We start from the raw sequence: 54,352 nt of genomic DNA, 5'->3' as shown, positions 1-54,352 counted from the left end.
CGTCCACGTGGGACTCGAGCCACGCGCCGACCGCGTCGGTGTCGAACGCGTCCTCCTCGCGCAGCGCACCCGGCTCGTCCAGCGCCGTCATCGATCCTCCCGTTCCACAGTGGACCGCAGTCGGGCCCAGTACGCGCGCACCTCGCGGTCGACGACCTTGGGCAGCCACCGCTTGAGCCGGATCGACCGGCGGGCGGCCGGGTGGGTGAGCACCAGGAACCGCCGGTCCCGCACCGCGTCGACGACCTGGCCGGCGACGTCGGCCGCGGTGACCTTCGAGGACGCCATCAGCTTGTCCATCACCTTCGCCACCGCGGGATCCGGGGTGCGGGTGCGCTCCCCCAGGTTCGTCCGGAAGTACCCGGGGCACACGACGGTGGTGTGCACCCCGTACGGCTCCAGTTCCAGGCGCAGGGTCTCGGAGAGCGAGATCACGCCCGCCTTGGTGACGTTGTAGGAGGCCATCGCGGGCAGGTTCATCAGCCCGGCGAGCGAGGCCACGTTCACGACGTGCCCGGCGCCCTGCTCCTTGAACAGCGGCACGAACGCCCGGCAGCCGCGCACCACGCCCTTGAGGTTGACCTCCCAGATCCAGTCCCAGTCCTCGACGGCGATCCGTTCGAACCGGCCGCCCGCGCCGACGCCGGCGTTGTTCACCAGCACGTCCAGGCCGTCCCAGGTGGACCGGCACCAGTCCACAGCGGACTCCCAGTCGGCGCCGGAGGTCACGTCGAGCGCGCGGGAGGTCTGGCCGAGCTCCTCGGCGACCGCGCCGGCGGCCGCCGGGTCCACGTCGGACACCAGGACCCGCGCGCCGGTGGCCGACCAGCGGGTCGCGAGCGCGCGGCCCAGCCCGGACCCGGCGCCGGTGACCAGGACCCTCACGAACGCTCCGCGAGCTCGTACCGCGCGACCAGGTTCAGGTGCACCTCGTCCGGCCCGTCCGCCAGCCGCAGCGACCGGGCGCCGGTGTACGCGGCGGCCAGCGGGAAGTCGTCGGACAGGCCGGCGGCGCCGTGCAGCTGGATGGCCATGTCGATGACCTCCAGCGCGGTGTTCGGCACCGCGACCTTGATCTGCGACACCTCGCTGCGCGCACCGGCCAGGCCCTTGGTGTCCAGCAGCCAGGCGGTGTGCAGGACGAGCAGCCTGGCCTGGTTGATCGCGATGCGGGCGTGCGCGATCCGCTCCCGGTTGCCGCCGAGGTTCGCCAGCGGCTTGCCGAACGCGACCCGGTCGGTGGCCCTGGCGCAGGCCAGCTCCAGCGCCTTCTCGGCCAGCCCGATCAGGCGCATGCAGTGGTGGATGCGGCCCGGCCCCAGGCGGCCCTGGGCGATCTCGAACCCGCGGCCGGGTCCGGCGATCACCGCGGAGAGCGGCAGCCGGACGTCGGTGAAGCTGACCTCGCCGTGGCCGAACGGCTCGTCCTGGTGGCCGAACACCGACAGCATCCGCTCGACCTTGACGCCAGGGGTGTCCAGTGGCACCAGGACCATCGAGTGCCGCTGGTACTTGTGCGCGTCGGGGTCGGTGAGGCCCATGAAGATGACGAACGCGCACTCCGGGTGACCGACGCCGGTGCTCCACCACTTGCGCCCGTTGAGGACGATCTCGTCGCCGTCGACCACCGCTGTGGCGGCCATGTTGGTGGCGTCGGAGGAGGCGACCTCGGGTTCGGTCATGCAGAACGCGGAGCGGATCTCACCGCGCAGCAACGGTTCCAGCCACCGGGAGCGCTGCTCGTCGCTGCCGTACTTGACGAGCACCTCGGCGTTGCCGGTGTCCGGGGCGTTGCAGTTGAAGACCACCGGGGCGAGCGCGGAGCGGCCCATCGCCTCGGCCAGCGGCGCGTACTCCACGTTGGACAGTCCGGCGCCGCCGTGCTCGGTGTCGGGCAGGAACAGGTTCCACAGGCCCTGGTCGCGGGCCCTGGCCTTGAGCTGGTTCACGATCGGGAGCACGACCCAGGGGTCCCGGCTCTCCCGGAGGGTGCGGTGGTAGTCGGCCTCGACGGGCTCGATCTCCGCACGGATGAAGTCACCGACACGCCGCAGGTAGTCGGCCGCCGTGGCCGAGTGCGAGAAGTCCACCTCCAGCACCCTAGGCCAAATCCGCGTCAGCGGGAGCCCCTCGCGCGCCAGGTCACGTTGGGCCGCGCGCACAAACGCCGCCCCCGGGAGGATCCCGGAGGCGGCGTCCGCGACTACCTCACTCGCCCACGTAGAGGAGCAGGTTGGGGGTGTCCCCGGTGGGGTTGGTGATCTTGTCGGGCGTCGCGGCCGTGGTCAGGCCCGTGGCCACGTCCGCCGGGGTGGCGTCCGGGTTGGCCGACAGGAACAGCGCCGCGGCGCCGGCCACGTGCGGGGAGGCCATCGAGGTGCCGGAGATCGTGTTGGTGGCACCGTCGTTCCAGGACGAGGTGATGTCCACGCCCGGGGCGTAGATGTCGACCAGCGAGCCGTAGTTGGAGAAGGAGGCCTGGGCGTCCGCGTCGTCCGAGGCGGCGACCGTGATGGCCGACTCGACCCGTGCCGGCGAGAAGCCGGACGCGTCGGCGGAGGAGTTGCCGGCCGCGACCGCGAAGGTGATGCCGGCGTCGATCGCGCCCTGGGTGGCGGCGTCGAGCACGTCGTCGGCCGGGCCGCCGAGGCTCATGTTGGCCACCGACGGGCCGCTGGCGTTCTGCGCGACCCAGTCGATGCCGGCGGCGACCTGCTCGGTGGTGCCGGAGCCGGAGTCGTCGAGCACCCGGACGCCGACGATCGACACGCCCTTGGCCACGCCGTACTCGGCGCCGCCGATGGTGCCGGCGACGTGGGTGCCGTGGCCGTGCCCGTCGGTCACGTCGTCGTCACCGTCGATGGCGTCGAAGCCGCCGGTGGCCCGGCCCTCGAAGGTCGGGTGGTCGACCATCACGCCGGTGTCCACGACGTAGGCGGTGACGCCGTCGCCCTTGTTGGCGTAGGTGTAGGAGCTGTCCAGCGGCAGGTCGCGCTGGTCGATCCGGTCCAGGCCCCACGACGGCGGGTCGGTCTGGGTGTCGGAGATGGTGAACTTCTGGTTCTGCTGCACGTAGGCGACCGACTCGTCCGCGGCGAGCCGCTTGGCCTCGTCCTCGCTCGCGCTGACCGAGAAGCCCTGGAGCGCGGCGGTGTAGGTGTGCCCGACCTTGGCGCCGTACTCGGCGGCGAGGCTGTCGGCCCGCGCGGACACGGCCGCCGACCGGATGTCGTCCTTGAGCACGACGATGTAGCTGTCGGCCACGGCGGCGTCGCTGTTCGCGAGCCGGATGGAGCCCTCCTGCGCCTGTGCGGGTACCGCGACGACGGCGGTCACTGCCGCCGCTGCTGCCGCGAAGCCCACGCCGGCGATCAGCCGGCCTCGACGATTGCGCGTCATGACGTTGTTGCCCTTCCTGTCCCCGACATTTGCGGGCGTCGACAAGACCAATTGGTGCCCCTGGAATTCGTCGCCACCCGATGTCATGCAACCCCCGGGTACAAACTTCGGGCAATGCTTGCCACTTGCCACAACTAGCCCAAACGGAGTAATCTCCCTAGCGCGACCGGGCCAGCGCGGATCCAGGCCGAGAAAGGTGTGTTCAGGAACACTACCGGCGGGTATGGCAGGCAGTCGCGGACGCCGCGACCGCCCTGAGCTGCGTGGATGACGCTGAGAAACCAGCCGGGCACGTCGATTCGGCAATATGCACGGGCAATGTTGCGATTGCCTGACGGTGAACTGGCGGGAAATGAAATTCGGCCTCCCACATTTCGAGAAGAAGGCCTTTCCGGCACCGACTCCCAACTATGGGGCCTTGCTCGAGAGATATTGGTGTGATAGAGGGCTCAGCCCAGTTCCGTCAAGCGGTCCTTGAGCAGCTTGCCGGTGGCGTTGCGCGGCAGCTCGCCGACGAAGACCACGTCGCGCGGGACCTTGTACCGGGCCAGGTTCGCCTTCACGTAGTCGCGGACCTGCTCGGCGTCCAGGCTCGCCGCCGGACGGAGCACCAGGTACGCCTTGAGCCGCTGACCGAACTCGTCGTCCGGCACCCCGGTCACCGCGGCCTCGGCCACCGCGTCGTGCTCCAGCAGGAGGTTCTCCACCTCGCCGGGGAACACGTTCTCGCCCCCGGAGACGATCATGTCGTCGTCCCGGCCGTCGATGAACAGCCGGCCCTGCCGGTCGAAGTGCCCGACGTCGCCACTGGCGAGCAGGCCGTCGAGGACGTCCTTGTGCCGCCCGTCGGTGTAGCCCTCGAACGACAGCACGCTGCCGACGAACACCCGCCCGACGACGTCCGGCTCGGTGATCCGGTGGCCCGCGTCGTCGTAGAGCGCGACCCGGCAGCCCACCGGCGCGTGGCCGACGGTACCCGGCGCGGCCCGCCAGTCCGCCGGCGTCGCCACCGTGGCCACCGCGACCTCGGTCGACCCGTACAGGTTGTGCACCACGTCGCCGAAGGCCTCGGTGGCCCGGTTGCCCAGCTCGGGCGGCAGCGCGGAGCCGGCGCAGAACACGATCCGCAGGCTCGACGTGTCGTACCGGCCGAGCACGCCGGGACCGAGGTCGAGGATCCGCCGGAGCATGGTCGGGATCAGCACGAGCGCGGTCGCCCGGTTGTCCTGGACGGCGCGCAGGGTCTCCTCGGGGTCGAACCTCCGCCGGACCACGACGGTGGAGCCGAGCGCGAACGAGATCAGGAACTGGGAGAGCCCGGTGCCGTGGAACAGCGGCGCGGCGAGCACCGTGGCCTCCCCGACCCGGAGCGGGATCCGGTCGAGGAACTGGGCGACCGCCAGCGGGGACTTGACCTGGCGCGGGGCGCCCTTGGGGGTGCCGGTGGTGCCGCTGGTCAGCAGCACGAGCCCGCCCGGCCGCGGCGGGTTGGGCAGCGGGCGGTCGTCGGTGCCGGCGATGAGTTCGTCGAGGGTGGTCCGGTCCGGCGTGCCGTCGACCCAGGCGAGGAACTTCGGCGGATCACCGTCGACGGCGTCGACCAGGTCGCTGAACTCCTGGTCGTGCACGATCGCGGAGACCCGCTCCCGGCGCGCGACGTCGACGAGTTGGGGACGGGCGAACCCGGTGTTCATCAGCAGCAGGCGGGCACCGAGCTTGCCGGCGGCGACCATGGTGTCGACCGCGCCGCGGTGGTCCCTGGCCAGCAGTGCGATGACCGAGTCCGGCCCGAGCCCGCGGGCGGCGAAGGCTCTGGCCAGGGCGTTGGAGCGGGTGTCGAGCTGGGCGTAGGTGAGGGGGCCGAGCTCGTCGACCAGCCCGAGCGCGGTGCCGTCCCGGCCGGCCGCGACCCGCGCGGCGCCGGCGATGGGGCCGAGCTGGCGCAGCCGGAGCAACGAGACCAGGGCGAGGTCGGGCCGGGTGAGCGGCACCATGCCGGACCGGCGGATGACGTCGAGGCCGCGCACCATCGTCGGCACCCACGTGGCGGCCTTCCGGGCCCGGGACAGATAGGTCGACACCCACCCGAACCTACTCGAGAGTTAACTAACGGTCCACCGCACCGCGTGCCGGAACTGTCGGTGGGCCGGCGCACGCGACGCGGCAAGACGGCGCGCCCGCGAACCGGAACTGTCGGTGGGGCGGCGCACAATACGTCCATGCAGGTCGTGGTGGTGCCGGGGGTGGACGGTGCCGGCCGGGTGCGGGTGCTCCCGGCCGGCGCCGACACGGCCGTGCCCGACCTGGCGGCGTGGGTCCGCGCCACCGAGGCCGAGCACGCGCCGCGCTGGGTGCTGCCGTCTGCCGAGACCCTCTACCCGGACCTGCTCGCGGCGGGTGTGCCGCTCGCCCGTTGCCACGACCTCGCGCTCGCCGAGGGCATCCTGCTCGCCCACGCCGGCACCCCCGGCCGCCCACGCAACCTGGCCGCGGCCTGGGCCAGACTGCACGGACTCGCCGAGCCGGACGACCCGCCACCGGCCGCGCGCGGGGAGCAACCCACCCTGTTCGAGACGTCGCGGGAGCCGCTGCCGGCCGGCGCCGACCCGCTGGAGGCGGCCGCACGGGTGTACGCCGACCAACTGCGGCGGATCGAACAGACCCCGCGTCCCGACCGATTACGTCTGCTGGTGGCCGCCGAGTCGGCCGGAGCACTGGCCGCCGCCGAGATGCGCCACCACGGGCTGCCCTGGCGGGCGGACGTACACGGCGACCTGCTGACCGAGCTGCTCGGTCCGCGCCCGGCACCGGGTGCCCGCCCGGCGGTGCTGGCCGGTCTGGCCGAGGAGATCACGGCGGCGTTCGGCCTGGTCGGCGCACCGGAGAACCGGCAGGTGAACCCGGACAACCCGGCGAGCGTGGTGCGCGCGTTCGGCCGGGCCGGCATCGACGTGCCGTCGAGCCGGGCGCACGTGCTGCGGGAGATCGACCACCCCGCCGTCGCGCCGCTGCTCCGCTACAAGGAGCTGGCCCGGCTGTGGGTGGCGAACGGCTGGACGTGGCTGGACTCGTGGGTGCACGGCGGCCGGTTCCGCCCCGAGTACGTGGTGGGCGGCGTGGTGTCCGGCCGCTGGGCGACCAGGGGCGGCGCCGCGCTGCAGCTGCCGCGCGCCCTGCGCACCGCTGTCCGGGCCGACCCCGGCTGGTCGCTGGTGGTGGCCGACGCCGCGCAGCTGGAGCCCCGGGTGCTGGCCGCGCTGTCCGACGACCGCGGCCTGGCGGAGGTGTCGGCGGGCGTCGACCTCTACACCCGCCTGGCCGAGGAGGCCTTCGACGGCGACCGCCAGCACGCGAAGATCGCCATGCTCTCGGCGATGTACGGCGGCACGTCCGGCGGCGCCGGCCCCCTGCTGGCGACCCTGCGCCGCCGGTTCCCCCAGGCCGTCGAGTACGTCGAGCAGGCGGCCCGGGCCGGCGAGGAGGGTCGGATCGTCCGCTCCCGCCTCGGCCGCACGTCCCCGCCCCCGAGCGAGTCGTGGCGCGACCTGATGGGTTCCGGCGACGAGTCCCGCTCCCGCCGAGCCGCCCGCGACTGGGGCCGCTTCACCAGGAACTTCGTGGTCCAGGCCAGCGCCTCCGACTGGGCCCTCACCGTCCTGGCCACCCTCCGCCGCCGCCTCGCCGGCACCGAGGCCCACCTGGTCTTCTTCCAGCACGACGAGGTCCTGGTCCACTGCCCCACCGACCTCGCCCCCCAGGTCACCAAGGAGGTCACCGCCTCCGCCGAGGAAGCCACCGCCCTGGTCTTCCCCGACACCCCGGTCCTCTTCCCCCTCCAGGCCACCCCGGTAACCGTCTACGCCGACGCCAAGTAACGGGTCAGGCGTGCCAGAGGGAGTCGGCGGAGAGGCCGGCCGGGGAGCGGTTGCCGGAGAGGGCGAGCGTGAGGTCGAGGTCGGCCAGGACACTGCGCAGCACGTGCCGGACCCCCTCCTCACCGGCGAGGCCGAGCCCGTACACGAACGGCCGGCCGAGCAGCACCGCGTCGGCGCCGAGGGCGAGGGCCTTGACGATGTCCGCGCCCGTTCGGATGCCGGAGTCGAACAGCACCGCCATCCGGTCCCCCACCGCGGCGGCGATCCCCGGCAGCACGTCCAGCGACGCGACAGCACCGTCGACCTGCCGGCCGCCGTGGTTGGACACCACGATGCCGTCCATCCCCGCGTCGCACGCCCGGCGCGCGTCGTCGACGTGCTGGATGCCCTTCAGCACGATCGGGCCGTCCCAGTGCTCGCGCAGGAACGGCAGCTGGTCCCACCGCTTGTCGGTACCGGTGAACATCGGGATCCACCGCAGGATCGCCGACTGCGGGTCGTCCTCCGGCGACGCCGTCAACCCAGCGCGGAACGCCGGGTCGGAGAACGGGATCGCGGTGCCGACGCCGCGGATGAACGGCAGGTACGCCTGGTCGAGATCGGTGGTCCGCCAGGCCAGCGTCCACGTGTCCAGCGTCAGCACCAGCGTCGAGAACCCGGCCGCCTTGGCCCGCGACAGGATGCTCACCGTCACGTCGTTGTCGTTGGGCCAGTACAACTGGAACCAGCGCGGGCCGTCCCCGTTGGCCTCCGCCACCGGCTCGATCGGGTGCGACGCCGCGGTGGACAGGATCATCGGCACCCCGAGATCACCCGCGGCCCGCGCGGTCGCCAGCTCCCCGTCCTGGTGCACGATCGACTGGGCACCGACCGGCGCGAGCAGCACCGGCGCCGGCATCCGCGTGCCAAGGACCGTGGTCGACAGGTCACGCGCCGTGGCGTCGGTGAGCATCCTCGGCACGATCCGCCACCGGTCGAACGCCTCGCGGTTCGCCCGGACCGTCGCGTCCGACCCGGCACCCCCGGCGACGTACCCGAACGGCCCCGGCTCCAACGCCTCCCGGGCGGCCGCCTCGAGCGCGGTGCCGTCGGTGGTGAACCGGGGCAGTCGGCCGCCGAGGCCCTGGAGGTAGATCTCGTTCTGGTACCCGCCGAAGGTCGTCATGGAGCCGAGTCTGCCTCAGCCCCGCGGACCGAACTGCTGAGGTGCCGGCGGGAACTGCGGCACCCCGCCGGGCGGCGCGGGCTGCTGCGGCGCAGGCGCCGTCTGCGGCGCGAACTGCGGCCGGCCGAGCACGGGATCCGCCTGGGCCGGACCGGGGCCCTGCGGCTGGAACGGCGGCTGACCACCCGGAGCGAAACCCGCTCCCCCGGCGCCCGGCCCGCCGGCCGCCGGCGGCTGACCACCCGCGCCGAAGCCCTGACCACCGCCGAACTGTGGACCACCCGGCGGCGGCTGCATCCCGGCGAATTGGGGCTGCCCCGGCGCACCGGGCATCGGCTGCCCGCCGGCGAACGGCGGCTGTCCCGGCCCACCCGGCGGCATCCCTGGCGGCGGCCCGAAACCGCCCTGCTGCGGCGGCCCGGCCGGCTGTCCAGCGGCCGGCTTCTCCTTCATCACCCCGAACTTGATCACCAGGATCGCCACGCCGACCGCGCCGAGCACCAGCCCGAGCACCGGCTGCATCGGCTCCGCCCACATCAGCAGTCTGAACTGGACTGACGTGAAGTGCAGCAACGCCGAACCCAACCCCAGGACCGCGAGGATCCCGCCCAACCTGACCATGAGTCTTTCCCCTCCACCCCGAACGATGGCGGCACCCTAGCGACTACTCGCCCAGATCCGCCAGAGTCCGAACCAACAGATTCCGGCCGCGACCACGCCACTGCCGAGCGCTACCGCGAGCACCGGCAGCGACCCGAATCCCAGTACCACCAACAGGGTCCACCCGAGCATCGCCAGCACCGCGACCGCGACCAACCCTACCGACACCGCCACCAGCGGCTCCCGTGTGGACAGTTCGCGCGCAGGCACCCGCGCCCGCGCCGGCAGTCCGAGCCATCCGCGCCACCCCAGCAGCGCCACGAACACCACGACCCCGAGCCCGAACCACGCCAGCGCCCGGCTCGGCGCCGGATGCCCGGCCACCATCCCGACCAGCGCACCGACCGCCACCCACGCGCCGAGCCGGCGCGCCACGAGCAGCAGCGCCACCCGCTCCGCCCGCCCGAACCTCGTCCGCACCCGCAGCGTCGCCGCCGGCCGTCTCGGGTCCGGCGCCGGGCGGGCGGCGAGCCGGGCCAGCTTGGCGGCCACGTCCTCGTTGTCGGGGTCCAGCGCGCGGGACTCGCGGTAGGCGTCCTCGGCGGCGTTCCACTCGTGCGCGAGCATCGACGCGTCGCCGAGCACCTCGTGCGTCCTCGGCTCGGCCGGCGCCAGGTCGACGGCCGCCCGCGCGGCCCGCACCGCCGCGCGCGGTGAGTCGTGGCCGAGTGCCTCGGCGAGCGCGACGTGACACCGCCAGTCCTCCTGGTCCCTGCGCACCGCCTCGCGGGCCGACACCACGGCCTCGTCGTGCCGGCCAAGCTCCACCAGGGCCAGGCTCGCCAGCCGGTGCGCCCACGACCGCTCGCCGAGTACGATCGCCCGCTTCGCCGCGGCCAGCGACTCGCCCGGCTCGCCCGCGTCCAGGTGCGCGGCGGCCAGCCGGCACCAGGCCGTCGGATGCTCCGGGAACTCCTCGAGCACCGGCACGAGCATCGCGATGGCCGAGCGCGGCCTGCCCTGCGCGGTCAGCAGCTCCGCGCGCACCAGCACCGAGTCGATCGAGCCCACGTCCGCCCCTCCCACCTGGGGCTACCCCATCACGTCGGCGAGGTCGCCGGCAACGAGCTTCGCCGGGTCGACCCGGGCGCCGCTGTCGACGAGCGCGGCCAGCGCGTCGCCGTCGTCCCACATGTTGACGTTCATCGCGGCCCGCACCGCGCCGTCGCGCAGCCAGAACGCGGTGAACTCGCGTGCGGCCGGGTCGCCGCGGACCACCAGCTCGTCGGTCGTCGGGTCGGCCAGGCCGCGGAACTCCATGCCGAGGTCGTACTGGTCGGAGAAGAAGTACGGGCTCGCGGTGTACGGCTCGTGCGCGCCGAGCAGGTTGGCGGCGACGTGCGCGCCCTGGTCCTTGGCGTTGGCCCAGTGCTCGACCCGCACCCGGCCGCCGTACCGGGGGTGGGTCTGCGCGGCGATGTCCCCGGCCGCGTACACGTCCGGGGCCGAGGTGCGCAGGCCCTCGTCGACGGCGACCCCGCCCGGGTAGGCCAGCTCGAGCCCCATCGCGTGCGCGAGCTCCACCCGGGGTGCCGCGCCCACCGCGACCACCACCACGTCGGCCGGCAGCTCGGTGCCGTCGGCCAGCGCCACCCCGGTGACCGTGCCCTCGCCCGTGCCCTCGCCGAGGAAGGCGTTCACCCCGACGCCCAGCCGCCAGGCCACGCCGTGCTCGGCGTGCAGGTCGCGGAAAACGCCGCCGATCCGGTCGCCGAGCACGCGGTGCAGGGGCAGCGGCAGCGGGTCGACCACGGTGACCTCGGCGCCGTGCGTGCGCGCGGCCGAGGCGACCTCACAGCCGATCCAGCCGGCGCCGACGATCACCACCCGGCGGCCCTCGGTCAGCTCGGCGCGCAGCGCCCGGGCGTCGTCGAGGGTGCGCAGCGTGCGCAGACCGGCGAGCCCGGCGCCGGGCAGCAGGTCGAGCCGGCGCGGCGCGGAGCCGGTGGCGAGCAGCAGCCGGTCGTACGGATGCACGGCGCCGCCCGCCTCGACGACCTCGCGGTCGCCCGGCCGGATCTCGGCGACCGTGGTGGACAGTCGCAGGTCGACGTCGTGGTCGGCGTAGAACGACTCGTCGTGCACCCAGTCCGGGTCGGTCGTGTCGCCGAGCAGGATGCCCTTGGACAGCGCCGGGAGCTCGTACGGCCGGTGGGTGTCCTGGCCGAGCAGCAGCACCTGACCGGTGAAGCCCTGTTGGCGCAGGGTGCCTGCGGCGGTGGCGCCGGCGAGTCCCGTGCCGACGATCACGATGCGGTGCGGTTCGGCCATTCGGATCATGCCCTTTCGCGAACAATGCGTGGATTTCGGAGAATGTGGCGAACACCCGTCACAGCTGAGCGATCATGACGTCCAATGGGTATACGGCGCCCGCGCGGGCGGAGTTCAGCAGCTTCAGCGGTGAAGGTCGGCAACGGCCGGAGGATGGGATAGTGAACAACCACAGAGAGTGGTCGGTCACGTGTCGGGACGTCGCCGGGCGGCGTCGCGATCTCACGGTGTTCGTCCGGCAGGGACGCGTCGTGCTGGTCGCCCCGCCGGGCGAGACGGCGGTGCTGGCCCCGCTGGACGTCGGCCGGCTGCGCGCGGCGCTGCGCGACGCCATGCTGGACGCGAAAGCCGAGGACTGAGCACCTCACACGCCCGGCCAGGTGTGCACCGGCTCGTTGCTGTGCATGTGGCTGGCGTAACGCCGGGTCATCTCGCGCAGCGCCTGCTCCCGGCTCACCGAGGTGGTCTCCTCCAGCGCGTGCACGGTGTCCACCTGCCACGCGGCACCGTTGCGGCCGCTGATGCACCGCTTCTCGACGACGCCGAGCAGGCGGTCGCGGTCGGCCGCGTCGACCCCCCAGGCGTCCAGGCCCTGGTGGGCCAGCGGGAGCAGCCGGCGCAGCACCAGCTCGGTCACCGGCACCTCGCCGATGCCCGGCCAGTACACCCGGGCGCCGATGCCGTCGCGGGCGGCGGCGTGGAAGTTCTCCTCGGCGGCCGAGAAGCTCATCTGCGTCCACAGCGGACGCTCCTGGTCCACGAGCGCGCGGACCAGGCCGAAGTAGAGGGCGGCGTTGGCCATCACATCCACAACGGTCGGGCCCGCCGGCAGGACACGGTTCTCCACCCGAAGGTGTGGCCGCCCGTCCACGACGTCGTAGATCGGGCGGTTCCAGCGGTAGATCGTGCCGTTGTGCAACCGAAGTTCACTCAGTTGAGGGGTCTCGCCCCGGGCGAGCACCTCGGCGGGGTCCTCGTCGTCACACAGCGGCAGCAGCGCGGAGTAGTACCGGACATTCTCCTCGAACAGGTCGAAGATCGACGTGATCCAACCGTCACCGAACCACACCCTCGGCCGCACGCCCTGCGCCTTCAGCTCCTCCGAGCGGGTGTCGGTGCTCTGCTCGAACAACGCGATCCGGCTCTCGGCCCACAGCTGCTTGCCGTAGAGGAAGGGGGAGTTCGCCCCGAGCGCGACCTGGATGCCGGCGACGATCTGGCTGGCGTTCCAGAACTGCGCGAAGTTCTCCGGCGCGACCTGGAGGTGGAACTGGACGCTCGTGCAGGCGCTCTCCGGCGCGATCGTGTCGGCCTGCGTGACCAGCCGTTCCTCGCCGGTGATGTTGATCTCCAGGTCCTCGCCCCTGGCGGCGAATATCTGCTCGTCGAGCAGCTTGTAGCGCTGGTTGGCGGAGAGCGTGTGCTCGCCCATGTGCTCGGGCCGCAGAGTAGGCAGGATGCCGATCATCACGATGTGCGCCCCGGACGCCCCGGCCTTGCGGTCGGCAGCGTTGAGGCTGGCCCGGACGCTGTCCTCGAACGCGGCCAGGCCGGCCGGGCCGAGTTCTCGGGGCAACATGTTGATCTCGATGTTGAACCGCCCGAGCTCGGTCTGGAAGGCCGGGTCGGCGATGGCGGCCAGCACGTCGTCGTTGCGCATGGCCGGGTCGCCGGCCGCGTCGACCAGGTTGAGCTCCACCTCGAGGCCCGACATCGGGCGCTCGGCGTCGAACCGGGACTCGGCCAGCATCTGCGCGAACACGTCGAGGCACTGGCGGACCTTCTGCCGGAACCGCTGCCGGTCCGCGCGCGTGAACTCGGTCCGCTCGACATCCTTGCCCATCGGCCTCGCCTCCGGTTCCGAGATCGAACAAGCGTACCCGGGCTAAGCTGCGTCGGGTGACGGACAACCTGGTCTGGATTGACTGCGAGATGACGGGCCTCGACCTGGCCAAGGACGCCCTGATCGAGATGGCCGTGCTCGTGACCGACTCGGAGCTGAACATCCTCGACGAGGGGCTGGACGTGGTCATCCACGCCGAGGACGCCCTGCTGGACGGGATGCTCGACGTGGTGCGCGACATGCACGCCGCCTCCGGCCTGACCGAGGCTGTGCGCGCGTCGACGGTCACCCTCGACGATGCGGAGAAGCTGGTGCTCGACTACGTGCGCCGGTTCGTGCCGGAGGCCAGGACCGCGCCGCTGTGCGGCAACTCGATCGCCACGGACCGGGGTTTCATCGCGAGGGACATGCCCGCGCTGGACGGGCACCTGCACTACCGGATGATCGACGTGTCGTCGATCAAGGAGCTGTGCCGGCGGTGGTACCCGAGGATCTACTACGCGCAGCCGGGCAAGGGCCTTGCCCACCGAGCGCTGGCCGACATCCACGAGTCGATCCGTGAGCTGCGGTACTACCGGGGCACCGCGTTCGTCGCGCCGCCCGGGCCGACGAGCGAGCAGGCCAAGGCAGTGGCCGATACCCTGGTCACGCCCGACAGGTAACCGATTGCGGGCCCCGTCGGGCCGCACGTTAGGATGTTCCCGACCACCCCGACTGGGTGGCGATGGTGGGTGTAGCTCAGCTGGTAGAGCACCTGGTTGTGGTCCAGGATGTCGCGGGTTCAAGTCCCGTCACTCACCCCAGAGAACACACAGGTCAGGGCCTCCCCGCGCACATGAGCAGGGAGGCCCTGGCCGTTCGGTGTCCGATTCTGGGAGCGGATTGGGAGCGGGCTCCCGGATCAGGCTCCCCGGTGCTCGCGTAGAAGTCGGTCCAGGATGGGCACCGCCGACCGCGTCGAGATCCGGAGTCGTTCCGTCAGGGACTGCTCCCACATGGCCTGGAGCGCGCTCTTGAGCGCCTCGCGCATACTCGCGCTGACGTGGCTGTAGACACCTCGCATGCCGGGTACCTCGTGGCCCATGCGCTCTGCCTGGAGCGGGTAGGGGATGCCGGCCTCGTCCATCCAGGTCTGGTGCCCGTGGCGCAACCCGTGGGGCGTCAGGCCCGGCTGGATCGGCAGCCAGGACGCGAACCTCGTTGCGCCCCCTGGCCGCGGCCGGCCCCGCCCGCCGGGTGGCTCGTAGACGGGCATCTGCGCATCCGCGTACGGCCACGGCGGCACGAGCTTGCCCGGCCACGGGTGCGCCTGGTCGACGAGGACGGGCATGCGCGCTCGCGGGCGAGTTCCATTCCGTTCCGGGTACACACCATCAGCCGCCGGACGGAAGAAGCGCGCGCCGTAGTTCGACCGCCGAAAGTGTCCACCCCGTCCGCCGAGAAACACGTATTCAGCTCCCGTGCACCAGGGGATATCGCTGTCTGCCCCTTCGGGGTACCGGCATGTACAGGCGAACCGCGCCGCTTTCTCCAGATGCTCCGCCAGGATCTTGCCCAGGAAGTTCGGCAGGTCGATCGTACGCATCGAGCCGTCCTTCGGGCGCCCCCGGTAGAAGTGCCCGTCGAGTTCGTAGAGTTTCCAGTGGACGTCCACAGCATCACCATGGACTCGATCTGGCGCCAACCCCAGAGCCTCACCCCACCGCATTGCCGTGTAGGCGATCGTGATGGTCATGGTGAAGTCGGTTTCGAACCCGGACAGCACGGCAGCACGCTCCGCGAGATGTAGCGCTTGCGTTGGCGACGTCCACCCCTTTTCCTGCTTCTCGATGCGAGCGATCCGCCCTTGCCCCTTCCGTCCCTTCCCCCGTTTGCGTTCTGACGGGTTGCTCTGGATGTGACGCGGGATCGCGTCGGCGAGAACTGTCGTCAGGGTGGATCGCGCACCGGCCGCCGTACGCTGGGACAGGCCACTTCCCCTGAGCTGTTTCTCCCACTTGGCGATCTCGTGCGTGGTCAGCGTATTGAGCGCGCGCTGACCGAACGCGGGCAGGATATGATACTCGATCATGTATCGATAATTGCTCAGCGTGGTGGGCTCAAGGTCCAGAGAGGGAAACCAGTCGTTCACCCACTCGGTCAACGTGATACTGCCAGCGCGTGGGTCGACGTAGGTACCCTTCCGAATCTCGGCTTCCCGGTCTCGGCCGTAGTCGACCGCATCCGTCTTGGTTTCGAACCCGGACAAGCCCTCCAACGTGCCATCAGGGCCACGCCACCGGGCGCGCCACAGGTTTCCGCGCTTTTCCGCGTACGCCACTTGTAGGTTCCTTTCGACGAATGGTCAGGCCGCCCGCGCACGAGGCTTGGCTCGGAGCTGACTCGTTGTTCTGCTGACGCTGGTGTTGGCTCGCCGCCGAGTCGTATCGCTCGGCGGATTCGGCGTCGGCGAGTTTGGTCCCGGCTCGAAGATGTGCACGATCTCGTTCAGGTGCCGCGCGGTGAAGCGGTAACACCCACCCAGCAACGAAAAGGGGATTTTCCGCGCGGCGGCCTGCCGTTCGAGCCAGCCCTTGCGCACACGGAGGATGTCCGCGGCTTCCTCCGTCGTGTAAAGAACCGGCGGGTCGGCGGGCAGTCGGTCCACAGCGTGACCGGGCCTGGGTGTCACTGGAGGTGTCACAGGTGTTCTCCCTGGTCAGAGGGGGTGGAGTGACTGAGTGACAGGTGTGACACCGGTGACGGGTCACCGGGGGTGTCACTCGGTTCGGGTGGGTAGTAGGCGCCGCCGGGCGTCACGCGGAGTTGGCCCTTGTCGGCCATGCGCGCGAGGGTTTTCCGGATGGTGGCGGCGGGCTTGTCGAGCGCTTTGGCCAGGTCGGCGGGTTTGCTGCCGGGGTAGTCGCGCACGAGGCGGATGAGGTCCGCGCGGGTGTCGCCGAGTTCGTAGTCACCGGCCGGGCCGTCGAGTTTGGTCCAGGCACCGGAGCGCGGGTCGAAGCTCATCGCGTAGTCGGTTTCCTCGACGTCGCGGCCGGTGACGTGCAGAACCCCGTCCGCCTGTCCACGGGAGCGCTGGAGCACCAGCGTGGCGTCGGCGGCGCCGGTAAGCCCGTTGGTGCCGGACACGAGGTCTTGCCAGTCCTCGGCGCCTTGCTTGCGGACGTGGTGGATGAGCAGGAACGGCACGCCGTAGGTGTCGGCGATGACCTTGAACCGGGAGGCGGCGGCGTAGTCGGCGGCGTAGGCGGAGATGCCGGGGGCGGTGGCGCCGCGCATCTTCTCGAAGGTGTCGATGATGACCAGCCGGGCGCCGGGGTTCTCGTTGAGCCAGTCCACGATGACGGCGTCCCCGCCGGCCGTCATGGTGGGGCAGGCGGTTTCCAGGGTGAGCAGGTTGGCGGCCCGCCCTCCGGCGGCGAGCATCTGCCGGCGGCGCCGTTGGAGCCGGCAGCCGGTGTCCTCGAGCGCGCAGTAGAGGACCGGCCCGCGCTCGACCTCGATGCCGCCGAGTGCGGGGTCACCATTGGCGATGTCGGCGCCGAGACCCAAGCTCAGCCACGACTTGCCCAACTTCGGCGCCCCGGCGAGCAGGTTCAGGCCCTCGGAGAGCAGGCCGGGCACGGCCCACCGCACGGGCGGGAACTCCTCGCGCATCAGTTCGGCGTCGGTCCACCGCGTCCGCCGTTCCGGGCGGGCCGGGACGGGGTGTAGGGCGCGGGTGGGTGAGGTGCTCACGCTGTCCTCCGTTCGGTGTCCGGGAGGCGTCGCGTGTCGACGCCCCTGTGCATCAGGCGACCTTTCGGCGTCGGATGGCGCCGCCCTTGGCGAGGCCGGAGCGGATCGTTGCGCGGGCTTGGGACTCGGGGTAGGCGCCAACGGCGATGTGGCGGCCGGCGGCGGTGAGCAGAGCGGCTGTCACGTCCCCTTCGGCGAGCGCGCCTCCGGCGACGAGCTGGCCAAGCGCGCACGCGGCGGCGTAGAGGCTGGCGTTGCGCTGCCCGTTCCGGGCTTGTTCCACGTGCTGACACTCCATGCGCACGGCGGCCTCCAGGTACCGCGAGCGCCGCGACGACCCGACCGAGACCGGTCGGGTTGAGCGTGGCGGTCGCGGCGCGGGTCGCAACAGGTCGACCAGCCATGCGGGCAGCGGCGCCGGCTCGCGGTCCACGACGATCCGGTAGGCGCCCCGAGCCACCACCGACCCGGGTGCGACAAGGTAGCCGCCGTGCGCGCGGGTATCGACTCGCCATCCGATGCCCTTGCCCTTGTCTCCCACTGTGCTGCGTAGCTCCACTCCGGATGGTGCGCGGAAGTAGAGGTGCACCCCGCCAGACGGAGTGGCGGCAGTAAACGTGTCGACCGGCACAGGCTGGCCATGGTGTTCGGCGAGCACCGCGAGCACGTCTTGCCCGTCCCGCACGCCGGGCAGGTTCCATGGCGGCGGCGGGGCATCACCCTTGTCGGTGTCGAGGTCGACCACGACCAGACCGGACGGGCCGGTCGCGATTCCGATGTTGTACGGGGCTCGTGACCAGGCGGCGCGGATGCGGCCAGGGTCGGTTGTAGCCCGCTGCTCCCACCCGACGTGCCCGTTCGCGCACGGCCCGGTGTCGGTGCAGTTCTCCTTGCCGTGCAAGGCCGGGTACTTCTTGGTGCCCGGACGCAACGGGAACACGTGCCAGCCACGCGAGGCGGCGTCCAGCGCGGCGGTCAGCAGAGCGGCCGTGTTGGACGCGGCCGACCCGGAGCCTGCTCGGTTGGTGTTAGTCACTGTTGTCCTCCACTGTGGATGGTCGATCGGTGGGTGGCGTTAGCCGAGGTTGATCCAGTGGTTGTCTTGGTTGCCCATCCGTAGTGCGGCGTCGCGGACTGCTTGCGGCTTGGTGAAGGCGTAGTCGTCGGCGGTGAAGTTCGCCTCCCGGCGGTTGCTCATGCGTCGCAGGACGGCATCGACGGTGCTGCGGTCGAGTCCGGGGTGGAGCATCGAGCGGAGGTTGGCCAGGTTGATGTAGTCGCGGCCGTCGCGGTCGAGGGACCGGGCTCGGTCGAGGATGTGGGCGGTGATTTCGGCTTCGGTGCTGGGTGGTGGTTCGGTGTAGGTCGGTGGTTGCAGGTCCGGGAGGTAGTTGCCTGGGTCGGGCATGGTCCGAACCCGTTCCTGTGCTGTCGCGCGCTCGGTGTGGTCGTGCTCGGGTGGGGTGGTGTCCGGTGCCTGCGTGTCGTCGCGGGCGAGGAGCCGCTCCAGCGCGGGCGGTAGCTCGTCGTCGTCGCGCTCGACCTCCGGGTCGGTGTGGTCTTCGGGCCGGAATGTGGCGTCCGGCGGCAGCAACGGGTCGTCTGTCGGGAACTCGCTGGCGAGCGTGAGCGGCTGCGGTTCCTGGCTCATGCCGCCACCGCGTGGCCGTCCCTTGCTTCCTCTGCCGCCCATCACCGGTCACCCCCGCCGGTCGTGCTGTGGGGCTTGTCCCAGCGGGACGGGTAGCACCGCACCCGCGTCCCGGCGGGAGCCTGCTCGGTTGGGGGTTTGCCGTACACGAGCACGGTCGACGGGCGGAGTTGGTCGAGCATGGCGGCGTAGCCGGCGGTGAACAGGGCGCGGGCTTCGGGGTCGCGCCAGGTACCCACGGTCGACACGGCGACCACCGACCCGGTGGGGATACCGGCGAACGCGAACCCGGTCCGGGGGTGGTAGGTGTCTGGTGTGGACCAGGACACGGTGGGCACGACCGGGATGCCGTGGGCGAGGAGCCAGGCGCCGCACCAGCGGGAGCGGTAGACCTGCCACAGCTGCATCACCAGCGGCATGTCCCGCCACAGCGAGAAGTCCGGCGTGAGCGCGGCACCAACCGAGCAGCACCGGGACAGGCCGCGCTCGGGTTTGGTCCACACGGTCTCGAAGCGGTAGTCGTCCAGGAAGAAGTGGACCGCGTCCCGCTGCCCGGTCCGCTCGCGGCGGCCGGCGGCGGCGAGGCACTCGGCGCGGGAGCTGTAGGCCACCAACCGAGCAGGCTCGACTGTGGCGGCCGGCAGGTCGGGGATGCCCCACTCGTTGTTCGAGGCGAACAGGGCGCGGGTGTTGAGCCGGTCCCACCCTCCGGGCATCTCGCCCCAGCGGTGGGAGGACTTCGTGGCACCCAACTCCAGCACCGGCCCGGTCCCGGCGAGCCTGCTCGGTTGGGGTGGTGCTGGGGAAGCGGTGGGCGCGGTGCTCATGCCGCTACCTCCTCGCGCATCAGTTCGGCGTCGGTCCACCGCGTCCGCCGTTCCGGGCGGGGCCGGGACGGGGTGTAGGGCGCGGGTGGGTGAGGTGCTCACGCTGTCCTCCGTTCGGTGTCCGGGAGGCGTCGCGTGTCGACGCCCCGGTCGACACGCGACGCGTCGTGTGCCACCACGGCGGGACGCGACGTGTCGTGTAGGACCTGACGTGACGGGTCGGTGAAGGCGTGCCAGGCGCGGGTGACGGCACCGGAACCGGGGAACAGGTCATCGAAGGAGTCGCCAGCTGCGGCGCCGAGCAGGTCGAACAGCCAGCGGCAGAACGCTGCCGGTTTGGCGCCGATCACCCGTCCCGGCAGGGTGGTCATCGGGGACACGCCGTGCACAAGGGAGTCCACGCGTCGGGTCGCGCCGGCGTCACGCGACGGGTCACCCGGCCGACCGCCGTGGTAGATCACCGGTTCCCACGCGTTGAGCGGCCACCGGCTCGCGGCCGGGCGTTCCCCCCTGTGCCACGCTGCAACGCGGATCCCGGGCGGGCAGAGCGCGAGCACGGCCGGCAGCGCGGCGGCGGAGGTGGATAGCGCCCATCCGTCGTAGGTCGACAGGCGACGGATCAGGTCAGCGTGATCGACCTCCCCGGCGTAGTCCGGGTGTCCGCGATACAAGTGCGCCTTGCCCGGGTAGGGCGGATCGGCGTACGCGAGGCGTAGCGGGCGGCCGGGGTCGACGGCTTGCGCGGGACCGCGTTGCATGGTGCGGCTGAACCGGTGCCGCGCCTGCCGGCATCGCACCGAGCAGCACACCGCGTCCCGACGCGCACCTGACGGGATCGGCCCGTGGCACCATGCGCACACGCGTCGTGTCTGCAGCGGTTCGTCGACACACGACGCGTCGTGCCAGGCCTCCCGCGACGCGTCGGTCCCGCCGGCTGGCACGACGCGTGTGGTTGTCCTCGCGCTCATCAGGCATCACCCCGGTTGTCCCGTGCGGGGCGGTGAGGTGTCACGTCCCTGCCGTTGATGACGATGCGGTTGTCGCCGGTCACGGCGTGCGGTGTGTTCTGACCACCGCCGCGGGTGACGATGATGTTGCCGTTGCCGATGACGTCGCCTGGTCCGGCAGCGCGGCGGCGGTCAGCGCGACGGGCGGCGCGTCGGTGCGCGTCGCGCGCTGCTCGCGCCCGGTCCCGGCTCGCCGCGGCGGCGCGGCTGCGGTTCTCGGGGCGCGGACGATCCGTCACGTCCCCTTGGCGCGCATGGGGTTCGGTGGGTTCGGTGGGCGTCACGTCCCCCACCACTTCGGGCGTGCCGTTGGGTCCGCAGATGGAGATGTGCACCGGTTCCTGCGGGGAGACGAGGGTGAGGTTGCCTTCCCCGGTGACCGGCCCAACCCCGGCACCACGACCGGCGGGCTTGGGCTTCTTGCGCTGCTTGAGTTCCGCTCGTGTCTCAGCGTCTCTCTGCGCGCTCGCGGTGGGCGTCACGTCCCCGGTGTCGGGTTGCTGGTCGGTGGGCACCGAGGTGGGCGCGGTGGCCTCCTGGGTGCTGGGTTGGTCGCTGGTAGCGGTGTCTGGTGTTGGGGTGGCTGCCTGGCGGCGTCGGGCGCGGTAGGCGCGGGCTCGTTGCGCGGCGGCGGCTTTGCTGGTGCTCGGGCCGTGGCAGCGGCGGTGTTTGCGGCACATCAGGCACCACCGCCCTGTTCGGTGCAGGTGGCGAGCATCGCGGCGAGCGCGTCCCGCTCGCGGCGGTCGACCGACAGGCGGTAGGTGTGTTTGGTGGTGATGTAGGCGGTGGCGTAGCCGCACCACTCGGCGACGTTGTCCGGCTTCCACCGGGTCGGGTCACCGTCGCCCTTGGCCGTGTTCGACGATGCGGACGCGGCGACGAGGTTGGCGGGGTCGTTGGCGAACCGCTCCCGCTCGCCCTCGGTCCAGTCGGCGCCGCCGGATCGGTGGGCTTCGGCGAGCGGCACGCGATGGTCGATGTGAACCTGGGACGGGTCGCGGAGCCGAACGTTGTCGTAGGGGCTGTGCCAGCACGCCGGCCCGGTCGCCGGGCACACCGGTCGGCAGTCGGCGCCGGGCCGGGTGCCGGTGCTCTGCTCGGTGAGCACGATCTCGCGGGTGTCGCAGCCGCGGCCGTGGGAGGTCCAGTCGCCCCAGGCGTCGCGGTCGTAGGGGGCGGTGGTGTTCTCCGGGTGGACCGGCAGGACGTCGAGCGCGGCGGTCTCGCCGGCCGCGTTCGGGGTCGTGGTCAGGGTGGGCAGGCAGCCGGTCACGGCCAGCGCGGCGGTGGCGGTGAGTGCGGCGAGGCCGGTCAGGACGGTGGTTCGGGCGGTACTCATCTGCTCTCCAGATAGTCACTGTGGGTAGTGGCGTGTGGGCGTGTGAGGGGAAGGGAGGGAGGCACCGTGGTGTCTCACGTTCCCTGGATTTGGGGGGTTTCAGGTGGTCAGGGCGGTGTGGTCCCTTGCCTCCCTGGCAGGGGGTTTGTGCTGCTCAGCGTGAGGGAGGCGGGGTGAGGGAGGCGGTGAGGGAAAACTCCCTCGGTTTCGGTGCCTCCCTGGGTTGCCTCCCTGGCGTTAGGCGGTGTCGTCGCCCTCGTGTTCGTCACGGACGGTGATGGCTTCGCGGATGCGGGCGGCGCTGATCTGCATGGCTCCTTCGGTTTTGTAGGGCGCCGCTTCGTGCTCGGTGAGGAACGCGGTGAGGTCGCGGGCGGTCCAGGGCTGGTAGGTCGGCCGGTGCAGCTCGACCAGGCGTTGCAGCACGTCCAGCGTCTTCATCCGCGGCGCGTCACCGAGCACGGCGGCGATGTCGGCGAGCGAGTCCCGCTCCGGTTCCCGCTCGGCCGGGGTGGTGGTGATGCCGTGCTGGTCGCGGAGTTGCAGGGCGCGGGCGGTGACACGGTGGGCGTCGTCCTGGTTGACGAAGAAGGTGCGGAGCAGGCCGGGCTTGGCGGTGAACCCGCGCTGCATGCAGGTGCCCACGTCGCCAGGGCCTTCGTCGGTCTTCGGGGTCAGGCCCACGGCGGAGATCCCGGCTTTGTAGGACCCAGAGCCCAGCACGGCATCGTTGGCCTGGTGGTCACCGATCGCGAAGCACGCCTTGTTGCTGGTAACCGTGATGATCTTGCGGGGGCAGGCGTCCTTGGACGGTTCGGGCGTGAGGAACATCAGCGTGATGGCGTATTTGCGGGCGGTGGAGATGAGCTTGACCGCGGTCTCGATCGCGTCCCGGCCGTGCTCGCTCATGAACAGGTTCTGGCACTCGTCCACGACCATGATCCGGGGCCGGAGTCGACTGTCTTTCTCGGCGAGTGCCCTGGTCACAGCACGTGCGTCGTGCTCGCGGAGCGCCCGGCCGCGCACTGAGACCTCCTCGAACAGGTCCGAGAGCATCCCCATGCAGGCATTCACGGTCTCGTCACCGGCGCCGGCGACCAGGGATCGCAGGCGGGGTTTCATGGGCTCGTAGTCGGCGTTCTCGGCCATCACGACGACGTCGATGTCGACCAGCGGGTCGAGCATCGCCCCGAGCAGCAGCGTGATGACCTGCGTGGACTTGCCCGAGCCCATCATGCCGCCAACGAAGTAGTTCGCCTCGAATAGCCGGCCGCGCACCATGTCGCCCTTGATCGTGACCCCTACCGGCACGCCCTCGAAGTAGTCGGCGCGGGTGTGGTCGAGGTCGTCGAGCAGGGGCCAGGGGTCGACCGGCCCGGACAGCGCACCGGGCTTGGCGACCCACAGATCCAGCACGGACGGGCTGGGTTCGGTGGGCCACACCTCGATCGGGTAGCGCACAAGGTTGTGCGCGAGCATGGTCTTGCGCTTGACGATCTCCTCGACCGGACACGACAACGGCAGGTCGATCTGAGCACGCCAGCCCTTGCCGTCGACGTGCGGGACCTGCCGGAATCGAGGCTTCCAGCCCTCCTTCACCGCCTGCTTGAACCCCGGAATGTTCAGCCCGAGCAGGGCTTTGATGATCGTGCCTTCGTCGGGCAGTCGATCGAGGGAGTCCCCCTCGCCCTGATCGTCCGGAACCGACAGCCACGCCGGCATCTCGGCGTGGGTGCGGCCCTGCGCATACAGGTAGCCCGCGCCCAGGACCGTGCCGGCCAGCAGCATCACAATGCCGTAGGTGGTGAGGAACCACACCGCGAACGCGACCGCGTCGAACACCGCGGCGATCGGGCCGATCACGTCGGTGAACTGGCCGGAGTCGATCGCCAGGATCACCCCGAGGACCAGCAGAAACGCGGCGAGACCAACCACGGCGATCACCCCGGCCTTGACGAGCTGACCCGGTAGGCGTGCCCAGTCCATCACCCGCTGGTGACGCCGTTGTTTCTCGGCGTCACGGGCTTCCTGCCAGTACCGCAACGCTTCCTGGTCCCCAGCGGCCTCCGCCGCGCGCATCTGCCGCTCGAACCGGTTGACGCTGTGGGAATCCCGCCACCGACGTGCCACCACACCCGCGCCCGCCAGCGGGTAGGCCACCGCGTGCCGAAACAGCGCGCGGGTCCGCCGGTGGGTCGCGACCGTCCTAGTCAGCCGCGCCACGGCCACCACGTCCCGCCGGTAGCCGCGGTACCGCTCGACTGCGGCCTGCCGCTGTGCCGCGCGGTAGTCCTCGTCGGACACCAACTCGGCGTCCAGCACCTCACAGTCCAGCACCTCACCAGCCCGCTCGACCGCGGTCCGCCCTGGCCGGTCGATCGCCTCGATCTCCGTCGTCGACCGGTCGACGACGACCCGGTCGGTGCGGTGGGATGGCAGGTACCGCACGTTCGTCACCTCGTCCTGCTCGCCCGGGTCGACGGTCGAATCGGTGGGATCGGTGTGAGGGTTGTCGCTCGGGGTGGTGGTCATCGGTGTCGCCTCCTTCGTCGGTCAGTCGGCCGGGCGGTAGGTGTCACGGAGCTGCCGGGCACGCGCCGGGGAGCAGCGCAGCGCGCGGCGGATCGACTCCGCTGAGGTCGGGTCGATCGAGGCGGGATCGGCGTCGATCGCCGCGTGCAGTGCCGTCCGCAGTTCCTCGATCGACCGCGCCTTCCGCACCGCCTTCTGCACCGACCTCCCGGCCGTCTTCCGGGTCGACTTCCGGGCCGATGTTCGGGTCGCGCGGGAGCGGGGTGCGCGGGGACGGTCGGCGTCGATCGGGGTCGATCCCGACTGCTCACCGTGCTGGTCACCGTGCTGGTCAACGTGGGGGTTGGGTTGGTCGGGGTCTAGGGTCGCGACACCACCACCGCTCCCGATCCCGGTGGCGCCGGTGTCGCTGCCGGTCGGGTGGGACGGCCGGTTGTCCGGGCCGGAGCCGGCCTCAGGGTCGGGTCGGGTGCCGGGGTAGGCGTCGGCGGCGATCAGCGCGGCCAGCTCGTGGTCGAGGTCATCCCACCCGGAGTCGAGCGCGGGGGTGACCGGCAGAGCCGGCAGTGTGGTCGCGGTGAGCCTGCCGTGGCGCCACGGCGCGACCCGGGATCGGGTGAGGCGGTAGTGCCCGGGGGTGAACAGCAACCGAGCAGCCCCGGTGTGGTCGATCTCGGCGACCGCCGCGCGGACCGCCGCCCGCCGCACCCGCGCCGTCTTGGCCATCGCGCGCCGCTCGATCCGCGCCGTCTCACGCTCGCCGCGGTCCCGGCGGGGTGCGGCGGTGACGAGTTGGTGGGCCATGACACCGGCGACGCTCGCAACCGCCATCACCACCCCGGCCACCGGCCCCGGCACCAGACCGGCGACCAGCGGGCGACCGGACAGGCCGTGCAGGAAGTTCAGGCCGGCCGCCACAGCCGCGAACGACCACACCCCGACCTGCAACGCCCACACCGGACGGTCCACCCCGTCCCGGTCCGCGCGGTGGCGGGTCAGGTGCACGGCGAACGCGAACGCCCACATGCCCAGCTCGGTGATGACCGGCAGCGCGTACCCGGCCGCCGACCCGTACACCTCGTGCCCGAACGCGGCCATCGCCGGCACCGCCATCACCGCCGACACCACCGCCAGCGGGTAGACCATCAGGTCCACCGTGTGCGCCGACACCCACCCCCGCGCCCGACCCCAGGCCGCGCGGCGCCGGTCCCGCACCCGGTCCCGCTCCGCCCGCCGCTCCGCGTTCCGGCGTTCGGCCAGCACCGCCGCCTGCTCACGGCGAGCCTGCTCGGTTTCGGTCTGCGCCCGGGCACGCATCGCCTCGATCTGCGCGGCGGCGATCGCGTCCTGCCGCGCCTGCTCCGCCCGCGCGGCGTCGTTCAACCGCCGCTGCTCGGCCCGCTCGGTCTGCCAGCTCACCGCACACCCCCGGCCCGCTCGATGGCCTGCTCGTCGTCCCGCTCGGCGGTGTCGTTCGAGGTCTCCTCGTCGGTCCCACCGTCGGTCCCACCGGGCTTCTCGGCGGGCGTCTCGGCGGCGTCCTCGGTGGTGGGCTTCTTGGTGGGGAGGTCGCGACCGGCCTTGATCGCGGCCTGCTGCCGCGCCACCCGCACCTCGTGCACCGTCCACCCGGCACCGACCACACCGGACACCAGCCACGCCCACGGCGTCACCGCGACCGCGACCCCGGCCGGCACGACCACACCGGCCAGCTCGCCGAGGTGCCACCCGAACCACGATGCGACCCGCGTCGCCCGGTCCGGCGCACCCGCCGACGCCTTCGGGTCCACCCGACGCATCACCAGCACCTCACCGCCCCGGCCCGGCACCGTCCACACCGCACCAACCTCGGATGCCGTGCGCTGTCCGGTCTCGGCCAGCGCGGCGGCCGACGTGGCGGCCTGCGCTTCCGCGCGCTCGTTCATGTCCTCGCCCTCACACTCGCGACCGATCTCGTGGTTGACCTCGTGGTTGAACTCGGGGTGCACGCTCATCGGACTCCCTCCCCCGCAACACGTCCCGACCCGCCGAACGGTCGCGGGTCGCGGGACACCGCGCTGGTCACCGCACCGTCCACACGCGACATCGCCGCGTTCAGCACCGTCACCAGCAACAGCACCGGCAGCCGCACCAGGTGCAGCGCCACGAACACCAACAGCGCCAACACGAACCGCAGCAACGCCCACGTCCCGTACCGCGCCAACACATCACTCGCGCTCATCGCGGTCACACCTCCACCAGGTCGAACCGCGCGTGCAGCTCGGCCCACGTCGCGTGATGCCGGCCATCGGCGGTGTGCCACAGCCCGTCCAGGCCGGGCTCCCACCTGCGCATCAGGTCATCCCGCACCCGCGGCCAGTCCACCGGGTCCGGGGTGGCGCCGAGACCGGCCGCCAGCCACACCCGCGGCCGAACCCGGCCCGCCCGGGTCGTAGTCGCCGTAGTCGTCGTTGTGGTCGTGGTGGTGGTCATCACCGCTTCCCCGCCTTCCTCGCCGCCTGGCAGGCCGGGCACGACGCTGACGACGCGAACCACCGCCGTTGCGGGTCGGTCAGCACCAGCCCGCACAGCGTGCGCACCGTCCCGTCCCACCAGCTCCGCGTGCCCTCGTGCACGTACTCCTTCGCCATCACGCACCCCCGGCCCGGGAACCGAGGGCGGCGTCCAGCGCTCGAACCGCGGCGTCGTGCTGGCCGATCAGCTCAACCACCGCGTCGTTCGCCGCGTCCAGCTCCGCCCGCAGGCCCGCCGTGTGCTCGGCCGTGTGCTCGGTGACGATCTCCGTGACCAGGTCGGTCAGCGCACCGACGTGCACCGCCAGACCACTCCGCGAGGCGGTCATAAACCGGTGCGTCTGGCCGCTGAGCCGCGTCCGGACGAACTCGACCGTCACCCGGTCCGGCACCGTGTCCGGGATCGTGTTGACGCCTACCATGGGGTTGGGAGCCCCGGCCCGGCGGGAGTTGCTGCCAGGCGTCGTCACCGCCGGGCCGGGGTTGTTCAGGGACAAGGCGGTCATGGCATCCGTGCTGCTCATGCCGTCATCTCCTTGTGCTCACTGGTTGTCGGTTGCTGCCGGTCGGCCTGGGCCTGCTCACGCTCGGCCTGGGCGGCGCGGGCGTTGCGGGCTTCCTGCCGTACCCGCCGCACCTGGCGCGCGGTCGTCATCGCGACTCCTTCCATGAGGACTTGGCGGACACCCGGCCCGGGGTCACGTCCAGCACGCCGCCGACCGCGGCGAAGAACTCGGCTGCCGCACTCACCAGCCGATCGCTGCCGTCCAGCGCGGCCTGCCGCCGCGTCTCCAACTCGACGAGGGTCGGGGCGTCGTGCATCGCGAACGTCGCCCGGGCCGCGGCCCTCGCTGCGTCCGCCAACGCCGGAGCGAGGATGCTGACCGTCGTCCACGGCGCTGTCACCGCGGACCGCGTCACATGACTGGTCGCCCGCGCGTCCGCCACAGCCTGAGCGTCGGCGCCGGACAGCCGCCGGTCCTCCAACACCCACATCGCGCGCCGGTGGTCCGCCAGCGCCGACACCAACGCGGTCACCGCAGCCAGCACGTCCGTGCCGCGCGCCTCCCGGCGGTTTTCCCGCCGCTCCCGCCGCGCCGTCCGCGCCTGCACCAACACCGGCACCAACCCACCGGCCAGCGTGCCGGCAACCGCGATCACGCTGGTCCACACCGCGCTCACGCCGCCACCCCCTCGCGTGCCGAGGTGCACGGCCAGCACCGCCGGCCAACCGAACGCGGCAGGCGGAAGGCCCACACCCGACCGCAGCCGGTGCAGGTCCGCAGCACCCGCTCCGCGCGCCGCAACGCCGCAAGCTGAGCGGTGGTCGCGCCCGGCGACGGGACCGCGAGGTCACGCCGGTACAGGGCCGCCCACCGCTTCCCGCACCGCCACACCAGTTGCGCCGCAACCTCCTGGCCGCCCGGGCACAGCCCGGCCGCACGCAGCTGCCGACGCGTCGCCAACCCGGACGGCGCGGACCGGAACCGGAACGTGGGCAGACCGTTCTCCATCCGGCCCGGCCACCGGTCACCCGACCACGGCAACGTCACCATCGCGGTCATCACGCGGCCTGCCGATCCGTGTCGTCGGCCGCGGCGGCAACACGCAGCGCAACGCGTTCCCGCGCGGTGGTGCCGCCCCAGATCCCGGACAGCTCCGGACGGCCCACCGCGTAGTCCCGGCACCTGTCGAGCACCGGACACCCCGCGCACACCGCCTTAGCCGGCCGCAGGTCGCCGCCCTTGCCAGGGAAGAACTCCTCCGGGTCGGTCTGCGCACACAGCCCGTCCCGCATCCACTCGGTCGACGCCGGGTCACCGAGGTCGAGCAGCTCCCACAACGAATCCGTTCGGTTCACCGCACGCTGTGCGAGCTTCATGCCGCACCACCCGGCACCACACGCAGCAACCGGGCCGCGTCCCGACGACGCGCCCGACGCTCCGCCCGCGCCAACGCCACCTCATCCACGCCCGGACCGACCAGCACACCAGCCCGGTGCGCGTCCATCGCGTCCTGCAACGCAGACGACAACAGCTCCAGGTCAGACAGGTCAGCAGTGTCCATCCGATACTCCCCTTGTCCTCTTGTCATCCGGTCCTATTGAGGACCTGAGGAGACCATAGGCACAGAGGCATCGAGACGTCAAGTCCTCATGAGGACTACAGTGCAGGCGAGCGAGCTGAGGAGGAGTTAGAACTTGACCAGCGCACGTGCACCCAAGTACCAGCGCATCGCGGACGCGCTGCGCTCGGAAATCCGAAACGGCACGCCGCCGGCCGGCGAGCGGATGCCAGCCGAGACTGACCTGGTGGAGCGGTTCGGTGTCAGCCTGCCCACAGTGCGGCAGGCGCTAGGCGTGCTCCGCACCGAAGGCGTCATCGAATCCCGACAGGGCATCGGCACCTTTGTCCGCGATAACCGACGGCTACAAAGGCGTTCTCGAAATCGATACGGGCGCGCCCGGGATGACAAAAAACTACTGACAGCACATCTCCGACACGAGATCATTTCGGCTCAACCCGAAGAACCACCCCAAGAAATCTCGGCGCTGCTGGACGAGCCGACAAAACGAATTCTGGTCCGGCGACGGCGGCTGATAAACCCTGACACGAACCGGCCAGAAGAACTCGGAGCAAGTTATCTTCCTGGCGAGTACGTCTTCGGCACCTTCCTCGAAACGACTGATGTGGTACCAAAGGCACTCTTTCTTTGCATCGAGGATCTGTCTGGAAAACGGTACGTGCGCGCGGAAGATAAGTGGCAGGTTCGCATCGCCTCCGACGATGAGGTAGACCGCCTGGAACTCCCAACCGGAACCAACGTAGTCCACCTAACGCACGTGGCCCGCGCGGCGGATGACACCGTCCTGGAGATTAGCGAATCAGTGTGGCCCGCGGACCGGGTTGTCATACTTGACGAATACGACCTGAATGACGAAATCTCCGCTCGACCCTCGGAGGTGTAGGTGACCAATCCTGAACCGGTAATTCCACCAGCGCATCGCCTGACTAACCACTGGTACAGCCGAGCAGGTTGGCATCCGGGAAGGCTATTCGATACCTGGCACTTGGTGTTCGATGATGCGCCACTCCTGCACGACCTGGCGACGCGGTGCAAGAACTCGCTCGCTGACTTGCCCGGACTGAACTACGTGCCAAATGAGTGGCTCCACATGACGGTCCAAGGTGTGGGGTGGACGGATGAGCTATCGAGCCAGGACCGAAACGCCGTGATTCATCGTGCCGCGGCGGAACTCAAGGAGTTGGGCGCACGAGACATTACAGTGGGACCGCCAATCGTCAAGGGCGAAGCGCTTGTGCTTGCGGGCACTCCTGTCAGGTTCCTCGTGGACATACGAGATCGGCTGCGGGTCGCCGTGCAGCAGGCACTGGGCCGCGCGCCGTGGGAAGCTGCTGAGCAAGCCAAAGGCTTCATGCCGCACGTCAGTATCGCGTACGCACAGAACGACGCAGATGCCGCACCCTACGCCGCCGCCCTGGGGAAGGTGTCTCCCGCGAGCGTACGGGTTCCGATCCGACATGTTGCGCTCATCCGCCAAGAGCGCCAACTAGACCCGAACTGGCGCTACGTCTGGCAGGAACTAGCCCGTGTTCCCCTCAAGGTCGTCCAGTGAATCACGGTGTGACACCAAGTCCCCCGGTCACAGGTGTCACACCTGCCACTCTGTCACTCAACCCACTCTGACCTGCAACAACAGGTGTGACACCGGAGTGACACACCTACTCCGTACAGCCTTCCCACTCTTTCTCTGTGTCACAGGTGTCAGGTGGACGTAGTTACCGGAGGTGCGGGCAGTCATGCCTGACAACGGAGTCGAGTTCCGCGAGCGCTTTCGCACTCCCTTGCTGTTGCCTGGGCCCGCGGCCCGCAAGTCACTCGAAGCGCGTACTCGTCAACCGTACTTTCGGCGAAGCTCGCCGGCTCGCTCAATTGCTTCAATGCAGGCTTTACGTGCTGCCTCGACATGCATCATCTGACGATCCTGATGCACACTTGAGGAAGACGCGAACGCGCGGCGGTACCCGGCCCTCGCCTCGCCGACGAGCCTGTTGAGCTTATCGTCCACGATCTGGGTATTCAGGACCGCCAGTAGCCGCGTCTCCCGCTTCTTCGGTTCGTCGGTGAACCATGCGAGTCTCTGGCCGGCGGCGGTGAGCTCGGCGAGTTGCTCCATGAGCCATCCGAGACTCGCCAGTAGATCGGTCGAGGGCACCTTCCGGCCGTTCCTGCGCCACCTCACCTCCATACTGAGCGCTGCGAAACCGGCGAGCCCTCCGAACGCTGCCACAATTTGAGCCACATCGACCACTCTCATGGAAGTGTCGTCGTCGCACGAAGCTCTGGCATTACGTCCAGCCGGAGGGGCTCGACCTGTTCCCACGCCTTACGATCGAGAAGGCAGGCTGCAACCTCGCAGGGTGTTGCACCTCGGTCGAGCCTGACATCGAGGGCGGCTGCGAGCAGCCGAACTGCATCCCGCTGGTGCACGGAGTTCGGCGGAAGACCGGCGAATAGCACAGGTCAGGGCAGCAGCCGACGTTGGACTGCCCGGCCGGAACCCGGTGGGCAGTCGGCCCACACCGAACCTACTAGCACACAGACCGGGCTCAAGTCAACTCCGAGGGGTTCGATAGCCTGCCCGAGACTTGCACGGCCAGGGCACTTCACCTTGCTTGCTGCGGTTGCTGCCGCTCCCGGACGACCCGGGGTCGGAAAGGCCGGCTTCGGGTGACGAGGAGGAGTTGCCCATGGACACGCGAGTCACAAGTCACGTCCCCCCTGAAGGGGATGGTCGTGGCAGATGGTGGCGGCTGGTGCTGCTCGCGGCGCTTGGGTTCGATTTGCTTGCAATTATGAGCGACGAACCCAGCACCGAAGCGGCAGCCGGGCTCGTCGCCTGGATCCTCGGGAGCCTCCTGGTTTTGGTCGGCTAGGTGGGCTGGAGGACCCAGCCAGCAAGGGCCGGGGACGCAGTAGCTCCCCGGCCTGCGCTGGCAAATCTTCACTACTTACAGGTGCGCCGCAGAGGCGTCTACCAGCAGGTTCGTCCCCTGGGACACACTGTCTGCATCACACACTACAACACTGGAGTGTGTGACACAGCGCGTCCCCACACCGTTGTATCGCGCGACATCTCCAGAGGACCGCAGCACCGCTTCTGACCTGGCAACACACCCCTGGGAGTGGCTCGCGTCGCAGGCGTCACAGGCCGAACCTGATCCTCCGATTTCGGGGCGTCGACCAACGTTCAGCAGAGCTGAGTAGCAGAATCTACGAGAAGTGCGTGGCGCACTGGTGTAACGCCTGTCACTCTGTCATGTAATGCGCGCTGACCTGCGGAAACAGATGTGACACCGGAGTGACACACCTACTCCGTACAGTCTTCCCACCCTTCTCTTGTTAGAACAGCTGGCCATCCGGGAGCGTGTGGGGGTAGCCGAACGGCATCCCCGCCCGCACCGTTGTGACACTTCGAGACTGGTCCTGGGTGTCACACCTGTCACTCTGTCACTCAACGGGCTCTGACCTGCGACAACAGGTGTGACACCGGAGTGACACACCTACTCCGTACAGTCTTCCCACTCTTCTTCTGTGTCACAGGTGTCACGCCAGTGGGCATGTTCCTCCAGAGAGACAAAAGAGGCTGGAGCAGGGGGGGGGAGATCACCTGGCTAACTTGCGCAGGTGATCTCCCCCTTTCTGCTCCAGCCTCTTTGGCATTGAACGTGGCGTGCACTCCGACTTGAGGTGACAGTGGCCCTAATGTCGGTTACCAACCCGAGGACGGAGCGCCCAATTTCGGCCGTGCTGGACGCCGTAGCGCTCCGACCAGATGTGGTGTCGTCCTTGCATCACCAGCGATAGGCGAAGCCCGTGAGCGGAACCAGCCGGCCCGGTCCGAGGTACTTATCTGGGGGGGGACTACCCGGAGTGGGTCGGGCTCTCCTGCGAGCGGAACGAAGGGCCGTGCGTATCCCTCTCCTGAGGGTCTGCGCTGCTGCATCGTTCCCTCGTACCAGGTCCGTCCGCCAACGTGGCCGCCCGCGCCCAACGGCGAGTTGCACTCAGGCGCGAGCGCTCGCGGCTCGTGTCCGGCGAGTGGGAGCGAAATGGGAGCGGGCATGTGCGGTCAGGGGTGGCCACGTGCGGTCAGACCCCCTCAGTAGGTGCCCTTGACCTGCACATCTGTCGATGACGAGGGACGCGCCGCGTACTGGATCTTTGTTGTGGTCCAGGATGTCGCGGGTTCAAGTCCCGTCACTCACCCCATGGTGTTCGGGTGTTCGGTGGCCCTCCGGGGCCACCTTCCCCGGCGTGGGGTTTCGTCATTTCATCTGGGGGCCGAGCCCCCAGACCCCCACGGTGCGAGCTTCTGGTGAACCAGCGTGGTTGGGTTTGGTGTTGACCAGCGCTGACTGGCTTTCGTTCCTTGCCAGCGCTGGTCCTCTTTGTTTTTTACCGGTTTCCCTTTTTGTATTCGTGCCAGGGGATCTGCCAGTCACCTAGGCCGTCCCAGGGTTCCAGGGCGGGACCACCGGAGTTCTTGACGACGATGATGTCGCCTTTTTGGGAGATGTTCTGGAGCCAGGTGGCGTGGGCGGTGGTCATGTTGATGCAGCCGTGGCTTACGTTGTCTTGGCCTTGGTCGGCTACTGACCAGGGTGCTGAGTGGTAGAAGATGCCGCTGTTGGACATTCGGCTGGCAATGTCGACGTAGGTGCGGTAGCCGGCCGCGGAGTCGGTCGGGACGCCGTAGGTGCTGGAGTCCATGGTGTAGCCGAGGTGTTCGCTCATGACGACGTAGGTGCCGTGCGGGGTTTCGTGGCCCGGCTTGCCCATGGAGATGGGGATGGTGCGGGCCAGTTTGCCGTCGACCTTCACTTTCATGGTGTGCGTGCGACCGTCGGCGACGGCGGTGATGGCGCGGCCGATGGTGATGTTCGCTGTCCGGTCGTTGTTGCCGTAGACGCCGTTGCCGAAGTTCTTGCCGTAGATGGCGGCGTTGATTTTTACCTTTGTTCCGGCGGGCCAGTAGTTTTTGGGGCGCCAGTGGACTTCCGAGTCGTCGAACCAGTAGAAGGCGCCTTCAACCGGAGGCGTCGTGGTGATCTGGATGGCGCGTTCGACAGCGCGCTTCTTGCTGATGTCGGTGTCGAAGTAGAAGGCGAGCGGCTGCCCGACACCGACGGTCTGCCCGTCGAGGGGGTTCATGGAGAGGTCGGCACGGAGGGCAGGAGTGATGGTGCTGAACGTCGAGGTGAGGGTGGCGGGCTTGCCGTTGGTGCCCATTCCGGTGGCGGTGGCGGTGTAGGTCCGGGTGAAGCCGAGGGGCTCGGTGGTCTGCCAGGTGGTGGCGTCGGGAGACAAGCGACCGCGGACGGGCTCCCCGGCATCGTTCTTGAGGACGACCCGGGTGAGCTTCCCCCCGACAGCCGCGACCGTGATCGGGGCGCCCGGGGCGATGCCCGTCGCGTTGTTACCCGGCGTGATCGACAGCTTCACCGGCGTGGGTGGTGGAGTAGCCTTGGTGGAGGAAGTCTCCCGGGAGGAGTCGTCGCTCCGCCGCGGCTCCGCGTCCGGGGTACCCGTACAACCGGCGGCGAGAGCCACGACCACCAGCGACAACGCCACCATTCCACCCGTCCGTCGACGACTCCCACGCCATGCCGCCATCGCTACCTCGCCACTTCGCTCCGTGTCCACTGATCCACTCGTTAGTGTGCCGGATTCCCCCTACAGCCCAGAGCCGGATGGACAAGCTCGTAGGGGAATCCGGTTTCGGGGGCCCGGAGGGCGCGTGCTACGGTTTGCGCGTGCTGTTGGAGGGCACCTTCCAACAGGGGCGCCGTTAGCTCAATTGGCAGAGCAGCTGGCTCTTAACCAGCGGGTTCGGGGTTCGAGTCCCTGACGGCGTACCACCCAGACCGCAGGTCGGCTGCTACCGCTGACCTGCGGTTTTGTAGTTGCATACGGTCATCGGTCATCGTTCCGCTCATCCACATCGGCTAGATGGGTGCTCCGTGGGCGCTCCTCGACGGGGAGTGGGCGGACGCCAAGATCAATCGGCCCACCGCACGGCGGGTCCTGCCGACGGACGAACGCCTTGATCGCGACGAGGTCTTTTCTGGCTGCGACGCGCGGGAGCAGCCAGCGGGCGCGGGGAGGACGGCGGCGGGCCGGTCGGCGCCATTGTGACCAAGGGAACAGCCCCGCGCCAGCGGGGCTGTTCCCTTGGTCTGCGTGTTGATCCAGTGTCGTCCTGCGTAAGCAGGGGCTAATCCTTCGGCAAGCGTCCTCGAAACGCTGCGACAAACAGAGGCGCGCGCTGACGAGATTCCGAATCCCGATGGCTGGCGTTGGGTGCTCCTTGGGCGTTCCATGACGACGACCCGAACCTGCACACCACGACTGGGCGCCACCATGAGACCTGGGAGTGATGTGATGCCGCTCTAGCGATCCGTCCACCATACTGCTGGCTGCTTTGACGAACGGCGCCCTTCTTCGCCCTCATGAGATGCGGATTGCTTGCACTGGACCCGCTTGCTAACGCCGGGTCCAGTGCCACGGCGCAATAGCCGCTCCACGCGGGTTGGCGGACACGATTAGTTCGGCTAGTACTTCGTCAACTACCTCAACCCCAAGAGATTGATGTTTCGCACAGGCGACACCTCATGATCCCGTCGCCGCTTGACCACGCTTCGCCGCGCGCACACTCGGCGCAGTAGTCGCGCGGAACGCGATACCGAATGATGCCTGCCGTCGGGCGGCCCGGTCACAAACGCGAGAGGCTGAGGGTTGATCACCTTGCCCATGTTGCATGCCGCTGGTTCTCACCTCGAAGTCCACGGAGGGATGGATCGAGTCCCGCCTTCATTCGGTATGGGGCGGCACCGGATGGGTCCAGATCTCCTTGGTGTGGGTCGGCAGTGGGCCGGTCAAGGGGGGCATCGAGCGAGTGTAGATGGGAGGGACGACGTCGTTGCCCTGTCGCACGTCGAATGACATGGCCGGGTAGTGGTTCCGCAGAGCCTCGGTGAAACCGTCGGCCGCGTTCGAGGTCGTGACTCGCACGCCCGAGCCGTCGACGGCTGGGCCGACGGCGACAACGGTCGTGCCGCGGGTCTTCCAGTAGTCGCGGTCGTCCATGAGGCGGTCGCCTGCCGCTGTCATCTCGGTCAGGCTGTACCGCGCGTCGCGGAACTCCACGCGCACCTCGGGTGCGGCGCGGGAGACCTTGGCGTCCAACGGGGGGTCCGGCTTGCGGTAGACGATCAGTGCGGGCACGTCCTGGCGGATCTCGAGTCCGGCGAAGGTGTCCGGGAACGACTGTTCGAGCATGGGTTGCACCGCCGCCGCGGCGGCGCGCAGCGCCGGATCGGTGACCTTGGTCGAGGGATCGCCTGGCGTGCTGTGGTTTGCTCCGCAGGAGGTCAGGGTGACGACCGCCGCTGTGAGCACCGAAATAGTGGCCGCGGTCCGCATCATCTCGACTCCGCATCTGTTCGGTCGGCACTGCCAGGACGGAATCAGCCCCTTCCCCGGTTGTCGTCGAACAGGCAGATTTCGGAGCCCGAACAGCACGGGGCGGCAGCGTGATCGAGAACTCTCAAACTGGGCGAGGGGAATACGCGAACGCTGCCTGGTCGAGGAACATCGGCACGCTGCGGGTGACGTAGGCGGCCACGGCCGCCCTCGACCGCGTGGTACTTCTCGGCCGCCTCGTCGCGGAGCAGTACCTCGCCGTTCACCGCGGACGCGGTCAGCGGGGTGAGCCGCAGGGAAACAGCCGATCTTGGAACAGACCCTGGTCTGCGGACGAACGTGGGCGATGCGGAACTGTCAAGGTTTGCGTTCCTGGATCCGGAGCAGTTCGCCCGGTACCGGGCCGGGGTGCACGATGCCCAGTTGCCGGGTGGCGCGGGTCATGGCGACGTAGAGGTCGTTGTGGCCCAGCGGGGCGGCGAGGATCGCGGCCGGATCGACGATCAGCACGGCATCGAATTCCAGTCCTTTGGCCTGGGCGGGCGTCAGCACGACTACGGGGTCGCTGATCGTGGGTGGCCTGGGGAGGCGCAACGTCGACTCGAACAAGGCTCGGTGGGCCGGTGGGGTGATGATCGCGAGCTGGCCGTTGGTGTGTTCGGTGACGACTTCGGTGACGACGTCGGGCAGGTCGGCGGGTGTGGTGTGTTGGCGCCAGGGTGATTCACCGGCGGCCCGTACGGACCGGGGTCGCCGCAGGTCGGGGTGGTGCGTGGCGAAAAGGTCGTCGGTGGCGGTCATGATCTCCGCCGGGGTTCGGTAGTTGATGCTGAGCTGGGCCAATCGCCAGCGGTCGTCCACGTGCGGCCGCAGAACGGCTTCCCAGGACGAGGCGCCGGCCGGGTCGCTGGTCTGGGCGAGGTCGCCGACGATGGTCATCGATCTGGTGGGGCAGCGGCGCATCACCATCCGCGAGGCCATCGGGGACAGTTCCTGTGCTTCGTCGACCACCACGTGTCCGTACGTCACCCCGCCTTCGGCTCCGATCATGGCCGCGGCCTCGTCCAGCAACGGAATGTCCGGCGTGCTCCACTGCTTGTTCTGGTTGGCGAACAGGTCGGCCACCACCTGCTGCGCGGTCAGCGGTGGCCACAGCTCGTCCAGCACGTGGCGCACCGCAACGTCGGCCAGCAAGGCGCTGCGCAGGTGGGTGACGTCGACCTCGTCCAGGAGGCGTTTCGGGGCGTCACGGTCCTCATCACCGTCAGGGTCCAGCACCACGCCGGCGGCGGCCAGCGCACGCACGTCGGCGACGCTGAGCCGGCCGTCGGCGCTGCCACCGTCGATAACCTCGCCGGTGTCGGTGAACACCACACCCTCCATCCGGTCGATCAGGCGCTGTGCGAGCAGCTCGACGATCCGTTGCTGGAACACCAGCCGTGCCTGGTTGTGCGGTAGTCCCGTCCCGGACGCCATGGCCAGAGCGCGGCGGCACTCCGGCGGATCCAGCCGCACCGCCTGCTGCTCGAACTCCACCTCGACCGGTTCGTCGGGACCGCGCACCCGCGAACGGACCATCGCGGCGATCCGGTCGACCATGTCGGCCCGGCCCTTGGCCTCGGCGATCTCGGGTGGGTCAGTGCGGTTGACCCGAACGTCCGGACGTAGCTGGGCGATGGTCCCCGTCACCACGGCGTGCTCGCCCAGACCGGGCAGCACCTGCCCGATGTAGTCCAGGAAGACCTCGCTGGGGCCGACGATCAGCACACCCCGCGTGCGCAGGTGTGGACGGGTGTACAGCAGGTAGGCCAGCCGGTGCAGTGCGACCGCGGTCTTGCCCGTCCCCGGGCCACCCTGCACCACCAGCACCCCGGCGTATCCGTCGGGGACGATGCGGTCCTGCTCGGTCTGCAGCGTGGTCACGATGTCGCGCATCCGACCGGTTCGATCCGCCGTCAGCGCCGCCACCAACGCGGCCTCCCCGACCAGGGCACCTTCCTCGGCGGTGTCCGGATCGAGCAGTTCGTCGTCCAGCGCGAGGACCACGCGTCCTCGGGTCGTGATGCGTCGTCGCCGTCGGACGCCGTGCGCGGCGGCCATGGTCGCGGTGTAGAACGGGCGGGCCGCCGGTGCTCGCCAGTCGAGAAGCAACGGCTCCTCATCCTCGTCCCGGAACAGTCCCAGGCGGCCGATGTAGACGCGGCGTCCGTCACGCAGGTCCAACCGCCCGAAGCACAGTCCGTCCTCGACGGATTCCAGTCGAGCCAGTTCCGCCTGCCACAACGCCGTCGTCTCCCGATCCGCGCCGGCATCCCGAGCCGTGGACAGCCAGGTCGCCGCCTGTTCGCGTAGGGCGTCCAGTCTGGCGTACAGGGCGGTCACGTACTCCTGCTCGAGAACAACCTGACGATCGGCCTCGTTGCTGGTCGGCACCCCGGAAACTCCCCACTGCTCGGTGATCGGTGGCACCGAGCGTGCACGGCGAGATCGCGAAGAAACAGTCTTGTTCTTTCCGGGGGGTTCAGCCGCCCGAACGAATTCGGGGGGTGACGGTCCATGCGTTCGCGGCTGGGCCATTCCGGCGAGCGCGCTGTGATCGAAGAGGTAGCCTCAGGCCTGTGAGCAGGCCGGGGAACGCGCAGCGGGCGCGGAAACTGACGCCCCGCGGGGCCGCCACCCGTGCCCGCATCGTGACGGCTGCCGCCGAGCTGATGTACGTCAAAGGCGTGAACGCGACCACGCTCGACGACGTGCGGGCCGCGAGCAACACCAGCAAGTCCCAGCTCTACAACCACTTCCCGGACAAGGAGGAGCTGGTGCGCGCCGTCGTCGCGGCGCGGGCGGCGCAGATTCTCGAGCGTGAGCGCGGTTCCCTTGAGCGCTTGAAGACGTTCCGCGGTCTGGTTCGCTGGCGCGACGCGCTGGTGCAGCGGAACGCGTTGCGGAACGGCGCCCACGGCTGCGTGCTCGGCTCGTTGGCCAGCGAGCTCGCCGACCAGGACGACCAGGCCCGCACCACGCTCGCCGAGTCGTTCGTGGAATGGGAGGGGCTGCTCGCCGCCGGGCTGCGGCGGATGCGGGACAGCGGGGTGCTGAAGCCCGACGCCGATCCGGAGCGGCTCGCGACCGGTTTGCTGGCGGCCGTGCAGGGTGGGTACCTGCTCGCTGAGACCGCGCACGACATCGCGCCCATGGAGATCGCCCTCGACATGGCGCTCGACCACGTGCGGTCGTACCTCACGGCGTGACGGCGTCGCGGGTAGCGATAGGCGTGGCCCGGGCAGGCCGGAGTCGATGTCTCAGGGGTGGACGCGGATGATCGTCTTTCCGGTGGGCCGCGTGGTCGGGTTGAAGGCGGTGACGGCGTCGTCGAGGGTCACGACGGTGCGGATGTTCGTCCGGAGCCGGCCGTCGCGGAGCCGCTGGACGATCTCAGCCAGTTGGGCGCGATCGGGCTCGACGACGAAGTCGACCGCCAGGCCCTCGGGCGGGCGCGCCTCGGGCGGGCCGGCGATGGTCACCAGCACGCCGCCGGCTCGGACCAGGCCCGCGGACCGCTTTCCGACGTCGCCGCCGATGACGTCGAAGACCAGGTCGACGGTGCCGACCTCGTCCAGGGCGTCGTTGTCGAGGTCGACGAACTCGCGTGCGCCGAAGTCGAGGGCCGGCCGGCGGTCGGCGGTACGTCCGGTGCCGATGACGTAGGCCCCGGCCTCGCGGGCGAGCCGCGTCACCACCGCGCCGACGCCACCGGCCGCACCGTGCACGAGGACGCTCTGCCCCGGGCTCGAAGCGGCCGTGCACGAACAGGCCCTGCCACGCGGTCAGACCCGAGACCGGCAGGCTCGCGGCCACCGTGAAGTCGACGTCGCCCGGCAGCGGTGCGAGGTTGCGTGCCTCGACGGCCACGTACTCGGCCAGGGTGCCGTCGCGCGTCCAGTCGGTGAGCCCGAACAGGTCATCCCGGCCGTTCCCGCGGTCTCGTCGGTCACCACGATCGCCTTCATCCGGCGCCTCCGGTCAGAGCCGAGCGATTGATAGGTGGTCCGGCAGGTCCATTGGATGACCATGAACAGTCGTTTCGCGCGAGAACTGGACCTTTTGGTCCATATAATAGGCTGGTCATGGGAATACGGCCAGCCCCTGTGGCGTCTGTACCGATACCTGGTCTCGCGCCGCAAGGCGGGTAAGGAGATGACATGACCACCGAGAAGGCGATCCTCGCCGGCGGCTGCTTCTGGGGCATGGAGGAGCTGTTCCGGCACCAGCCCGGCGTCGTGTCCACGCGCGTGGGCTACAGCGGCGGCGACGTCCCGAACGCCACCTACCGCAACCACGGCACCCACGCGGAGTCCATCGAGGTCGTCTACGACCCCGAGAAGACCGACTTCCGCGCGCTGCTCGAGTTCTTCTTCCAGGTGCACGACCCCTCGACGAAGAACCGCCAGGGCAACGACATCGGCACCAGCTACCGCTCCGCGATCTTCTACACCAGCGACGAGCAGAAGCGGGTCGCCGAGGACACGATCGCCGACGTCGACGCGTCGGGCCTGTGGCCGGGCAAGGTCGTCACCGAGGTCACCCCGGCGGGCGACTTCTGGCAGGCCGAGCCCGAGCACCAGGACTACCTGCAGAAGTACCCCAACGGCTACACCTGCCACTACCCCCGCCCGGAATGGAAGCTCCCGAAGCGGGCGACGGCCTGACCACGGTCACCGGGGCGACGGTCCCGGGCTGGCCTCGTGACCCGGTTCGCCCCGGGAGCGGCGGGTGCGCTTGAGGTCGGCCTCGTACACGTGCGGGAGGCCCCGGGTCAGCTCGCGGGCCTCGCGTTCGAGGTCGCGGAACACGCTGTAGTACGTGTCCTCGTAGTCCTCGATGACCTGGAACGTCCACCGGCCGGGCAGGACGTTGCGGCCGAGGAGCTCGCGGGACAGCCGTTCCGCGAGCCCCTGATGGCCGGCCTCCGCGAGCAGCCGGATCGCGTGTTCGAGCTTGAAGTCGGCCGAGCCGGTGATCTGGTGGAACGCGTACAGGTGCCCCCTGGCCACCTCGACCGTCTCCAGCGCCTCGGTCAGCGCGCCGACCGCCACGACCGTCCGGTCGTCCAGCCCGTCGCGCCACGGGCCGTCGACGAGTCTCGGGTCGGCGCCGTCCGGTGTGTGGGTCATGCCCGGGAGTACCCGACAGCGGGCAAGCGATGCACAACCGGTGCGCTACGCCAGCTCGGCCAGTGCGGCGTCGAGGGTGGGGAGGTATCCGGCACTCGCGCGGCGGCGCGCGGACCAGCCGGGCCCGGCCGTCAGAACACGCGGTGGGAGCCGGCGGAGGCGGCGCAGTGCGTCGACCTGGGCGGTGTCCGGCCGGTGCGCCCACAGCACGACGGCCGCCGGCGACAGGGTCCTGGCGGCGGCGACCAGGCCGGCGGTGGGCAGGCCGGCGCCGAGCATCCGGACCGGGACGTGTCGCTCGGTGAGCGCGGCGGCCAGTGCCTCCAGCGGCAGGGTGTGCTGTTCGTCCTCGACGCACGCCAGCAGGACGGTGGGCCGGGCCTCCTCGGGCACGGCGGGCGGGACGTGGTGCAGTGCCGCCGCGATCGCCCACGACAGCACGTGTTCCCTCGGCACGCAGGTCGCCGGCGCGGGGTCCGCCCGCTGCTCGTGCTCGACCTCGACCAGGGCGGGCCGGCAGACGGTGTCCCAGACCGGGACGATCCCGTAGGTTCCGACGGCCTCGGTCAGCACGGCCTGGCAGGTGCGGCTGTCCAGGCTTCGGCTCGCCTCGAGCAACCGGTCCCGCGCCGCCCCGAGGCCCGGCTCGGCCGGTTGGACGGCGGCGATCCGGGCCGCGTCGGAGGCCAGGACGCCCGACCGGATGAGGTCCCGCATGCGCTCCAGGCGGACGATGTCCTCGCGGGTGTACCGGCGGTACCCGCCCGGGCGGTCGGCGTGCGGGGGAACGCCGTACCGGCGGTGCCAGGACCGCAGCGTCGTCTCGGCGACGCCGAGTGAACGGGCCACCTGCCCCGCGGTGTGGGGCCCGCCCGCGTCACCTCGCTGGGCCATTCGGCCATCCTCGCACTATGTGCGGAGGGGATCGTGGCCCCAGTTCATCAGGGAGTGGCGCCAGCGGCTGCCCTCGATCTCGCTGTCCGGCTTGTCCGGTCGCTGGGCCAGGTGGCGGTGCACGTAGCCCACGACGGTGCGCATGTGGTCGTAGTCGTCGTCGGTCAGGTCGTCGCGCCTGGTCCTGAGCAGGGACACGATGCGGCGGCCCGACTCGTGGCCGATGGCCTCGCCCTCGCGCTTGTCGCCGACGGACTTGGACTCGTCGGTGTCGAGCCACTGCTCCAGCTGCTTGGCGGTGAGGTTGACCGCGTCGTCGAACTCCTCGCGCACCCGCTCGCGTTCGTCGCTGTCCATGCCCTTCTCCTTCCCCGTGTGATCCGGCGCGGGCGGGGTACCCGTGCGCCGACAAGCGACGCACAACCGACGCAACACGTTCGGGGAAGGTGCCATCATGGCGAAGCATCCGTTCCGGCCGGGCGACGAGGTCGAGTGGTCCAGCCACGGCTCAACAGCCCACGGCGAGGTCGAGGAGGAGATCACCGAGGACACCGAGGCCGCCGGGCGGACCGTGCGGGCGTCGGAGGACGATCCGCAGTACCGGGTGCGCAGCGACAAGAGCGGGAAGGACGCGGTGCACAGGCCGAGCGCGCTGCGCCGGCGCCCGAAGTCCGACTGAGCCCGCGCGGATGCGGACGGTCGGCGGGCGCACGGACCGGGTGGTGGTGGTCGGCGCCGGGCTGTCCGGGCTCGCCGCCGCCCTGCACCTGGCCGGCCGGGGCCGCGAGGTGACCGTGCTGGAACGCGCGGCGGTGCCCGGTGGGCGTGCCGGGCGGCTGGATGTCGGCGGGTACCGGGTGGACACCGGGCCGACCGTGCTGACCATGCGGGACGTGCTGGCGGAGACGTTCGCCTCGGTCGGGGACACGGTCGAGCGCAGGCTGGAGCTGCTGCCGCTGTCGCCCGCGTACGAGGCGCGGTTCGCGGACGGCTCGCGGCTCGCGGTGCACAGCGAGCCCGACGCGATGGTCGACGAGGTCCGGCGGTTCGCGGGCGACGCCGAGGCGCGCGGGTACCTGCGGCTGCGGGACTGGCTCGGCCGGCTGTACCGGGCCCAGTACGACCGGTTCATCGCGGCCAACGTGGACTCGCCGTTCGCGCTGGTCTCCCCCGACCTGGCCCGGCTCGCGGCGCTGGGCGGGTTCGGGTCGCTGCACGGGCGGGTCGCGCGGTTCCTGCGGGACGATCGGCTGCGGCGGGTGTTCACCTTCCAGTCCCTGTACGCCGGGATGGCGCCCCGGCACGCGCTGGCGGTGTACGGGGTGATCGCCTACATGGACACCGTCGCCGGGGTGTTCTTCCCGCGTGGCGGGGTGCGCGCGTTACCGGACGCGCTCGCGGCGTCGGCCGCCGACGCGAAGGTGGACCTGCGGTACGGGATGACCGTGACCGGCCTGGAACGGCGGGGGGACCGGGTCACCGGGGTGTGTACGGACACCGGCGAGCGGTTCGGGTGCGACGCCGTCGTGCTGACCACCGAGCCGGCGTACGCGTACCGGCTGCTGGGGCGGGCGCCGCGGCGGCCGGTGCGGCTGCGGGCGGCGCCGTCGGCGGTCGTGGTGCACCTCGGCGTTCCGGCCGGGGCGGAGACCGCGCATCATGTGCTGAGCTTCGGCGACGCCTGGCGGGGCACGTTCGACGAGCTGATCCGGCGCGGGCGGACGATGACCGATCCGTCGCTGCTGGTCACCCGGCCGACCGCGACCGACCCCGGCCTCGCCCCGCCCGGCCGGGATCTGCTCTCCGTGCTGGCCCCGGTGCCGAACCTGGACCGCGGCCGGATCGACTGGGACGCCCGCGGACACGACTACGCCGAAGAGGTGATCGAGGTGGCGACCCGACGCGTGCCCGGCCTCCCGCACGACGCGCGGATCCTGGCGGTGCTCACGCCGGCCGACTGGGCCAGGCTCGGGATGACCGCCGGCACGCCGTTCAGCTACGCGCACTCGCTCGCGCAGACCGGGCCCTTCCGGCCGGGCAACTTCCCCCGCTCGTCGGCGAACGCGGTACTGGCCGGAGCGGGGACCGTGCCCGGGGTCGGCGTGCCGACGGCGCTGATCTCCGGGCGGCTCGCGGCCGACCGGATCACCGGGCGGACGCCATGAGCGACCGCGAACTGGACGCCGCCGGGATCCGGGATCCGGAGCTGCGGGCCGCCTACCGCCGGTGCCGCGCGCTGAACGCCGAACACGGCCGCACGTACTTCCTCGCCACCCGGCTGCTGGCCGCCGACCAGCGGCCCGGGGTGCACGCCCTGTACGGGTTCGCCCGGTACGTGGACAACGTGGTGGACGAGCCGGACGCCGGTTCCAGTGCGGCCGAGGTGCGGGCGCGCCTGGACGACGCCGAGCGGCACCTGCGCGACGGGCTGGCGTCGGGGCGCGGCAGGCACCCGGTCATCGCGGCGGTGGTGGACACCGCGGCCCGGTACGACATCGACCCGGCGCTGTTCACCGCGTTCCTGGAGTCGATGCGGATGGATCTCACCGTCCGGGGCTACGCCACCCGCGCCGAGCTGGCGGTGTACGTGCACGGGTCGGCCAGGGTGATCGGGCTGCAGATGCTGCCGGTGCTCGGCACGGTCACCGATCCGGCGGAGGCGGCGCCGAGAGCCGCCGCGCTGGGCGAGGCGTTCCAGCTGACGAACTTCCTCCGCGACGTCGCCGAGGACCTCGACCGGGACCGGGTCTACCTGCCGGCTGACGAGCTGACCGCGTTCGACGTGGACCGTGAGCGGCTGCGCTGGTGCCGGGAGCGGGGGCACGCCGACCAGCGGGTGCGGCGGGCGCTCGCCGACCAGGTGGCCAGGACGCGCGCGCTGTACCGGGAGGCGGCGCCCGGGGTGGCGATGCTCCGTCCGGCGTCCCGGCCGTGCATCGCGACCGCGTTCACGCTGTACTCGGAGATCCTGGACCGGATCGAGGCCATGGACCACGACGTGTTCGCGCGCCGGGCCGTGGTCGGCAACGCCCGGCGGGCCGCGGTGGCGGCACCGGCGGTGCTCCGGTCGCTGTTGGCGCGCCGGCGGACCAGGGAGGTGGCGCGGTGAACGACCCCGCGGCGGTGACGGCGGCGTTCGATGCGGGCGCCGGGACCTACGACGAGCTGACCGGCCACAACCCCGGCTACCACGAGCACCTCCGGGTCTCCGCGCGCCGGCTCGGGCTGAGCGGCGACGGCGTGCGGGTGCTGGACGTCGGTTGCGGCACCGGCGCGTCGACGGCGGCGTTGCTGGCCGCGGCGCCCGGCGCGGAGATCGTCGGGGTCGACGCGTCGGCCGGCATGCTGGCCATGGCGGCCGCGAAGCCGTGGCCGGACACCGTGCGGTTCGTGCACAGCGCGGTGGAGGATCTCGGCGGCGCGGACCTCGGGGGCCCGTTCGACGCGGTGTTCGCCGCCTACCTGGTCCGCAACCTCGCCGACCCCGACCCCCAGCTGCGGGCGCTGCACGCGTTGCTGCGGCCGGGCGGGCGGCTGGCCGTGCACGAGTACGTCGCCGGCCGGACGCGTGGGGTCCGCCTGCGCTGGGCCGTGGTGTGCTGGGGGATCGTCATCCCGCTGGCCGCGGTGAAGGGCGGCGGGGTGCCGCTGTACCGGCACCTGTGGCGCAGTGTCGCCACCTTCGACAACGCGCCGGCCTTCGCGGACCGGCTCACCCGGGCGGGCTACGTCGACGTGCGCACCGAGCCGATGTCCGGCTGGCAGCGCGGCATCGAGTACACGTTCACCGCCCGCCGGGGCGGGTAGTCAGGGGGCGATGGTTTCCCACCGACGGCTCCGCATCGGTCGCGCGGACCCCGCTCCGGCATTGGCCGCGCTGCGGGGGCGCGCGGTCAACTACGACCGGGCCGAGGTGCGCCGCCCGGCGTGGAACCTCGACGAGCACCGGTGCGTCCTCGGCCTGGAGCCGCCGGGGCCCGCGGTGCCTGGCGGGCTGTGGTCGGTGGCCTGCGAGCTCGTGCGCGACTACGAGTTCACCCCGCCCGGCCTGGTGCGGGCGGTCTACGACCCGAGAGTGCCGCTGTTGGGCCGGGAACTGCTGTTGGAGGGCCGGTTCAGCGCGCTGCGCTTCCAGATGGGCGTGCGGATCACCTCGCTCGTGGACGCCGACGATCCGGCGCGGGACGTGTTCGGGTGGGGCTACGAGACGCTCGACGGCCACCTCGAACGGGGTGAGGTCGTCTACCGGGTGGTCAAGCACCGGGACTCGGGTCACGTGGAGTTCACCGCGACCTCGCACTCCCAGGTGGACCCCCGGCTCGGGCCGGTGCTGCGGCTCGGCTGGGCCCTGTTCGGGCGCCGGACCCAGCTGCGGTTCTACCGCGAGATCCAGGGGCGGATGCGGGGCCTCGTGCGGGAGCGGGCCGTGCGGCCACCGTCGGCCGGCGCGACGGACGGGCTGGTGACGGTGCCGGCCGGGGTGGAGCCGCATCCGCTGGACCGTTTCGCGCTGTACAGCTACGACCCGGCGCGCTCGCGGCTGCACGCCTCGTGAACGCCGGCCTCGTCGTCGAGCCGGCGGGTGGTGACGTGCACGCCGTCGCGCACCCGTCCGCCGGCGACCCGCGCCGCGCCGAGGCAGTAGCGCACCCACATGTTGAGCTGGATCTCCTTGGCCACCCGCAACCGCGCGTACAGCAGGTCGACGAGCCGGCTCGCGCAGCGGTGCCAGGTCTCGATGGTGAACCTCACCGCCGGCCCGTCGGACCGGGCCCGGAACTCCACCTGCCCGGCCTCCAGATGCCCGACCAGGGTCGCCAACCGGAACGACCGGTCGGTCGAGTCGACCACCCGGACCGGGCCGTCCCAGGGCGACGGCATCCGCACCACGTACTCGTCGCCGACCCGCACCGTCCGGTCGGGACCGTCGAGTTTGCAGAACACCGCGGCCTCGGTCGGCGCGGCCGCGTTCAGGTCCGCCGCGAGCGCCGCGATCAGCCGCTCCGGCCCGAGCGCGGCGTCCACGACGCACACCTCGAACACCCGGTGCCACAGCGCGCCCCTGCCGGCGGCGATCGGCTGGCTCCGGTCGTCGACCACCGACGCGGGCAGCGTGGGCGGCAGGTCACCGGAGTCGCCACGGGTCTCCGTGCGGTGCAACGGGGTGGTCATCCACAGGTACCGCCAGGACACGAGCAGCAACCCGAACGGCCACCGCACCATCGTGCGTGCCGTCCGCCCGAGCATGAACCGTTCCGGCACGGGCATCCTCCCGTCACACCGCCGAGCCAAGGAGTTCCCGCGATGCGCGTGACCACACCTCGACCAGCCTCACCGATCCCGCGGTTCCTGCTGCGCACCGGACTGCGCGGCGCCCATCTGCACACCATGTCGGCCGCGGCCGTCGGCCTGTGCATCGGTCTGTGGCTGCGGGCCAAGACCGTCGACCAGGACGAACGCGGCAACGCGGAGCGCCGCGCGTTGTTCGTCGGGCTCTGGCCGCCCACGCTGTGGCTACTCGGCGACTCCCTCGATCGCGCCGGCGACAGCTGAGTAGCAGGCCAGTCGCCGGTCGAGCCCGGTGATGCACAGGACTCGGTCCACACTCCCCGGTCGGATGATCAGCCGGAGCCGCCGGCCGGCGTCGCGCATCCGCTGGTCGACGCGGGCGAGGGCGGCGAGCCCGGCGGCACCGAGGAAGGTGACGGCGGACAGGTCGAGGACCAGGTCCCGGATTCCCTCGTCGGGGTACTGGTCGAGTAACACGTCGACCCGCGACACTGTCGCGAGGTCGATCTCGCCGGCGACCTCGATCACCGTCGCGGTCGTGCTTGGCCGGGTCACCGCGAACCGGAGCGGCGGCGCGGAAGCTCTGCGGCGTGCGCGGGTACAGGTGAGGTAGGTGACGGACACGGGAACCATCCAAACGGGAACCGAGCCGTCGGGCTCGGTAGACGACATGGCTGTTGGCTCAACCGTTCGCGGCTATTCTACTATGACACGGCCGGGTGCGTCGGTTGTGCGTCGGTTGGTTACGGGGCGGAGCGCAGGGCGTAGCGGCGCTCGGCGTAGGCGAGGTCGTCGCGCCACAGCCGGGTGGCGGCGCGGCGCATCAGCGGGCGCAGGGCGGGGGCGAAGCGGGCGGCGGTGCCGAAGCCGCGGCGGTCGGAGGTGGCGATGGTCGCCTCGATGACGCTGGTGCGGGGGCGGCCGTCGGCGCCGGGCGCCCGGGGTGTCGCGTGCGTCTCCACCACGCTGTCCCGGCCCTCGCCGTCGATGATGCGCATGGCCAGGGTGCGGGGCTCCGGGCTGGTGAACTCGGCCCGCACCGGCACGCCGACCCGGCGGCCGAGGCGGAACGTCACGTCGACGACGAACCGGTCGTGCTCGTCCGGCAGGTCGGCCTCGGGGTCCGGGGCGGACAGCACGGTCAGCCGGGTGAACGAGTACGGGTGGAACCAGGCGCCGTGCCAGGGGTCGAGCCGGTTGGCGATCACGTCGTCGGGCTCGCAGGTGCCGGTGACCGTGGCGACCGCGGCGACGCTGGACGCGAGCGCGGGGCGGCGGCCGAGGACCGGGGCGGGCAGGGGCGGCTCGCCGCCGAGGTCGTCGAGCCGCACCCAGGCCAGCACGCCGTCGTCGTGGGTGGGCAGCGGGGACCAGCCGGGGCCGCCGGTCTCGTCCAGCGGCAGGCCGTGCCAGCGGCAGCGCAGAGTGCCGCAGTCGACGCGACCCTCGGCCAGCGGAGCGCCGAGGTGCGGGCACGCCCCCGGCCCGGCGATCAGGCGGCCGGACGGACCGCGCCAGGCGACCAGCTCGTGCCGGCCGATCGTGCCGCCGTACGGGCGGTCGGAGCGGATGTCGGTGCTCGCGGCCAGTACGAACCAGTTCCCGGACGGGCGGGCGGCCGCGCGTTTGGCGGCCGCGTCGATCAGGTCCGGGCGCGCGTCCCGGTAGGTCGGTCGCTGGCTCGCCCACTCGACCGGGTCGATCGGGCTCAGCGGCACGTCGGCGGGCAGTCGGGCGAGAACGCGGTCGAGCAGTGACATCTCGTTCCTCCATCCGCTCGGCACGCCGCGATTATGCGCCGGGCGCGGTGGTTCTGCCGGTTCTCGCGGGTCCTGCGACGATCGGACCATGCTCCGACTTCCCCCCGCCGGGCGTCCGGGTCGGGATCGTGGCGCGGTCGTGTTGCCCGGTGCGCCCGGGTACGCCAGTGCCGCCGAGCTGGCCGAGCGGCCGAGGGTGGCGGTCGTGGGCGGCGGGATAGCGGGGGTGGCCGCGGCGGTCGGACTGGTGGAGCGCGGGGTCGCGGTGCACCTGTTCGAGCGGGAGGCCGACCTCGGTGGCCGGCTGCGTGGCTGGCCGACCACCGCCGACGGGCTGCCGACCACGATGAGCCGGGGGTTCCACGCGTTCTTCCGCCAGTACTACAACCTGCGCGCCCTGCTCCGCCGCGTCGACCCGGCCCTGACCGCGCTGCGACCGATCGCGGACTACCCGTTGCTGCACACCGACGGCACCACCGAGACCTTCGCCGGGCTGCCCCGTACCCCACCGTGGAACCTCGCCGGGTTCGTGCTCCGCAGCAAGGCCTTCACCCTGGCCGACGTGCGCCGGATGAGCCCCGGTGTCGGCGTGTCGCTGTTCGACGTGTCCGTACCGAGGATCTACGCCGAGCTGGACTCGGTCGACGCCACCAGCTACCTGCGGGACATCGGGTTCCCGCCGGCCGCGCGGCACCTGGCGTTCGAGGTGTTCTCCCGCAGCTTCTTCGCCGACCCCACCGAGTTGTCGGCGGCCGAGCTGGCCACCATGTTCCACATCTACTTCCTCGGCTCCAGCGAGGGCCTGCTGTTCGACGTCCCCCGCGGCCCCTTCTGCCGCACTCTCTGGCGACCACTCCGCGCTCACCTGGAACGGTCCGGTGCGCGGGTCGAGCTGTCGTGCCCGGTCGACCGGATCGACCGGGCGGGCGACGGGTACCTGGTGCGCACCGACGCGGGAACCACCGAGGTCGACGGGGTCGTGCTGGCCACCGAGGTGCCCGCGCTGCGCCGGCTCGTCGACGCCTCCCCCGGCCTCGGCGACCCCGCCTGGCGGGCCCGGGTCGGCGCCCTGCGTTCCGCGCCGCCGTTCCTGGTGAGCCGGTTGTGGCTGGACCGCCCGGCCCGCGCCGACCGCGCGCCCTTCCTCGGCACCAGCGGCTTCACCCACCTGGACAACGTCAGCGTGCTCGACCTGTTCGACGACGACGCCCGCGTCTGGCGCCGGCGCACCGGCGGATCGGTCGTCGAACTGCACGCCTACGCCCTCGACAGCCGCGACCAGGACGCCGTCGTCCGGGTCGCCGTCGAGGAGATGCGCGCGGTCTACCCCGAACTGCGGCGGGCGCGGGTGCGGCACGAGGAACACGTGCTGGCCGAGGACTGCCCCCTGTTCGCACCAGGAACGTTCGCCACCCGCCCGACCGTCACCACCGGCGACCCGACGCTGGTGCTGGCCGGTGACGGGATCCGGGTCGATCTGCCCGTCGCGCTCATGGAACGTGCGGCGACCACCGGCTTCCACGCCGCGAACACCCTGCTGGAGCGGTGGCGGCTGCGCGGCCACGACCTGTGGACCGTCGGCAACCGCGGCCGGTCCGCGCTGCTGCGCCGGGTGGCCAGGCGGTCACGCGCCGGTTGACCGGTTCGTTCACGACGGCGACGGTGTCCCGACGGACCGTGGCAGGACGCCGGCGGTCATCGCGGCCCGTAGCCGCCAGGACGCGGCGCGGTAGAAGGCGACCATCGCCGCCATCGTCCCCTTCGGATCGTCGCGGCCGCAGAGGTACGCGTGCTGCAGTTCCTCGGGGATCGCGAAGAAGGCGTCGAAGAACTCCGGTACCCGAGCGGGCGGCAACGCCAGCAACGTGCGCAGGCCCCAGGACCGCAGCCGCCGCACTCGCCGGGCGCCCGCCGGCCACAGCTCCGCCCGCGCGGCGCGGTGGGCCGCTTCGGCTCCCCGGGGCAGGGCGTCCGCGATCGCGCCGGCGAGCAGCGGGGCCACGGTCAGCGACTCCCCGACGCTGTAGCCGGTGGCCGGGTGCATCATGCCGGCCGCGACGCCGAACGGCACCACGCCGCCGCGCCCCCGCGACCACGGGACGTCCATCGCGAACCGCACCTGCTCGGTGCCGATCCGCGCGTCGAGGTCCACGCCGGCGTCCGTCAGGCGTCGGGTCAGGCGGTGCTTCAGCTCGTTGAGCGACAGGCCGGGGCTGCGGGCGAGCGAGGTCTCCTCCAGCAGCACCCGCTCGCCGGGGAGCGGCACGGAGTACAGGAACGTGGGCCAGCCGGCGCCGGAACGGTCCCATCGCATGAGGATCCCCTCGCCCCGCGCCACGACCGGGGCGGCCGCCGCCGAGGGGAAGACCATCCCGAAGGCGGTCTGTTCGGTCCGGGCACCGCGCCGCGCGCCGCCGGAGAGCACGCGGCGTTGCCCGGTGGCGTCGACGACCAGCCGGCACCGCAACCGCGTCCCGGACGCCAGCACGACCGTCGTGGTGTCGTCTCCGTGCTCGGTGGCGACGACGGAGTCGGTGATCCGGCGGACGGGGGTGGCGGCGTAGGCGGTGAGCACGGAGTCGTTGTCGAGCACCGCGTACTCGCGGCGCAGGGATCGTTCGCCCGCCCACAGCGTCGTCGCGGGAACCACGGCGGATCCGGCCGGGAGGTTCGGGGTCTGCGAGGTCCACAGGCCGTAGGTCGCGGTCCAGCCGTCGGTGGGCGCGACCAGGACGGTGTCCAACCGGGCCCTGGCGCAGTGGTCGGCGAGCGCCCAGCCCGCGGGCCCCGCGCCGACGACGACGACCTCGGTCACGAGCCTCACCGTACGCGGTTCGGGTTTCCCTGCGCGGGTACACGCGGGCATGAGGAATGTGCTACGCAAGGCGGAGTCCGTCACGGCGGTCGACGGGCCGGCGCGGGCGGTCGCGGACACGGCGCGCCGGGTGGTGCTCGGCAGCCGGGCCGGGAACCTGCTGCGCGGGTCGTGGCTGGGGCACCCGGTGCACCCGCTGCTGGTGACGCTGCCGATCGGGGCGTGGACCAGCGGGCTGGTCCTCGACCTCACCGGGCGGCGGAACGCGGCGCGGCAGCTGGTGGCGGTCGGGCTGGCGGCGACGCCGCCGACGGTGCTGGCCGGGCTCGCCGACTTCGCGGACCTGGACACCCGGCAGCGCCGGGTCGGCCTGCTGCACGCGTCGGCGAACCTGGTCGCGGCCGGGGCGTTCCTGTGCTCGTACCGGTGCCGGCTGCGCGGCCGGCACCGGGCGGGGACGGTGTGGAGCACGCTCGGTCTGCTGGCCATCGGTGCGGGCGGGGCGCTCGGCGGGCACCTGGCGTACGCGCAGGGCGCGGGCGTCGGCCGCTGGGAAGGGGCCGGCCGGTGACCACGCGGACCCAGCACTACCGCGCCAGGGGCGGTACCGACGACCAGGTGCACCTGGTGGACGCGGGCACCGACGCGCTGCTCGACCCGTCGCCGTACCGCACGCGTTGCGGGCAGTCGGTGCTGGAGGTCTACAACGGCGGCCCGGACGCCACCTGCCCGGTGTGCCTCGACGAACCCGCCTCCGACGAGCCGGCCCGGGGCGGCATCCCGAAGACGCCGGACACCTCGACGACCATCGGACGCCGGGATCCGGGGCGGCTGGTCGCGGTGGCCGTCGCGGCGGTGTTCCTGCTGGTCGGGATCCTCGGGTTCGTGCCAGGGGTGACGACCGGCGAGCTGGCGTTCGCGGGGCACGGTTCCGAGGCGATGCTGTTCGGGGTGTTCGCGGTCTCGGTGCTGCACAACCTCGTGCACCTCGCGCTGGGCGCGGTCGGGCTCGCGCTCGCGGCGTCCGAACGCGGTGCGCGGGTGTTCCTGGTCGGCGGCGCGGCGATCTACCTGGCGCTGTGGCTGTACGGGGTGCTCGGCCCGGCCGACGTGGTGCCGATCAACGACGCGGACAACTGGCTGCACCTGTTCCTGGCGGCCGGCATGGCGGGGCTCGCCTTCCTGGTCGGCACGCCGCGCCGGTCGACGAACACGCCCATGCACCCCACGGAAGGCGGCGAACGATGACCGAGGTGAGTATGACCGTGGCGACCTCGCCGGACCGCGTGTTCGACGTGCTGGCCGACGGCTGGCTGTACGTCGGGTGGGTGGTCGGCGCGGCACACATCCGCGACGTGGACCCGGGCTGGCCGGCCGTGGGGACCAGGCTCCACCACAGCGTCGGCCCGTGGCCGTTCCTCGTGCACGACACGACGACCGTCCGCGCGCTCGACCGCCCGAGGACGATGGAGCTGGACGCCGGCCTGTGGCCGTTCGGCGCCGCGCGAGTCCGGTTGGAGCTGACCGAGACCGATCCCGGCACGACCGAGATCCGGATGATCGAGCAGGTGGTCGCCGGGCCCGGCCGGGTCCTGCCGGAGCCCGTGCAGGCGCTGCTGCTGGTACCCCGCAACCGCGAGTCCCTCCGCCGGCTCGCCGACCTCGCCGTCGGCCGGGAGGAAGCCGGCAAGTGACCTGCCCGGTTCAGCGGTAGAGCGCGCGGTGGGCGGTGTTGATGGTGGCGCGGTAGGCGGGTCCGGTGAAGCGGTGGCGGGTGAGGGCGGTGTGGGCGGCGTTGTTGCCGGGTGCGCCGTGGACGGCGCCGCCGGGGTGGGCGGAGGCGCTGGCGAGGTAGAGGTGGTCGATCGGGGTGTCGGCGCGGCCGAGGCCGGGGACGGGGCGGAGGAAGAGTTGTTGGTGGATGGCGGCGGTGCCGGCGTTGATCGCGCCGTCGACGAGGCTGGGATCGTGGGTCTCCAACTCGTGCGGTCCGTGGATGGTGCGGGCGAGGATCCGGTCACGGAACCCGGGGGCTCGCTGGTCGATGACCTGCTCGATGAGGTCCGCATGTCGTTGCAGCCGGTCTGGGGGCC

59 protein-coding genes, 2 tRNA genes and 2 pseudogenes (1 of these 63 cut by a window edge) are annotated in these 54,352 nt (G+C 71.2%); 19 read left to right on the top strand and 44 right to left on the bottom strand.

What is annotated here, in order from left to right; translation table 11 throughout:
• The 5 genes from JT362_RS32515 to JT362_RS32495 all read right to left on the bottom strand — a co-directional run.
• Positions 1–91: the beginning of a phosphotransferase family protein gene (locus JT362_RS32515; RefSeq protein ID WP_260195714.1), read on the bottom strand. The gene continues 962 nt to the left of window position 1, outside the view; 91 of the gene's 1,053 nt are visible here — the first part of the coding sequence; the start codon lies at positions 89–91; its stop codon lies beyond the left edge, outside the window.
• Positions 88–885 (bottom strand): SDR family oxidoreductase, encoded by a 798-nt coding sequence (locus JT362_RS32510; RefSeq protein ID WP_260195713.1) that lies wholly within the window; start codon positions 883–885, stop codon positions 88–90. The genes JT362_RS32515 and JT362_RS32510 overlap by 4 nt, the downstream gene beginning before the upstream one ends.
• A complete protein-coding gene (locus JT362_RS32505) occupies positions 882–2,090 on the bottom strand; it encodes an acyl-CoA dehydrogenase family protein (RefSeq protein WP_260195712.1) in 1,209 nt (402 codons plus the stop codon). The genes JT362_RS32510 and JT362_RS32505 overlap by 4 nt, the downstream gene beginning before the upstream one ends.
• A 118-nt stretch (positions 2,091–2,208) precedes the next feature.
• Positions 2,209–3,399, bottom strand: coding sequence for a S8 family peptidase (locus JT362_RS32500; RefSeq protein WP_260195711.1), 1,191 nt, complete (start codon positions 3,397–3,399; stop codon positions 2,209–2,211).
• A 449-nt stretch (positions 3,400–3,848) separates the two neighbouring features.
• Positions 3,849–5,429 carry an acyl-CoA synthetase gene (locus JT362_RS32495; protein WP_260195750.1) on the bottom strand — a complete coding sequence of 527 codons (1,581 nt, stop codon included), beginning with the start codon at positions 5,427–5,429 and terminating at the stop codon, positions 3,849–3,851.
• A gap of 189 nt (positions 5,430–5,618) precedes the next feature.
• Between JT362_RS32495 and JT362_RS32490 the strand changes: the two genes are divergently transcribed.
• Positions 5,619–7,274, top strand: coding sequence for a bifunctional 3'-5' exonuclease/DNA polymerase (locus JT362_RS32490; protein ID WP_260195710.1), 1,656 nt, complete (start codon positions 5,619–5,621; stop codon positions 7,272–7,274).
• 4 nt (positions 7,275–7,278) lie between these two features.
• Here JT362_RS32490 and JT362_RS32485 read toward each other — a convergent pair whose 3' ends face one another.
• The 4 genes from JT362_RS32485 to JT362_RS32470 are packed head-to-tail and all read right to left on the bottom strand — an operon-like array spanning position 7,279 to position 11,370.
• Positions 7,279–8,439 (bottom strand): lactate 2-monooxygenase, encoded by a 1,161-nt coding sequence (locus JT362_RS32485; RefSeq protein WP_260195709.1) that lies wholly within the window; start codon positions 8,437–8,439, stop codon positions 7,279–7,281.
• Positions 8,440–8,454: 15 nt separating this feature from the next.
• A complete protein-coding gene (locus JT362_RS32480; protein WP_260195708.1) occupies positions 8,455–9,060 on the bottom strand; it encodes a hypothetical protein in 606 nt (201 codons plus the stop codon).
• Positions 9,061–9,096: 36 nt separating this feature from the next.
• Positions 9,097–10,110 carry a tetratricopeptide repeat protein gene (locus JT362_RS32475; RefSeq protein ID WP_260195707.1) on the bottom strand — a complete coding sequence of 338 codons (1,014 nt, stop codon included), beginning with the start codon at positions 10,108–10,110 and terminating at the stop codon, positions 9,097–9,099.
• A 21-nt stretch (positions 10,111–10,131) separates the two neighbouring features.
• Entirely contained in the window at positions 10,132–11,370 is a 1,239-nt protein-coding gene (locus tag JT362_RS32470; RefSeq protein WP_260195706.1) for an NAD(P)/FAD-dependent oxidoreductase, read from the bottom strand.
• 161 nt (positions 11,371–11,531) lie between these two features.
• On the opposite strand from JT362_RS32470, the gene JT362_RS32465 reads away from it, so the two are divergent.
• Positions 11,532–11,729 (top strand): hypothetical protein, encoded by a 198-nt coding sequence (locus JT362_RS32465; RefSeq protein ID WP_260195705.1) that lies wholly within the window; start codon positions 11,532–11,534, stop codon positions 11,727–11,729.
• Positions 11,730–11,734: 5 nt separating this feature from the next.
• Here the strand turns inward: JT362_RS32465 and JT362_RS32460 are convergent, their stop codons facing one another.
• On the bottom strand, positions 11,735–13,213 hold the full coding sequence (locus JT362_RS32460) for a glutamate-cysteine ligase family protein (RefSeq protein ID WP_260195704.1): 1,479 nt from the start codon (positions 13,211–13,213) through the stop codon (positions 11,735–11,737).
• Positions 13,214–13,269: 56 nt separating this feature from the next.
• Here JT362_RS32460 and orn point away from each other — a divergent pair, with 56 nt between their 5' ends.
• Together orn and JT362_RS32450 are read left to right on the top strand one after the other, a co-directional pair.
• Positions 13,270–13,875, top strand: coding sequence for an oligoribonuclease (orn, locus tag JT362_RS32455; RefSeq protein ID WP_260195703.1), 606 nt, complete (start codon positions 13,270–13,272; stop codon positions 13,873–13,875).
• 65 nt (positions 13,876–13,940) lie between these two features.
• Positions 13,941–14,016, top strand: a tRNA-His gene (locus JT362_RS32450).
• Positions 14,017–14,114: 98 nt separating this feature from the next.
• Here the strand turns inward: JT362_RS32450 and JT362_RS32445 are convergent.
• From JT362_RS32445 to JT362_RS32350, 21 genes are all read right to left on the bottom strand, one after another.
• Positions 14,115–15,533 (bottom strand): site-specific integrase, encoded by a 1,419-nt coding sequence (locus tag JT362_RS32445; RefSeq protein ID WP_260195702.1) that lies wholly within the window; start codon positions 15,531–15,533, stop codon positions 14,115–14,117.
• Between the two features lie 24 nt (positions 15,534–15,557).
• Positions 15,558–15,860, bottom strand: coding sequence for a helix-turn-helix domain-containing protein (locus JT362_RS35715; protein ID WP_375546590.1), 303 nt, complete (start codon positions 15,858–15,860; stop codon positions 15,558–15,560).
• A gap of 32 nt (positions 15,861–15,892) precedes the next feature.
• Positions 15,893–16,951 carry an AAA family ATPase gene (locus JT362_RS32440; RefSeq protein WP_260195701.1) on the bottom strand — a complete coding sequence of 353 codons (1,059 nt, stop codon included), beginning with the start codon at positions 16,949–16,951 and terminating at the stop codon, positions 15,893–15,895.
• 52 nt (positions 16,952–17,003) lie between these two features.
• On the bottom strand, positions 17,004–17,987 hold the full coding sequence (locus JT362_RS32435; protein ID WP_260195700.1) for a bifunctional DNA primase/polymerase: 984 nt from the start codon (positions 17,985–17,987) through the stop codon (positions 17,004–17,006).
• A gap of 39 nt (positions 17,988–18,026) precedes the next feature.
• Complete coding sequence (locus JT362_RS32430) at positions 18,027–18,602, bottom strand: hypothetical protein (RefSeq protein ID WP_260195699.1); 576 nt, start codon at positions 18,600–18,602, stop codon at positions 18,027–18,029.
• Positions 18,603–18,643: 41 nt separating this feature from the next.
• Positions 18,644–19,429, bottom strand: a complete 786-nt coding sequence (locus tag JT362_RS32425; protein ID WP_260195698.1) for a DUF4417 domain-containing protein — start codon at positions 19,427–19,429, stop codon at positions 18,644–18,646.
• Between the two features lie 98 nt (positions 19,430–19,527).
• On the bottom strand, positions 19,528–20,187 hold the full coding sequence (locus tag JT362_RS32420) for a hypothetical protein (protein ID WP_260195697.1): 660 nt from the start codon (positions 20,185–20,187) through the stop codon (positions 19,528–19,530).
• 209 nt (positions 20,188–20,396) lie between these two features.
• Positions 20,397–21,116: a hypothetical protein gene (locus JT362_RS32415; protein ID WP_260195696.1), complete on the bottom strand. Its 720-nt coding sequence runs from the start codon at positions 21,114–21,116 to the stop codon at positions 20,397–20,399.
• A complete protein-coding gene (locus JT362_RS32410) occupies positions 21,116–21,778 on the bottom strand; it encodes an HNH endonuclease family protein (RefSeq protein WP_260195695.1) in 663 nt (220 codons plus the stop codon). The genes JT362_RS32415 and JT362_RS32410 overlap by 1 nt, the downstream gene beginning before the upstream one ends.
• Positions 21,779–22,015: 237 nt before the next feature.
• Positions 22,016–24,310, bottom strand: coding sequence for a zonular occludens toxin domain-containing protein (locus tag JT362_RS32405; RefSeq protein ID WP_260195694.1), 2,295 nt, complete (start codon positions 24,308–24,310; stop codon positions 22,016–22,018).
• A gap of 21 nt (positions 24,311–24,331) precedes the next feature.
• The gene (locus JT362_RS32400; protein WP_311202784.1) at positions 24,332–25,729 is read right to left on the bottom strand and encodes a hypothetical protein; all 1,398 of its coding nucleotides are present in this window, start codon (positions 25,727–25,729) and stop codon (positions 24,332–24,334) included.
• The gene (locus JT362_RS32395) at positions 25,726–26,304 is read right to left on the bottom strand and encodes a hypothetical protein (RefSeq protein ID WP_260195693.1); all 579 of its coding nucleotides are present in this window, start codon (positions 26,302–26,304) and stop codon (positions 25,726–25,728) included. The genes JT362_RS32400 and JT362_RS32395 overlap by 4 nt, the downstream gene beginning before the upstream one ends.
• Positions 26,301–26,531 (bottom strand): hypothetical protein, encoded by a 231-nt coding sequence (locus JT362_RS32390; RefSeq protein WP_260195692.1) that lies wholly within the window; start codon positions 26,529–26,531, stop codon positions 26,301–26,303. The genes JT362_RS32395 and JT362_RS32390 overlap by 4 nt, the downstream gene beginning before the upstream one ends.
• 5 nt (positions 26,532–26,536) lie before the next feature.
• The gene (locus JT362_RS32385; RefSeq protein WP_260195691.1) at positions 26,537–26,782 is read right to left on the bottom strand and encodes a hypothetical protein; all 246 of its coding nucleotides are present in this window, start codon (positions 26,780–26,782) and stop codon (positions 26,537–26,539) included.
• Positions 26,782–26,940, bottom strand: a complete 159-nt coding sequence (locus tag JT362_RS32380; protein WP_260195690.1) for a hypothetical protein — start codon at positions 26,938–26,940, stop codon at positions 26,782–26,784. The genes JT362_RS32385 and JT362_RS32380 overlap by 1 nt, the downstream gene beginning before the upstream one ends.
• The gene (locus JT362_RS32375) at positions 26,940–27,347 is read right to left on the bottom strand and encodes a hypothetical protein (protein WP_260195689.1); all 408 of its coding nucleotides are present in this window, start codon (positions 27,345–27,347) and stop codon (positions 26,940–26,942) included. Before JT362_RS32375 ends, JT362_RS32380 begins: the two co-directional genes overlap by 1 nt.
• Positions 27,344–27,478, bottom strand: coding sequence for a hypothetical protein (locus tag JT362_RS32370; protein ID WP_260195688.1), 135 nt, complete (start codon positions 27,476–27,478; stop codon positions 27,344–27,346). Before JT362_RS32370 ends, JT362_RS32375 begins: the two co-directional genes overlap by 4 nt.
• Positions 27,475–28,005: a plasmid transfer protein KilB gene (gene kilB, locus JT362_RS32365; protein ID WP_260195687.1), complete on the bottom strand. Its 531-nt coding sequence runs from the start codon at positions 28,003–28,005 to the stop codon at positions 27,475–27,477. Before kilB ends, JT362_RS32370 begins: the two co-directional genes overlap by 4 nt.
• The gene (locus tag JT362_RS32360) at positions 28,002–28,388 is read right to left on the bottom strand and encodes an RRQRL motif-containing zinc-binding protein (protein ID WP_260195686.1); all 387 of its coding nucleotides are present in this window, start codon (positions 28,386–28,388) and stop codon (positions 28,002–28,004) included. Before JT362_RS32360 ends, kilB begins: the two co-directional genes overlap by 4 nt.
• Entirely contained in the window at positions 28,388–28,705 is a 318-nt protein-coding gene (locus JT362_RS32355) for a WhiB family transcriptional regulator (protein ID WP_260195685.1), read from the bottom strand. The genes JT362_RS32360 and JT362_RS32355 overlap by 1 nt, the downstream gene beginning before the upstream one ends.
• Positions 28,702–28,890, bottom strand: coding sequence for a hypothetical protein (locus JT362_RS32350; RefSeq protein WP_260195684.1), 189 nt, complete (start codon positions 28,888–28,890; stop codon positions 28,702–28,704). The genes JT362_RS32355 and JT362_RS32350 overlap by 4 nt, the downstream gene beginning before the upstream one ends.
• 133 nt (positions 28,891–29,023) lie before the next feature.
• On the opposite strand from JT362_RS32350, the gene JT362_RS32345 reads away from it, so the two are divergent.
• Positions 29,024–29,791 (top strand): GntR family transcriptional regulator, encoded by a 768-nt coding sequence (locus tag JT362_RS32345; RefSeq protein ID WP_260195683.1) that lies wholly within the window; start codon positions 29,024–29,026, stop codon positions 29,789–29,791.
• Positions 29,792–30,460: a 2'-5' RNA ligase family protein gene (locus JT362_RS32340; protein WP_260195682.1), complete on the top strand. Its 669-nt coding sequence runs from the start codon at positions 29,792–29,794 to the stop codon at positions 30,458–30,460. It begins immediately after the preceding gene.
• Positions 30,461–30,739: 279 nt separating this feature from the next.
• On the opposite strand, the gene JT362_RS32335 is transcribed toward JT362_RS32340, so the two are convergent.
• Together JT362_RS32335 and JT362_RS32330 are read right to left on the bottom strand one after the other, a co-directional pair.
• Positions 30,740–31,162: a hypothetical protein gene (locus JT362_RS32335; RefSeq protein ID WP_260195681.1), complete on the bottom strand. Its 423-nt coding sequence runs from the start codon at positions 31,160–31,162 to the stop codon at positions 30,740–30,742.
• A 2,141-nt stretch (positions 31,163–33,303) separates the two neighbouring features.
• Positions 33,304–34,350: a L,D-transpeptidase gene (locus JT362_RS32330; protein ID WP_260195680.1), complete on the bottom strand. Its 1,047-nt coding sequence runs from the start codon at positions 34,348–34,350 to the stop codon at positions 33,304–33,306.
• 340 nt (positions 34,351–34,690) lie between these two features.
• On the opposite strand from JT362_RS32330, the gene JT362_RS32325 reads away from it, so the two are divergent.
• Positions 34,691–34,766 (top strand) — tRNA-Lys (locus tag JT362_RS32325).
• A 952-nt stretch (positions 34,767–35,718) separates the two neighbouring features.
• On the opposite strand, the gene JT362_RS32320 is transcribed toward JT362_RS32325, so the two are convergent.
• Both JT362_RS32320 and JT362_RS32315 read right to left on the bottom strand, forming a co-directional pair.
• A complete protein-coding gene (locus JT362_RS32320) occupies positions 35,719–36,333 on the bottom strand; it encodes a hypothetical protein (RefSeq protein WP_260195679.1) in 615 nt (204 codons plus the stop codon).
• Between the two features lie 354 nt (positions 36,334–36,687).
• Complete coding sequence (locus JT362_RS32315) at positions 36,688–38,907, bottom strand: HelD family protein (protein ID WP_260195678.1); 2,220 nt, start codon at positions 38,905–38,907, stop codon at positions 36,688–36,690.
• Positions 38,908–38,948: 41 nt separating this feature from the next.
• Here JT362_RS32315 and JT362_RS32310 point away from each other — a divergent pair, with 41 nt between their 5' ends.
• Positions 38,949–39,578 carry a TetR/AcrR family transcriptional regulator gene (locus JT362_RS32310; RefSeq protein ID WP_260195677.1) on the top strand — a complete coding sequence of 210 codons (630 nt, stop codon included), beginning with the start codon at positions 38,949–38,951 and terminating at the stop codon, positions 39,576–39,578.
• A 51-nt stretch (positions 39,579–39,629) separates the two neighbouring features.
• Here JT362_RS32310 and JT362_RS32305 read toward each other — a convergent pair.
• Positions 39,630–40,287: pseudogene (locus JT362_RS32305) on the bottom strand (NADP-dependent oxidoreductase); the annotation flags it as partial.
• A gap of 242 nt (positions 40,288–40,529) precedes the next feature.
• Between JT362_RS32305 and msrA the strand changes: the two are divergent.
• Positions 40,530–41,036, top strand: a complete 507-nt coding sequence (gene msrA / locus JT362_RS32300) for a peptide-methionine (S)-S-oxide reductase MsrA (protein WP_260195675.1) — start codon at positions 40,530–40,532, stop codon at positions 41,034–41,036.
• A gap of 6 nt (positions 41,037–41,042) precedes the next feature.
• On the opposite strand, the gene JT362_RS32295 is transcribed toward msrA, so the two are convergent.
• Genes JT362_RS32295 through JT362_RS32285 form a run of 3 tightly spaced genes read right to left on the bottom strand, consistent with a single transcriptional unit; the run spans position 41,043 to position 42,752 of the window.
• The gene (locus tag JT362_RS32295; RefSeq protein WP_260195674.1) at positions 41,043–41,501 is read right to left on the bottom strand and encodes a hypothetical protein; all 459 of its coding nucleotides are present in this window, start codon (positions 41,499–41,501) and stop codon (positions 41,043–41,045) included.
• Between the two features lie 45 nt (positions 41,502–41,546).
• A complete protein-coding gene (locus JT362_RS32290) occupies positions 41,547–42,395 on the bottom strand; it encodes a MerR family transcriptional regulator (protein WP_260195673.1) in 849 nt (282 codons plus the stop codon).
• 15 nt (positions 42,396–42,410) lie between these two features.
• Complete coding sequence (locus tag JT362_RS32285) at positions 42,411–42,752, bottom strand: DUF3140 domain-containing protein (protein ID WP_260195672.1); 342 nt, start codon at positions 42,750–42,752, stop codon at positions 42,411–42,413.
• Between the two features lie 97 nt (positions 42,753–42,849).
• Between JT362_RS32285 and JT362_RS32280 the strand changes: the two genes are divergently transcribed.
• From JT362_RS32280 to JT362_RS32260, 5 genes are read left to right on the top strand one after another with little or no spacing between them, the layout of a single operon-like run.
• Positions 42,850–43,074, top strand: coding sequence for a hypervirulence associated TUDOR domain-containing protein (locus JT362_RS32280; RefSeq protein WP_260195671.1), 225 nt, complete (start codon positions 42,850–42,852; stop codon positions 43,072–43,074).
• A 10-nt stretch (positions 43,075–43,084) separates the two neighbouring features.
• The gene (gene crtI / locus JT362_RS32275) at positions 43,085–44,560 is read left to right on the top strand and encodes a phytoene desaturase family protein (protein ID WP_260195670.1); all 1,476 of its coding nucleotides are present in this window, start codon (positions 43,085–43,087) and stop codon (positions 44,558–44,560) included.
• Positions 44,557–45,504, top strand: coding sequence for a phytoene/squalene synthase family protein (locus JT362_RS32270; protein ID WP_260195669.1), 948 nt, complete (start codon positions 44,557–44,559; stop codon positions 45,502–45,504). Before crtI ends, JT362_RS32270 begins: the two co-directional genes overlap by 4 nt.
• Positions 45,501–46,202: a methyltransferase gene (locus tag JT362_RS32265; RefSeq protein WP_260195668.1), complete on the top strand. Its 702-nt coding sequence runs from the start codon at positions 45,501–45,503 to the stop codon at positions 46,200–46,202. The genes JT362_RS32270 and JT362_RS32265 overlap by 4 nt, the downstream gene beginning before the upstream one ends.
• A gap of 10 nt (positions 46,203–46,212) precedes the next feature.
• Entirely contained in the window at positions 46,213–46,950 is a 738-nt protein-coding gene (locus JT362_RS32260; RefSeq protein WP_260195667.1) for a DUF1990 family protein, read from the top strand.
• Here JT362_RS32260 and JT362_RS32255 read toward each other — a convergent pair.
• A complete protein-coding gene (locus JT362_RS32255) occupies positions 46,914–47,657 on the bottom strand; it encodes a DUF1990 family protein (RefSeq protein ID WP_260195666.1) in 744 nt (247 codons plus the stop codon). The two genes, JT362_RS32260 and JT362_RS32255, sit on opposite strands and share 37 nt — an antisense overlap.
• A gap of 42 nt (positions 47,658–47,699) precedes the next feature.
• Between JT362_RS32255 and JT362_RS32250 the strand changes: the two genes are divergently transcribed.
• Complete coding sequence (locus JT362_RS32250) at positions 47,700–47,948, top strand: hypothetical protein (RefSeq protein WP_260195665.1); 249 nt, start codon at positions 47,700–47,702, stop codon at positions 47,946–47,948.
• Here JT362_RS32250 and JT362_RS32245 read toward each other — a convergent pair.
• A complete protein-coding gene (locus JT362_RS32245) occupies positions 47,910–48,308 on the bottom strand; it encodes an STAS domain-containing protein (protein ID WP_260195664.1) in 399 nt (132 codons plus the stop codon). The two genes, JT362_RS32250 and JT362_RS32245, sit on opposite strands and share 39 nt — an antisense overlap.
• Positions 48,309–48,427: 119 nt before the next feature.
• Complete coding sequence (locus JT362_RS32240; RefSeq protein WP_260195663.1) at positions 48,428–49,444, bottom strand: Rieske (2Fe-2S) protein; 1,017 nt, start codon at positions 49,442–49,444, stop codon at positions 48,428–48,430.
• Between the two features lie 88 nt (positions 49,445–49,532).
• On the opposite strand from JT362_RS32240, the gene JT362_RS32235 reads away from it, so the two are divergent.
• Entirely contained in the window at positions 49,533–51,083 is a 1,551-nt protein-coding gene (locus JT362_RS32235) for an FAD-dependent oxidoreductase (protein ID WP_260195662.1), read from the top strand.
• Between the two features lie 9 nt (positions 51,084–51,092).
• Here JT362_RS32235 and JT362_RS32230 read toward each other — a convergent pair whose 3' ends face one another.
• Complete coding sequence (locus JT362_RS32230; RefSeq protein ID WP_260195661.1) at positions 51,093–52,259, bottom strand: lycopene cyclase family protein; 1,167 nt, start codon at positions 52,257–52,259, stop codon at positions 51,093–51,095.
• A gap of 49 nt (positions 52,260–52,308) precedes the next feature.
• Between JT362_RS32230 and JT362_RS32225 the strand changes: the two genes are divergently transcribed.
• The 3 genes from JT362_RS32225 to JT362_RS32215 are packed head-to-tail and all read left to right on the top strand — an operon-like array spanning position 52,309 to position 53,953.
• Positions 52,309–52,830: a DUF2231 domain-containing protein gene (locus JT362_RS32225; RefSeq protein ID WP_260195660.1), complete on the top strand. Its 522-nt coding sequence runs from the start codon at positions 52,309–52,311 to the stop codon at positions 52,828–52,830.
• Positions 52,827–53,507 carry a DUF4383 domain-containing protein gene (locus JT362_RS35710; protein ID WP_375546589.1) on the top strand — a complete coding sequence of 227 codons (681 nt, stop codon included), beginning with the start codon at positions 52,827–52,829 and terminating at the stop codon, positions 53,505–53,507. The genes JT362_RS32225 and JT362_RS35710 overlap by 4 nt, the downstream gene beginning before the upstream one ends.
• Complete coding sequence (locus tag JT362_RS32215) at positions 53,504–53,953, top strand: SRPBCC family protein (RefSeq protein WP_260195659.1); 450 nt, start codon at positions 53,504–53,506, stop codon at positions 53,951–53,953. The genes JT362_RS35710 and JT362_RS32215 overlap by 4 nt, the downstream gene beginning before the upstream one ends.
• A 10-nt stretch (positions 53,954–53,963) precedes the next feature.
• Here the strand turns inward: JT362_RS32215 and JT362_RS32210 are convergent.
• Positions 53,964–54,352: pseudogene (locus tag JT362_RS32210) on the bottom strand (NAD(P)/FAD-dependent oxidoreductase); the annotation flags it as partial.

Source organism: Actinophytocola gossypii, assembly GCF_025165815.1.
GTDB classification, from domain to species: domain Bacteria; phylum Actinomycetota; class Actinomycetes; order Mycobacteriales; family Pseudonocardiaceae; genus Actinophytocola; species Actinophytocola gossypii.
The sequence above is the reverse complement of the archived record's forward strand: the minus strand, read 5'-3'. Positions and strand labels throughout refer to the sequence as shown.

Bases quoted from the DNA above. Each gene is read 5' to 3' on its own strand.
- JT362_RS32260 (WP_260195667.1), top strand. From the start codon at position 46,213: ATGGTTTCCCACCGACGGCTCCGCATCGGTCGCGCGGACCCCGCTCCG.
- JT362_RS32395 (WP_260195693.1), bottom strand. From the start codon at position 26,304: ATGAGCGTGCACCCCGAGTTCAACCACGAGGTCAACCACGAGATCGGT.
- JT362_RS32485 (WP_260195709.1), bottom strand. From the start codon at position 8,439: ATGACGACCTTCGGCGGGTACCAGAACGAGATCTACCTCCAGGGCCTC.
- JT362_RS32320 (WP_260195679.1), bottom strand. From the start codon at position 36,333: ATGATGCGGACCGCGGCCACTATTTCGGTGCTCACAGCGGCGGTCGTC.
- msrA (WP_260195675.1), top strand. From the start codon at position 40,530: ATGACCACCGAGAAGGCGATCCTCGCCGGCGGCTGCTTCTGGGGCATG.
- JT362_RS32225 (WP_260195660.1), top strand. From the start codon at position 52,309: ATGAGGAATGTGCTACGCAAGGCGGAGTCCGTCACGGCGGTCGACGGG.
- JT362_RS32495 (WP_260195750.1), bottom strand. From the start codon at position 5,429: ATGGTGCGCGGCCTCGACGTCATCCGCCGGTCCGGCATGGTGCCGCTC.
- JT362_RS32240 (WP_260195663.1), bottom strand. From the start codon at position 49,444: ATGTCACTGCTCGACCGCGTTCTCGCCCGACTGCCCGCCGACGTGCCG.
- JT362_RS32480 (WP_260195708.1), bottom strand. From the start codon at position 9,060: ATGGTCAGGTTGGGCGGGATCCTCGCGGTCCTGGGGTTGGGTTCGGCG.
- JT362_RS32250 (WP_260195665.1), top strand. From the start codon at position 47,700: ATGCGCGTGACCACACCTCGACCAGCCTCACCGATCCCGCGGTTCCTG.
- JT362_RS32370 (WP_260195688.1), bottom strand. From the start codon at position 27,478: ATGACGACCGCGCGCCAGGTGCGGCGGGTACGGCAGGAAGCCCGCAAC.
- JT362_RS32420 (WP_260195697.1), bottom strand. From the start codon at position 20,187: ATGCAACGCGGTCCCGCGCAAGCCGTCGACCCCGGCCGCCCGCTACGC.
- JT362_RS32270 (WP_260195669.1), top strand. From the start codon at position 44,557: ATGAGCGACCGCGAACTGGACGCCGCCGGGATCCGGGATCCGGAGCTG.
- JT362_RS32350 (WP_260195684.1), bottom strand. From the start codon at position 28,890: ATGGACACTGCTGACCTGTCTGACCTGGAGCTGTTGTCGTCTGCGTTG.
- JT362_RS32360 (WP_260195686.1), bottom strand. From the start codon at position 28,388: ATGACCGCGATGGTGACGTTGCCGTGGTCGGGTGACCGGTGGCCGGGC.
- JT362_RS32390 (WP_260195692.1), bottom strand. From the start codon at position 26,531: ATGAGCGCGAGTGATGTGTTGGCGCGGTACGGGACGTGGGCGTTGCTG.
- JT362_RS32385 (WP_260195691.1), bottom strand. From the start codon at position 26,782: ATGACCACCACCACGACCACAACGACGACTACGGCGACTACGACCCGG.
- JT362_RS32500 (WP_260195711.1), bottom strand. From the start codon at position 3,399: ATGACGCGCAATCGTCGAGGCCGGCTGATCGCCGGCGTGGGCTTCGCG.
- JT362_RS32490 (WP_260195710.1), top strand. From the start codon at position 5,619: ATGCAGGTCGTGGTGGTGCCGGGGGTGGACGGTGCCGGCCGGGTGCGG.
- JT362_RS32290 (WP_260195673.1), bottom strand. From the start codon at position 42,395: ATGGCCCAGCGAGGTGACGCGGGCGGGCCCCACACCGCGGGGCAGGTG.
- JT362_RS32355 (WP_260195685.1), bottom strand. From the start codon at position 28,705: ATGAAGCTCGCACAGCGTGCGGTGAACCGAACGGATTCGTTGTGGGAG.
- JT362_RS32280 (WP_260195671.1), top strand. From the start codon at position 42,850: ATGGCGAAGCATCCGTTCCGGCCGGGCGACGAGGTCGAGTGGTCCAGC.
- JT362_RS32410 (WP_260195695.1), bottom strand. From the start codon at position 21,778: ATGAGTACCGCCCGAACCACCGTCCTGACCGGCCTCGCCGCACTCACC.
- JT362_RS32295 (WP_260195674.1), bottom strand. From the start codon at position 41,501: ATGACCCACACACCGGACGGCGCCGACCCGAGACTCGTCGACGGCCCG.
- JT362_RS32380 (WP_260195690.1), bottom strand. From the start codon at position 26,940: ATGGCGAAGGAGTACGTGCACGAGGGCACGCGGAGCTGGTGGGACGGG.
- crtI (WP_260195670.1), top strand. From the start codon at position 43,085: ATGCGGACGGTCGGCGGGCGCACGGACCGGGTGGTGGTGGTCGGCGCC.
- JT362_RS32235 (WP_260195662.1), top strand. From the start codon at position 49,533: ATGCTCCGACTTCCCCCCGCCGGGCGTCCGGGTCGGGATCGTGGCGCG.
- JT362_RS32430 (WP_260195699.1), bottom strand. From the start codon at position 18,602: ATGAGCCAGGAACCGCAGCCGCTCACGCTCGCCAGCGAGTTCCCGACA.
- JT362_RS32285 (WP_260195672.1), bottom strand. From the start codon at position 42,752: ATGGACAGCGACGAACGCGAGCGGGTGCGCGAGGAGTTCGACGACGCG.
- JT362_RS32415 (WP_260195696.1), bottom strand. From the start codon at position 21,116: ATGTGCCGCAAACACCGCCGCTGCCACGGCCCGAGCACCAGCAAAGCC.
- JT362_RS32470 (WP_260195706.1), bottom strand. From the start codon at position 11,370: ATGGCCGAACCGCACCGCATCGTGATCGTCGGCACGGGACTCGCCGGC.
- JT362_RS32335 (WP_260195681.1), bottom strand. From the start codon at position 31,162: ATGAGAGTGGTCGATGTGGCTCAAATTGTGGCAGCGTTCGGAGGGCTC.
- JT362_RS32315 (WP_260195678.1), bottom strand. From the start codon at position 38,907: ATGGCCCAGCCGCGAACGCATGGACCGTCACCCCCCGAATTCGTTCGG.
- JT362_RS32215 (WP_260195659.1), top strand. From the start codon at position 53,504: ATGACCGAGGTGAGTATGACCGTGGCGACCTCGCCGGACCGCGTGTTC.
- JT362_RS32460 (WP_260195704.1), bottom strand. From the start codon at position 13,213: ATGGGCAAGGATGTCGAGCGGACCGAGTTCACGCGCGCGGACCGGCAG.
- JT362_RS32405 (WP_260195694.1), bottom strand. From the start codon at position 24,310: ATGACCACCACCCCGAGCGACAACCCTCACACCGATCCCACCGATTCG.
- JT362_RS32375 (WP_260195689.1), bottom strand. From the start codon at position 27,347: ATGAGCAGCACGGATGCCATGACCGCCTTGTCCCTGAACAACCCCGGC.
- JT362_RS32425 (WP_260195698.1), bottom strand. From the start codon at position 19,429: ATGAGCACCGCGCCCACCGCTTCCCCAGCACCACCCCAACCGAGCAGG.